43 protein-coding genes (2 of these 43 only partly in view) are annotated in these 57,671 nt (G+C 66.5%); 24 read left to right on the top strand and 19 right to left on the bottom strand.

The genetic code is table 11. From position 1 onward, the window contains the following. Nucleotides 1-589, top strand: the 3' portion of a protein-coding gene (locus tag MRBLST15_RS11565; protein WP_312705190.1) for a BCCT family transporter. It extends 989 nt beyond the left edge of the window; 589 of the gene's 1,578 nt are visible here — the last part of the coding sequence; the start codon falls outside the window, past its left edge; its stop codon occupies nucleotides 587-589. A gap of 563 nt (nucleotides 590-1,152) precedes the next feature. Here the strand turns inward: MRBLST15_RS11565 and ggt are convergent. Beyond that, a complete protein-coding gene (gene ggt, locus MRBLST15_RS11560; protein WP_367785963.1) occupies nucleotides 1,153-2,871 on the bottom strand; it encodes a gamma-glutamyltransferase in 1,719 nt (572 codons plus the stop codon). A 688-nt stretch (nucleotides 2,872-3,559) separates the two neighbouring features. Between ggt and ilvC the strand changes: the two genes are divergently transcribed. The 9 genes from ilvC (at nucleotide 3,560) to leuB (ending at nucleotide 13,211) form a co-directional block, all read left to right on the top strand. Continuing rightward, complete coding sequence (gene ilvC / locus MRBLST15_RS11555; protein WP_265954382.1) at nucleotides 3,560-4,534, top strand: ketol-acid reductoisomerase; 975 nt, start codon at nucleotides 3,560-3,562, stop codon at nucleotides 4,532-4,534. A 37-nt stretch (nucleotides 4,535-4,571) separates the two neighbouring features. Further along, on the top strand, nucleotides 4,572-6,308 hold the full coding sequence (gene ilvG, locus MRBLST15_RS11550) for an acetolactate synthase 2 catalytic subunit (RefSeq protein WP_230113253.1): 1,737 nt from the start codon (nucleotides 4,572-4,574) through the stop codon (nucleotides 6,306-6,308). Then, nucleotides 6,292-6,543: an ACT domain-containing protein gene (locus MRBLST15_RS11545; RefSeq protein ID WP_089236730.1), complete on the top strand. Its 252-nt coding sequence runs from the start codon at nucleotides 6,292-6,294 to the stop codon at nucleotides 6,541-6,543. Before ilvG ends, MRBLST15_RS11545 begins: the two co-directional genes overlap by 17 nt. 96 nt (nucleotides 6,544-6,639) lie before the next feature. Next, a complete protein-coding gene (locus MRBLST15_RS11540; RefSeq protein ID WP_312705370.1) occupies nucleotides 6,640-7,731 on the top strand; it encodes a threonine dehydratase in 1,092 nt (363 codons plus the stop codon). Further along, the gene (locus tag MRBLST15_RS11535; RefSeq protein ID WP_367785962.1) at nucleotides 7,728-9,314 is read left to right on the top strand and encodes a 2-isopropylmalate synthase; all 1,587 of its coding nucleotides are present in this window, start codon (nucleotides 7,728-7,730) and stop codon (nucleotides 9,312-9,314) included. Before MRBLST15_RS11540 ends, MRBLST15_RS11535 begins: the two co-directional genes overlap by 4 nt. A gap of 10 nt (nucleotides 9,315-9,324) precedes the next feature. Further along, nucleotides 9,325-10,104 carry a class I SAM-dependent methyltransferase gene (locus MRBLST15_RS11530; RefSeq protein ID WP_367785961.1) on the top strand — a complete coding sequence of 260 codons (780 nt, stop codon included), beginning with the start codon at nucleotides 9,325-9,327 and terminating at the stop codon, nucleotides 10,102-10,104. A gap of 59 nt (nucleotides 10,105-10,163) precedes the next feature. Further along, complete coding sequence (leuC, locus tag MRBLST15_RS11525) at nucleotides 10,164-11,582, top strand: 3-isopropylmalate dehydratase large subunit (protein ID WP_312705367.1); 1,419 nt, start codon at nucleotides 10,164-10,166, stop codon at nucleotides 11,580-11,582. Beyond that, nucleotides 11,582-12,160 (top strand): 3-isopropylmalate dehydratase small subunit, encoded by a 579-nt coding sequence (gene leuD, locus MRBLST15_RS11520; protein ID WP_265954393.1) that lies wholly within the window; start codon nucleotides 11,582-11,584, stop codon nucleotides 12,158-12,160. The genes leuC and leuD overlap by 1 nt, the downstream gene beginning before the upstream one ends. Then, the gene (gene leuB / locus MRBLST15_RS11515) at nucleotides 12,150-13,211 is read left to right on the top strand and encodes a 3-isopropylmalate dehydrogenase (RefSeq protein WP_265954395.1); all 1,062 of its coding nucleotides are present in this window, start codon (nucleotides 12,150-12,152) and stop codon (nucleotides 13,209-13,211) included. Before leuD ends, leuB begins: the two co-directional genes overlap by 11 nt. A gap of 99 nt (nucleotides 13,212-13,310) precedes the next feature. Here leuB and MRBLST15_RS11510 read toward each other — a convergent pair whose 3' ends face one another. Both MRBLST15_RS11510 and MRBLST15_RS11505 read right to left on the bottom strand, forming a co-directional pair. After that, the gene (locus tag MRBLST15_RS11510) at nucleotides 13,311-14,324 is read right to left on the bottom strand and encodes a hypothetical protein (protein ID WP_367785960.1); all 1,014 of its coding nucleotides are present in this window, start codon (nucleotides 14,322-14,324) and stop codon (nucleotides 13,311-13,313) included. 160 nt (nucleotides 14,325-14,484) lie between these two features. After that, nucleotides 14,485-15,258 (bottom strand): SDR family oxidoreductase, encoded by a 774-nt coding sequence (locus tag MRBLST15_RS11505; RefSeq protein ID WP_367785959.1) that lies wholly within the window; start codon nucleotides 15,256-15,258, stop codon nucleotides 14,485-14,487. 116 nt (nucleotides 15,259-15,374) lie between these two features. Between MRBLST15_RS11505 and MRBLST15_RS11500 the strand changes: the two genes are divergently transcribed. Then, nucleotides 15,375-16,283 (top strand): LysR family transcriptional regulator, encoded by a 909-nt coding sequence (locus MRBLST15_RS11500; RefSeq protein WP_312705365.1) that lies wholly within the window; start codon nucleotides 15,375-15,377, stop codon nucleotides 16,281-16,283. 563 nt (nucleotides 16,284-16,846) lie between these two features. Here the strand turns inward: MRBLST15_RS11500 and MRBLST15_RS11495 are convergent. Together MRBLST15_RS11495 and MRBLST15_RS11490 are read right to left on the bottom strand one after the other, a co-directional pair. Next, entirely contained in the window at nucleotides 16,847-20,008 is a 3,162-nt protein-coding gene (locus MRBLST15_RS11495) for an efflux RND transporter permease subunit (RefSeq protein WP_367785958.1), read from the bottom strand. A 3-nt stretch (nucleotides 20,009-20,011) separates the two neighbouring features. Further along, a complete protein-coding gene (locus MRBLST15_RS11490; protein WP_367785957.1) occupies nucleotides 20,012-21,148 on the bottom strand; it encodes an efflux RND transporter periplasmic adaptor subunit in 1,137 nt (378 codons plus the stop codon). A 122-nt stretch (nucleotides 21,149-21,270) separates the two neighbouring features. Here MRBLST15_RS11490 and MRBLST15_RS11485 point away from each other — a divergent pair, with 122 nt between their 5' ends. From MRBLST15_RS11485 to MRBLST15_RS11475, 3 genes are all read left to right on the top strand, one after another. Next, nucleotides 21,271-21,951, top strand: a complete 681-nt coding sequence (locus MRBLST15_RS11485; protein ID WP_265954467.1) for a TetR/AcrR family transcriptional regulator — start codon at nucleotides 21,271-21,273, stop codon at nucleotides 21,949-21,951. A 136-nt stretch (nucleotides 21,952-22,087) separates the two neighbouring features. Further along, nucleotides 22,088-22,735: a protein-L-isoaspartate O-methyltransferase family protein gene (locus MRBLST15_RS11480; RefSeq protein ID WP_100553501.1), complete on the top strand. Its 648-nt coding sequence runs from the start codon at nucleotides 22,088-22,090 to the stop codon at nucleotides 22,733-22,735. A gap of 16 nt (nucleotides 22,736-22,751) precedes the next feature. Further along, entirely contained in the window at nucleotides 22,752-24,110 is a 1,359-nt protein-coding gene (locus tag MRBLST15_RS11475) for a TolC family outer membrane protein (RefSeq protein ID WP_367785956.1), read from the top strand. A 72-nt stretch (nucleotides 24,111-24,182) separates the two neighbouring features. On the opposite strand, the gene MRBLST15_RS11470 is transcribed toward MRBLST15_RS11475, so the two are convergent. Further along, nucleotides 24,183-25,505, bottom strand: coding sequence for an amino acid transporter (locus MRBLST15_RS11470; RefSeq protein WP_312705362.1), 1,323 nt, complete (start codon nucleotides 25,503-25,505; stop codon nucleotides 24,183-24,185). A 201-nt stretch (nucleotides 25,506-25,706) separates the two neighbouring features. Then, a complete protein-coding gene (gene waaA, locus MRBLST15_RS11465; protein ID WP_367785955.1) occupies nucleotides 25,707-27,005 on the bottom strand; it encodes a lipid IV(A) 3-deoxy-D-manno-octulosonic acid transferase in 1,299 nt (432 codons plus the stop codon). Nucleotides 27,006-27,065: 60 nt separating this feature from the next. Between waaA and MRBLST15_RS11460 the strand changes: the two genes are divergently transcribed. Then, a complete protein-coding gene (locus MRBLST15_RS11460; RefSeq protein WP_367785954.1) occupies nucleotides 27,066-27,983 on the top strand; it encodes an LpxL/LpxP family Kdo(2)-lipid IV(A) lauroyl/palmitoleoyl acyltransferase in 918 nt (305 codons plus the stop codon). Between the two features lie 109 nt (nucleotides 27,984-28,092). Here MRBLST15_RS11460 and MRBLST15_RS11455 read toward each other — a convergent pair whose 3' ends face one another. The 4 genes from MRBLST15_RS11455 to MRBLST15_RS11440 all read right to left on the bottom strand — a co-directional run bounded on the left by MRBLST15_RS11455 (nucleotide 28,093) and on the right by MRBLST15_RS11440 (nucleotide 31,352). Then, entirely contained in the window at nucleotides 28,093-28,542 is a 450-nt protein-coding gene (locus tag MRBLST15_RS11455) for an REP-associated tyrosine transposase (protein ID WP_265954473.1), read from the bottom strand. A 169-nt stretch (nucleotides 28,543-28,711) separates the two neighbouring features. Next, entirely contained in the window at nucleotides 28,712-30,043 is a 1,332-nt protein-coding gene (locus MRBLST15_RS11450; protein ID WP_312705361.1) for an O-antigen ligase family protein, read from the bottom strand. Further along, entirely contained in the window at nucleotides 30,024-31,139 is a 1,116-nt protein-coding gene (locus MRBLST15_RS11445; protein ID WP_312705360.1) for a glycosyltransferase, read from the bottom strand. Before MRBLST15_RS11445 ends, MRBLST15_RS11450 begins: the two co-directional genes overlap by 20 nt. A gap of 15 nt (nucleotides 31,140-31,154) precedes the next feature. Beyond that, nucleotides 31,155-31,352, bottom strand: a complete 198-nt coding sequence (locus MRBLST15_RS11440) for a zinc-finger domain-containing protein (protein WP_025874129.1) — start codon at nucleotides 31,350-31,352, stop codon at nucleotides 31,155-31,157. Nucleotides 31,353-31,790: 438 nt separating this feature from the next. Here MRBLST15_RS11440 and MRBLST15_RS11435 point away from each other — a divergent pair, with 438 nt between their 5' ends. Both MRBLST15_RS11435 and MRBLST15_RS11430 read left to right on the top strand, forming a co-directional pair. Next, a complete protein-coding gene (locus MRBLST15_RS11435) occupies nucleotides 31,791-35,135 on the top strand; it encodes a GH92 family glycosyl hydrolase (protein ID WP_367785953.1) in 3,345 nt (1,114 codons plus the stop codon). Then, nucleotides 35,132-35,887 (top strand): basic secretory protein-like protein, encoded by a 756-nt coding sequence (locus MRBLST15_RS11430; protein WP_367785952.1) that lies wholly within the window; start codon nucleotides 35,132-35,134, stop codon nucleotides 35,885-35,887. Before MRBLST15_RS11435 ends, MRBLST15_RS11430 begins: the two co-directional genes overlap by 4 nt. A 399-nt stretch (nucleotides 35,888-36,286) precedes the next feature. Here the strand turns inward: MRBLST15_RS11430 and MRBLST15_RS11425 are convergent, their stop codons facing one another. Both MRBLST15_RS11425 and MRBLST15_RS11420 read right to left on the bottom strand, forming a co-directional pair. Then, nucleotides 36,287-38,578 (bottom strand): NADP-dependent malic enzyme, encoded by a 2,292-nt coding sequence (locus MRBLST15_RS11425; RefSeq protein ID WP_025874126.1) that lies wholly within the window; start codon nucleotides 38,576-38,578, stop codon nucleotides 36,287-36,289. Nucleotides 38,579-38,807: 229 nt separating this feature from the next. Beyond that, the gene (locus MRBLST15_RS11420; RefSeq protein WP_099820994.1) at nucleotides 38,808-40,163 is read right to left on the bottom strand and encodes a dicarboxylate/amino acid:cation symporter; all 1,356 of its coding nucleotides are present in this window, start codon (nucleotides 40,161-40,163) and stop codon (nucleotides 38,808-38,810) included. Nucleotides 40,164-40,494: 331 nt separating this feature from the next. On the opposite strand from MRBLST15_RS11420, the gene MRBLST15_RS11415 reads away from it, so the two are divergent. The 3 genes from MRBLST15_RS11415 to MRBLST15_RS11405 all read left to right on the top strand — a co-directional run bounded on the left by MRBLST15_RS11415 (nucleotide 40,495) and on the right by MRBLST15_RS11405 (nucleotide 45,239). After that, a complete protein-coding gene (locus tag MRBLST15_RS11415) occupies nucleotides 40,495-41,664 on the top strand; it encodes an OprO/OprP family phosphate-selective porin (RefSeq protein WP_033831977.1) in 1,170 nt (389 codons plus the stop codon). Between the two features lie 68 nt (nucleotides 41,665-41,732). Next, a complete protein-coding gene (locus MRBLST15_RS11410; protein WP_367785951.1) occupies nucleotides 41,733-44,384 on the top strand; it encodes a hybrid sensor histidine kinase/response regulator in 2,652 nt (883 codons plus the stop codon). Between the two features lie 549 nt (nucleotides 44,385-44,933). Beyond that, on the top strand, nucleotides 44,934-45,239 hold the full coding sequence (locus MRBLST15_RS11405; RefSeq protein WP_265952717.1) for a hypothetical protein: 306 nt from the start codon (nucleotides 44,934-44,936) through the stop codon (nucleotides 45,237-45,239). 64 nt (nucleotides 45,240-45,303) lie between these two features. Here MRBLST15_RS11405 and MRBLST15_RS11400 read toward each other — a convergent pair whose 3' ends face one another. The 4 genes from MRBLST15_RS11400 to MRBLST15_RS11385 are packed head-to-tail and all read right to left on the bottom strand — an operon-like array spanning nucleotide 45,304 to nucleotide 49,146. Beyond that, nucleotides 45,304-45,960 carry a response regulator gene (locus tag MRBLST15_RS11400; protein ID WP_099820992.1) on the bottom strand — a complete coding sequence of 219 codons (657 nt, stop codon included), beginning with the start codon at nucleotides 45,958-45,960 and terminating at the stop codon, nucleotides 45,304-45,306. Between the two features lie 60 nt (nucleotides 45,961-46,020). Next, entirely contained in the window at nucleotides 46,021-47,076 is a 1,056-nt protein-coding gene (locus MRBLST15_RS11395; RefSeq protein WP_367785950.1) for an ABC transporter substrate-binding protein, read from the bottom strand. Further along, nucleotides 47,073-48,464: a sensor histidine kinase gene (locus MRBLST15_RS11390; protein ID WP_312705353.1), complete on the bottom strand. Its 1,392-nt coding sequence runs from the start codon at nucleotides 48,462-48,464 to the stop codon at nucleotides 47,073-47,075. Before MRBLST15_RS11390 ends, MRBLST15_RS11395 begins: the two co-directional genes overlap by 4 nt. Then, nucleotides 48,457-49,146 carry a response regulator transcription factor gene (locus tag MRBLST15_RS11385; RefSeq protein ID WP_251477017.1) on the bottom strand — a complete coding sequence of 230 codons (690 nt, stop codon included), beginning with the start codon at nucleotides 49,144-49,146 and terminating at the stop codon, nucleotides 48,457-48,459. The genes MRBLST15_RS11390 and MRBLST15_RS11385 overlap by 8 nt, the downstream gene beginning before the upstream one ends. A 326-nt stretch (nucleotides 49,147-49,472) precedes the next feature. On the opposite strand from MRBLST15_RS11385, the gene MRBLST15_RS11380 reads away from it, so the two are divergent. The 4 genes from MRBLST15_RS11380 (at nucleotide 49,473) to MRBLST15_RS11365 (ending at nucleotide 55,223) form a co-directional block, all read left to right on the top strand. Further along, entirely contained in the window at nucleotides 49,473-50,609 is a 1,137-nt protein-coding gene (locus MRBLST15_RS11380; protein WP_367786039.1) for an OprO/OprP family phosphate-selective porin, read from the top strand. Nucleotides 50,610-50,663: 54 nt separating this feature from the next. Next, the gene (locus MRBLST15_RS11375) at nucleotides 50,664-51,992 is read left to right on the top strand and encodes a CitMHS family transporter (protein ID WP_251477180.1); all 1,329 of its coding nucleotides are present in this window, start codon (nucleotides 50,664-50,666) and stop codon (nucleotides 51,990-51,992) included. Between the two features lie 25 nt (nucleotides 51,993-52,017). Then, nucleotides 52,018-52,758: an acetoacetyl-CoA reductase gene (gene phbB, locus MRBLST15_RS11370; RefSeq protein ID WP_025874115.1), complete on the top strand. Its 741-nt coding sequence runs from the start codon at nucleotides 52,018-52,020 to the stop codon at nucleotides 52,756-52,758. A 176-nt stretch (nucleotides 52,759-52,934) separates the two neighbouring features. Beyond that, nucleotides 52,935-55,223, top strand: coding sequence for a TonB-dependent receptor (locus tag MRBLST15_RS11365; RefSeq protein ID WP_367785949.1), 2,289 nt, complete (start codon nucleotides 52,935-52,937; stop codon nucleotides 55,221-55,223). Nucleotides 55,224-55,742: 519 nt separating this feature from the next. Here the strand turns inward: MRBLST15_RS11365 and MRBLST15_RS11360 are convergent. Next, nucleotides 55,743-56,996 (bottom strand): flavohemoglobin expression-modulating QEGLA motif protein, encoded by a 1,254-nt coding sequence (locus MRBLST15_RS11360; protein ID WP_265952713.1) that lies wholly within the window; start codon nucleotides 56,994-56,996, stop codon nucleotides 55,743-55,745. 185 nt (nucleotides 56,997-57,181) lie between these two features. Then, nucleotides 57,182-57,671 carry the final stretch of a ribosome small subunit-dependent GTPase A gene (gene rsgA, locus MRBLST15_RS11355; protein WP_414716129.1) on the bottom strand. 620 nt of this gene lie beyond the right edge of the window, so the window shows 490 of its 1,110 coding nt (coding positions 621-1,110); its start codon lies off the right edge, out of view — the gene reads right to left on this strand; it ends in the stop codon at nucleotides 57,182-57,184.

Raw genomic sequence — 57,671 nt, 5'->3', positions numbered from 1 at the left:
CAGCGTGCGCGAGTTCGTGATCGGCGTGGTGCTGGCACCGACGCTGCTGGGCTTCTTCTGGTTCGCCGTTTTCGGCGGAACGGCCTTGTGGGCGCAGATATTCGGCCATGCCGACCTGGTGCAGGCACTTGGCAATGGCTATGAGACGGTGCTTTTCACCCTGTTCGACAGCCTGCCGGCGTCGCTGATGCTGTCGGCGGTGGCGTTGGTGCTGCTGATGATTTTCTTCGTGACCTCGGCCGATTCGGCGGTACTGGTGTTGGCCAGCATGTCCACCGACGAAGCCGGCGATCCGCCGCTGAAGCGCAAACTGGCGTGGGGCATCGCGGTCGCGTTGATCGCGGCGGCATTGCTGCTGGCCGGTGGCCTGGATGCACTGCAGGGCATGATCACGATCGCAGCGTTGCCATTCGCACTGCTGATGGTGCTGGTGATGGTGTCGCTGTATCGGGTGCTTGACCAGGAGTACACGCGCGAGCGCCGGCAGACGCAGCGCCAGCGACGCATGATCGATGCGTGGATCGCGCGGGAGATGGCGGCGCAGGAAGAGACCCAGGCGGAGGCGGCGCGCGCGCAGGATCAGGATTGAAGGTGTTTTGCAGCCTGCGGCTGCACCGCTTTTCTCAAGCAACGGCAAGTGCAACTTCAAAAGCCAAAGCGGCTCTGGGTTACTGCTGGCTGGGCGAGGCGGTGTGGGTGGGCAGGACACGCCGTAAACCCATCCCTGGGGGCTCGATGGCGCCATCCATGGCGCCAACGGTCCTGCCCACCCACACCGCCCCACCCCCGACAGATTTCCGGTGACGGTTGGTTCTCCACGCCATGCGTGGATGAGGTGTATCGGAAAACAAGAAGGGGTCGGATCCGTTTTCCTGCGGAAAACGGATCCGACCCCAACCATCAGCACGCGGCTGTTGCTGTTGCTGTTGCTTTTGATCTTCTTTTTTTTTCCTGCGGTGGCGGCCGCAGAAAACTGTCAGAGGCCGGGTGGGTGGGCTGGGCGGGGGTGTCAGCCGCATGGATGCGGCTGCCAAGCCTCCAAGGACGGATTCACGGCGTCCCCCGACCAGCCCACCCGTCCGGCCCAATTACATGATCCCGCATCTACGAACCCCCACCGCAGAGGGGGCTGAGCCCGGTGGCCGGAAAACCTCAATACCCCGCCGCCTGCCCATCCTTGCGACTCTCCGACGCGCCGTAATACACGCCCGTGTCCGGATCACGCAGGATCGCCTGGTAGCCGCCGTACGGACCATCGGCAAACACCACGCGGTGCCCCTTGCGCATCAGCGCACGCACCGTCTCGTACGGGAATCCGGTTTCCAGATTCACCTCACCGCCATCGGTCATCGCCGTCGCCTGCCCGGTCGGTTCGGTCGAGCCCTCGTGCTGGATGCGCGGCGCATCACCGGCTTCCTGCAGGTTCATGCCGAAGTCCACCAGGTTCATCACGATCTGCGCGTGCCCCTGTGGCTGCATCGCGCCGCCCATCACGCCGAAGCTTGCATATGGCTTGCCGCCCTTGGTGATGAAGGCCGGAATGATGGTCTGGAAAGGACGCTTGCCCGGTGCGTAGCCATTGGGATGATTCTTCTGCAGCACGAACATCTCGCCGCGATCCTGCAGGATGAAGCCCAGCCCCGGCGGTGCCATGCCGCTGCCCATGCCGCGGTAGTTGGACTGGATCAGCGACACCATCATGCCGTCGGCGTCGGCCACGGTCATGTAGATCGTGTCGCCCTCTTCCAGCTGCTTCGGTGTACCCGGCTGCACTTCCTTCAGCGCCTTGTCCATCGAGATCAGCGCGCGGCGCTGCGCGGCGTAGTCCTTGGAAATCAGCTTCTGTACCGGTGCCGGCTGGAACGCCATGTCGGCGTAGAAGCGCGCGCGGTCGGCGAACGCCAGCTTCTTCGCTTCCACGAACAGGTGCACGTGTTCGGGCGAGCCGAACGGAATCTTCGAGAAGTCGTAGCCTTCCAGCACGTTGAGGATCTGCAGCGCGGCGATGCCCTGGCTGTTCGGCGGCAGTTCCCACACGTCATAGCCGCGGTAGTTGCTGCTGACCGGTTCAACCCACTCACCGTGGTGGTCGGCCATGTCCTGGTAGCTCAGGTAGCCGCCATTCTTCTTGAAGTAATCGCCGATGGTGTGGGCAATGTCGCCCTTGTAGAAGGCATCACGCCCGCCGTCGGCAATCTTCTGCAGGGTGTCGGCCAGGTTCGGGTTCTTCCACATCTCGCCCTTGCGCGGAGCGTGGCCGTCGACGGTGAACTGCTCCCTGAAACCCGGATACTGCGACAGCTTCGGCACCGAGCGATCCCAGTAATAGGCGATCGCTTCGGCAACAGGATGACCCTCGCGCGCATAGCGGATGGTCGGCGCCAGGTTGTCGGCCATCGGCTTGCGGCCGAACCGGTCGTGCAACGCGAACCAGCCATCCACTGCGCCCGGCACCGATACCGGCAACGGGCCGGTGGCCGGAATCTCCTTCAGACCACGGCGCTGGAACTCGGCCAGGGTGAGCGACTTCGGCGAGCGGCCGGAGCCGTTGTAGCCGTAAAGCTTCTGCGTCTTCGGGTCCCACACGATGGCGAACAGGTCGCCGCCGACGCCATTGCCGGTGGGTTCCATCAGGCCCAGCGCTGCGTTGGCCGCAATGGCGGCATCGACCGCCGAGCCACCGCCCTTCATCACGTCCAGCGCGATCTGGGTCGCCAGCGGCTGCGAGGTGGCGGCCATCGCATGCGGGGCGATCACCTCCGAACGGGTGGCGAAGGTGTGGCCGGTGATGCGGTCGGCAGCCTGGGACAGCACGGGCACGGCAGCCAGCACGGCAGCCACCAGCAGGGAACGGGCAAGGCGTCGGGACACGGTCGGGTTCCGAATGGAAGGGTGGTAACCGATCTTCGCTGCTACGGCGATCAGGGGCCATCGGGCATAGGTCATGGACGGCCGCCCTTCGGTGGCTGCGGATCTTGGTCCGCAGCCAGCAAGACAGAATCACCCCGAATCCGCGCAAAAAACCCGTTGAAAAGAGTGAATTCGGGTTCACCGAAACACTTTCAGCGGCAACCATCCTTGTGCCACAAGCGATTGCACTGCATGCAGCGGAAACTGACGGGAATATCGCTGCGAGGGTTGACAGCGCGGAAACGGCTGTGGTTTTCTCGATCACATGTTGCATCACAACACGCCACCGCGAACCCACATCGAAGCCGCCGATACCGGCGCCGCCTCGCTGCGTTCGATTCTTGTGCTCGTACTTATTACCCAACCAACAGGTGCGGGACGAGCCAGCGTGTAAGCAGCAAATACACCGGAACTCTTCAAAACCCGCACCCGCCCAGGTGCGGGTTTTTTCATTTCAGGACCTGGTTTCAGACGCAACCACCATGACCAACGCCCATTGCACAACCCAGACCCGCTGCACCACGAATCCTCGTGGTGGCAGTACCTGTGCGACGCGCGGCGCTGCCCTCCCCGCTTTTCCCTGACCGGCCGGTACGTCGATTCGACTGCCGGCCGTCTTTTTTCTTCCCACCCGCAAGGAACCTCCCCCATGAGCACCAACGATCTGCCCCAGACCAAGATCGCCGTCATCGGCTACGGCAGCCAGGGCCGCGCGCACGCGCTGAACCTGCGTGAATCCGGCTTCGATGTGGTGGTAGGCCTGCGTCCGGGCGGCCCCACCGAGGTCAAGGCGCAGGCCGATGGCTTCACCGTGAAGGCACCGGCCGAGGCGGTGAAGGATGCCGATCTGGTCGCGGTGCTGACCCCGGACATGGTGCAGAAGAAGCTGTACGAGGACGTGCTGGCGCCGAACATGAAGCAGGGCGCGGTGCTGTTGTTCGCGCATGGCTTGAACGTGCACTTCGACATGATCAAGCCGCGCGATGACCTGGACGTTGTTCTGGTCGCACCGAAGGGCCCGGGTGCGCTGGTCCGTCGCGAATATGAAATCGGCCGCGGCGTGCCGTGCATCTGGGCGGTCTACCAGGACAAGAGCGGCAAGGCCGCCGAGTACGCACTCGCCTATGCAGGCGGACTGGGCGGCGCGAGGGCCAACCTGATCCAGACCACCTTCAAGGAAGAAACCGAAACCGATCTGTTCGGTGAGCAGGCGGTGCTGTGCGGCGGCGCTTCGGCGCTGGTGCAGGCGGGCTTCGAGACGCTGGTGGAAGCCGGCTACCAGCCGGAAATCGCCTATTACGAAGTGCTGCACGAACTGAAGCTGATCGTCGACCTGTTCTACGAAGGTGGTATCTCGCGCATGTTGGAATTCATCTCCGAAACGGCGCAGTACGGCGATTACGTCAGCGGCCCGCGCGTCATCGACGCCGGCACCAAGGAGCGCATGAAGGAAGTGCTGAAGGACATCCAGGACGGCACCTTCACCAAGAACTGGGTGGCCGAGTACGAAGCGGGCCTGCCGAACTACAACAAGTTCAAGCAGGCCGACCTGGAGCATCCGATCGAGAAGGTAGGCAAGGAACTGCGCGCCAAGATGGTCTGGTTGCAAGGTCAAGCCGCGTAACAACGCGGCACCCCCACCCGCTCTGCAAGGTTCCCCCATGAACTCTCCCACACACCGCAGCGCGCCGCCCAACGGCGCGCGCTGGCTGACCCAGGCGCTGGAGGCCGAGGGTGTCCGTACGCTGTTCGGCTACCCGGGCGGCACCATCATGCCGTTCTACGACGCGCTGGTGGATTCGTCGCTGAAGCACATCCTGGTGCGCCATGAGCAGGGCGCGGCGCTGGCCGCCAACGGCTTTGCACGCGCCAGTGGCCAGGTTGGCGTCTGCGTAGCGACCTCCGGGCCGGGCGCGTCGAACCTGGTCACCGGCATCGCCGATGCGATGCTCGATTCGGTGCCGATGGTCTGCATCACCGGCCAGGTCGCCACGCCGCTGCTGGGCACTGATGCGTTCCAGGAACTGGATGTGTTCGGCCTGACGATGCCGATCGTCAAGCACAGCTGGCTGGTGCGCAGCGTGGATGATCTGCCGCGCGTGGTGGCCGATGCCTTCCGCATCGCCCGCGAGGGCCGTCCCGGCCCGGTGCTGATCGACCTGCCCAAGGATGTGCAGCTGGCCGATGCCAGCCACCTGCCGGCGCATGTGCCGGCCAGCGTGGAACCGCCGCCGGCCGCCGCCGACGCCGCCATCGCCGAGGCCATCGCCGCATTGGCTGCGGCCGAGAAGCCGGTGGTCTATGCCGGTGGTGGCATTGCCCTGGGCGATGCCGTGCAGGACCTGCGCGCGTTCGTCGAAGCCAGCGCCATCCCGACCGTGATGACCCTGCGCGGGCTGGGCGCGCTGCCTCCCCAGCACCCGCAGTCGCTGGGCATGCTGGGCATGCATGGCACCCGTGCGGCAAACATGGCCGTGCAGGAGAGCGATCTGCTGCTGGTGCTGGGTGCGCGTTTCGATGATCGGGCGACCGGCAAGCTGGCCGAGTTTGCGCCGTTCGCCCGCGTGGTGCACATCGACGCCGATGCGTACGAAATTTCCAAGCTGCGCAGCGCTGATGTCGCCGTGCCCGGCAACGTCGGCCATGCCATCCGCGCCCTGCGTGCGGCCTTCCCCTCCCCCAAGGCCCACCAGGACGCATGGCGCAAACGCTGCGCACAGCATCGCGATCGCTTTGCCGCGCGCTACGACGCACCGGGCCAGCACATCTACGCCCCGGCGCTGCTGAAGCGCCTGAGCGAGCTGGCACCGGCCGATACGGTGATCGCCTGCGACGTCGGCCAGCACCAGATGTGGGTCGCGCAGCACTGCCGCTTCAATCATCCGCGCAATCACCTGACCAGCGGTGCGCTGGGCACGATGGGCTTCGGCCTGCCGGCGGCGATGGGCGCGCAGTTCGCCTGCCCTGAGCGCACGGTGGTGCTGGTGTCCGGCGATGGCAGCTTCATGATGAACGTGCAGGAGCTGGCGACCATCGCCCGCTGCCGCCTGCCGGTGAAGATCATCCTGTTGGACAACAGTTCGCTGGGCATGGTGCGGCAGTGGCAGGAGCTGTTCTTCGCCGAGCGTTACAGCGAGATCGATCTGTCCGACAACCCGGACTTCGTCGCCTTGGCCAAGGTATTCGGCATCGCGGCCACGCGCATCGATGCACGTGATGACGTTGAAGGCGGCCTGGCCGCACTGCTGGCCGAGCCCGGCCCGGCACTGCTGCACGTGGCCATCGATGCGCGCGCGAACGTGTGGCCGCTGGTGCCACCCAATACCGCCAACAGCACCATGCTGGAAAGCAACCCTGCACATGCACGCCAGGAGATCCCCAATGCAATACCGGCTTGACCTGGTGCTGCAACCGGCCGAAGGCGCGCTGCTGCGCGTGATCGGCATGGCCGAACGCCGCGGCTTCGCACCGCGCGCGATCACCGGTGCGCCGGTGGCCGCCGATGATGGCCGTTGGCACCTGCAGCTGGTGGTGGACAGCCAGCGCCCGCCGGAAACACTGTGCCGGCAGATGGAAAAGATCTACGACTGCGTTTCGGTGCAGATGACCGCACTGGAAGGAGTATCCGCATGAACGCCCGTACCGTATGCAACACGGTGCCGGTACGGAGGCGTCTTCTTCGCCGCCCGTGCCCGCAGGCGCTGGTCAGCAACACCCTGCTGGTGGCCCATGCCGGCCGCTGATGCCAGCACGGAAAGCGATGTCGGCGACGTAACCGTTGCCGACGTACTGGCTGCGCAGGCCCGCCTGCGCCGCTTTCTGCCGCCCACTCCGCTGCATCATGCCGAGCGCTTTGGCACCTGGCTGAAGCTGGAGAACCTGCAGCGCACCGGTTCGTACAAGGTGCGCGGCGCGTTGAATGCCCTGCTCGCCGCCCGCGAACGTGGCGATACCCGGCCGGTGATCTGCGCCTCGGCCGGCAATCACGCGCAGGGCGTGGCCTGGGCCGCCTATCGCCTGGATGTGCCGGCCATTGCCGTGATGCCGCATGGCGCACCGGCCACCAAGATCGCTGGCGTCGCCCATTGGGGCGCGACGGTGCGCCAGCATGGCAACAGTTATGACGAGGCCTACGCGTTCGCCGTCGAGCTGGCGCAGCGCCACGGCTACCGCTTCCTGTCCGCGTTCGACGATGCCGATGTCATCGCCGGCCAGGGCACCGTCGGCATCGAGCTGGCCGCGCATGCGCCGGACGTGGTGATCGTACCGATCGGCGGTGGCGGCCTGGCCTCCGGCGTCGCTCTGGCACTGAAGTCGCAGGGCGTGCGCATCGTCGGTGCGCAGGTCGAAGGTGTCGATTCGATGGCACGTGCAATCCGCGGCGATGTGCGCGAGATCAATCCTGTGCCGTCGCTGGCCGATGGCGTGCGGGTGAAGATCCCCGGTTTCCTGACCCGCCGCCTGTGCACCTCGCTGCTGGACGATGTGGTGATCGTGCGCGAAGCCGAACTGCGCGAAACGCTGGTGCGGCTGGCGCTGGAAGAACACATCATCGCCGAGGGCGCCGGTGCGCTGGCGCTGGCCGCCGGGCGTCGCGTCGCCGGCCGCCGCAAGTGCGCGGTCGTCTCCGGCGGCAACATCGATGCCGGCGTGCTCGCCGGCCTGCTCACCGACATCCGTCCGCGTCCGCCACGCAAACCGCGCCGACGCCGGGCAGAAACTCCGCGTTCGCCCAGCAAGGCGACCGCCACCGCGTTTCCAATGCCTTCCCCTTCCCCCCTGCAAGCCGTCGCACCCGCTGTCGAGGAGATTTCCCTGTGACCACCATCGAACGAATTACCACCCCGCGCATCCGCATCTTCGACACCACCCTGCGTGACGGCGAGCAGTCCCCTGGCTGCAGCATGAGCCCGCCGCAGAAACTGGTGATGGCGCGTGCGCTGGACGAACTGGGCGTGGACATCATCGAGACCGGCTTCCCGGCCAGCTCGCAGTCCGACCGCGAAGCGATGGCCCTGATCGGCCGCGAACTGCGCCGCCCGAGCCTGAGCCTGGCGGTGCTGTCGCGCTGCCTGCAGGCGGACATCGAGACCTCGGCGCGCGCACTGGAAGCGGCGGCCAACCCGCGCCTGCATGTGTTCCTGTCGACCAGCCCGCTGCACCGTGAGCACAAGTTGCGGATGACGCGTGAGCAGGTACTGGAATCGGTACGCAAGCACGTAGCGCTGGCCCGCTCCTACATCGATGACGTGGAGTTCTCGGCCGAGGACGCCACCCGCACCGAACTGGATTACCTGATCGAGGTCTCGCGCGTGGCGATCGCTGCCGGCGCCACCACCATCAATCTGCCCGACACCGTCGGCTTCACCACGCCGGAAGAAATCCGCACGATGTTCCAGCAGGTCATCGCGGGCGTCGCCGATGTGCCGAACGCGGGCAACGTGATCTTCAGCGCGCACTGCCACAACGACCTGGGCCTGGCCGTGGCCAACTCACTGGCCGCCATCGAAGGCGGCGCGCGCCAGGTCGAATGCACCGTCAACGGCATCGGTGAACGCGCCGGCAACTGTTCGCTGGAAGAGATCGCGATGGTGCTGAAGGTGCGCCAGGCCTTCTACGAGCAGGACACCGCCATCGATACCCCGCGCATCGTCGGTACCTCGCAGCTGCTGCAGCGCCTGGTCGGCATGCCGGTACAGCGCAACAAGGCCATCGTCGGCGCCAATGCCTTTGCCCATGAATCGGGTATCCACCAGCACGGCATGCTGCGCCATCGCGGCACCTACGAAATCATGCGTCCGGAAGACGTGGGCTGGGAAGACTCGCAGATGGTGCTGGGCCGCCACAGTGGCCGTGCTGCCGTCGAAGCGCGCCTGCGCGCTCTGGGCTTCTGGCTGGAAGAAGACGAGCTGAAGCTGGTGTTCGAGCAGTTCAAGGGACTGTGTGAGCAGCAGCGCGTGGTCACCGACGCCGACCTGCAGACGCTGATGCAAGGTGGTTCCAACGCACAGGGCTACCGCCTCGCCTCGATGACCATCAGCGATGTCGGCAGCCGCGCCAATGCGCTGGTCGAACTGTCCGACCCGGACGGCAACCGCGTAGCCGAGACCGCGCAGGGTGATGGTCCGGTCGATGCCCTGTTCGGCGCCCTGTCGGCCGCCACCGGCGTGCAGCTGATGCTGGACAGCTACCACGTGCACAGCGTCGGCATCGGTGCCGATGCACGTGGTGAAGCCAACCTGAGCGTGCGTCACGAGGGCGTCGAGTACGACGGCACCGGCACCAGCAAGGACATCATCGAAGCCTCCGCGCTGGCCTGGCTGGACGTAGCCAACCGCCTGCTGCGCCAGCGCCAGGCCAACGCCGGCGTCAGCACTGAAGCACCTGCCACCGCCACCGCCTGAGGAATGTGAGATGAGCGCCTTCGACACCGCAACCGCCACCGGCAGCGCTGGCCAGCAGTGGAATGCCCAGGACTATGCGATCGACGCCGGCTTCGTGCCGACCCTCGGTGGCGCCGTAGCGCGTCTGCTCGACGCGCGTGCCGGCGAGCGCATCCTCGACCTGGGCTGTGGCGATGGCGTACTCACCACCGAACTGGCCCTCAGCGGCGCACACATGCACGGCGTCGATGCTTCACCGGAAATGGTGATCGCCGCCCGTGCACGGGGTGTCGATGCGCAGGTGATGGACGGCCACGCCCTGACCTTCGACGGCGCGTTCGATGCGGTGTTCAGCAACGCGGCGCTGCATTGGATGCCCAACCCGGACCGCGTGCTTGAAGGCGTGCGCCGCGCCCTGCGCCCGGGTGGCCGCTTCGTCGCCGAGTTCGGTGGCCATGGCAACGTGGCCACGATCGTTGCCGCCGTGCAGGCCGCGCGCGTGGCCCATGGTCATGGCGCCAGCACATTCCAGTGGTACTTCCCCACCGCCGATGGCTACGCCGAACGCCTGCGCCAGCATGGCTTCCAGGTGCAGCTGACCGAATGCCTGCCGCGCCCGACCGCGCTGCCGACCGGCATTGCCGGCTGGCTGCGGGTATTCGCCGCACCGCTGTTGGACGACCTGCCGGCCGAGGCGCGCGCCACGGTACGCGATGCCGCCACCGCCCTGCTGGCCGACCTGCCGCGCAACGCCACCGGACAGCCGCTGGCCGACTACGTGCGTCTGCGCGTGCTCGCGCGGCGCCGCTGACCTGACCCTGTTACTTTCTCTTCGATGTCCGCTACTTCGTACTCCTGCCAGGCAAACGCATGACTTCCGCACCCCGCACCCTGTACGACAAACTGTGGGACGCCCACGTGGTCGTTCCAGAAACCGACAGCGCGCCCGCCGTGCTGTATATCGACCTGCACCTGATCCATGAGGTGACCTCGCCGCAGGCCTTCACCGAACTGCGCGAGCGCGGCCTGAAGCCGCGCCGTCCGGACCGGACCAAGGCGACGATGGACCATTCCACGCCGACCCTGCCGGCCGCCGCCGATGGCACCCTGCCCTACGCCAGCGCTGCCTCAGAAGCGCAGGTCGCCATGCTGGCGCGCAACTGCGCCGAGCACGGCATCGAGCTGTTCGACATGGCCTCGGACAATCGCGGCATCGTCCACGTGATCGCCCCGGAACAGGGCTTCACCCAGCCCGGCATGACCATCGTCTGCGGCGACAGCCACACCTCCACCCACGGCGCGTTCGGGTCGCTGGCCTTCGGCATCGGCACCAGCGAAGTCGGCCATGTGCTGGCCACGCAGTGCCTGCTGCAGCGCAAGGCGAAGACCTTCGCGATCACCGTCGATGGCCCTCTGGCACCCGGCGTCGGCGCCAAGGACGTGGTGCTGCACATCATCGGCGTGATCGGCGTCAATGGCGGCACCGGTCACGTGATCGAGTTCCGCGGCAGCACCATCGAAGCGATGGACATGGAACAGCGCATGACCCTGTGCAACATGTCGATCGAAGCCGGTGCACGCGCCGGCATGGTCGCTCCCGACCAGGTGACGTTCGACTTCGTTGCCAATACCCCACGTGGCCCCAAAGGCGCCGACTTCGACGCCGCCGTGGCCCGCTGGACGCAGCTGCGCAGCGATGAAGGCGCGCGCTTCGACAGCGAGGTGCGCATCGATGCTGCCGACATCCGCCCGACCCTGACCTGGGGCACCCACCCCGGCACCGCCATCGCGGTGGACGCGCCGATCCCGGCGGCCAACGATGCCGCCGCGCAGAAGGGCCTGGATTACATGCACTTCCAGGCGGGGCAGACGCTGGCCGGTACGCCGGTGGACGTGGTCTTCGTCGGCTCCTGCACCAACGGCCGCCTGAGCGACATGCGCGAAGTGGCGCAGGTGCTGCGCGGTCGTCGCGTCGCCGAGCGCGTGCGCATGCTGGTAGTCCCCGGCTCTGAAATCGTCAAGCGCCAAGCCGAGGCCGAGGGCATCCACGAGATCGTGCGCGCGGCCGGTGCCGAGTGGCGCGAGCCGGGGTGTTCCATGTGCATCGCCATGAATGGCGATCTGGTCGCCCCCGGCCAACTGGCGGTCAGCACCAGCAACCGCAATTTCGAAGGCCGCCAGGGCCCGGGCTCGCGCACCCTGCTGGCCTCGCCGATGAGTGCCGCCTGGGCCGCCGTGCAGGGCCACGTGGCCGATGCCCGTGAACTGTTCGCACAGGAGGTGGCCTGATGAGCGGCTTCCGCACCCTGCGTTCGGCCAGCGTGGTGCTGCGCCAGACCAATATCGATACCGACCAGATCATTCCGGCGCGGTTCCTGTCCACCACCGAGCGCGCCGGCCTGGGTCGCAATGCGTTCAACGACTGGCGATGGCAGGCCGATGGCTCCCCGGTGGCCGACTTCGCCTTCAACCAGCCGCACAACGCCGGCCGCAGCATCCTGCTGGCCGGGCGCAACTTCGGCTGCGGCTCATCGCGCGAGCATGCACCCTGGGCGCTGACCGACCTCGGCCTGCGCGCCATCGTCAGCAGCGAGATCGCCGACATCTTCCGTGGCAACTCGCTGAAGAACGGCCTGTTGCCGATCGTGCTGGACGAAGCCGACGTGCAGGTGCTGATGCAGCGCCCGGACGACGAGCTGACCATCGACGTGGCCGCGCGCGAGCTGCGCACACCCGATGGCCGCGTCTACTTCTTCCCGTTGGACGGCTTCTCGCAGACCTGTCTGCTGGAAGGTGTGGATCAATTGGGTTATCTGTTGGGCCGTGTCCCTGAAATCGAACGTTACGAGAGTGAGCATGCACGCTGAAATTGTTGTCCTGCCCGGTGATGGCATCGGCCCGGAAGTGGCCGCCGCTGCGGTCGCCGTCCTGAACGCCGTCGCCGAACGCTTCAACCACACCTTCACCTTCAGCGAGCACGACATCGGTGGCATCGCCATCGACCGTCACGGCGAGCCGTTGCCAGCCTCGACCCTGGCCGCCTGTCAGGCTGCCAACGCGGTGCTGCTGGGCGCGGTGGGCGGCCCGAAGTGGTCCGACCCGAACGCCAAGGTACGGCCGGAACAGGGCCTGCTGGCAATCCGCAAGGCGCTGGGCCTGTATGCCAACCTGCGTCCGGTGCGCACCCACGAAGCCGCACTGCACGCCTCGCCGATCAAGGCCGAGCTGCTGCAGGGCGTGGACTTCGTGGTGGTGCGCGAACTGACCGGTGGCATCTACTTCGGCGAAAAGACCCGCGATGCCGACAGCGCCAGCGACCTGTGCCGCTACACCGTGGCCGAGATCGAGCGCGTGCTGCGCAGTGCGTTCCGGCTGGCCCAGCAGCGTCGCGGCAAGGTCACCTCGGTGGACAAGGCCAACGTGCTGGAAACCTCACGCCTGTGGCGTGACGTGGCCGCGCGCATCGGCCGCGAGGAGTTCCCGGACGTCGCGCTGGAACACCAGCTGGTCGATTCGATGGCCATGCACCTGCTGGCCAAGCCGCGCGAGTACGACGTGATCGTGACCGAGAACATGTTCGGCGACATCCTCACCGATGAAGCCTCGATGCTGGCCGGTTCGCTGGGCCTGCTGCCGTCGGCCTCGCTGGGCGAGCCGGGAGCGGTCGGCATCTACGAACCGATCCACGGTTCGGCACCGGACATCGCCGGCAAGGGCATCGCCAACCCGTACGCGACGATCTTCAGTGCGGCGATGCTGCTGCGCCATTCGCTGGGGCTGGACGCCGAAGCTGCAGCGGTGGAAGCGGCGGTGCACGCAGTGCTGGACGATGGCGTGTTCACCGCGGATCTGGCCGCCAAGGGGCACGCAGTGAGCACGGCGACGGCCACCGACGCGGTGCTGGCCAAGCTGGGATGAAGCACGCGGGTGCCGGGACATGCCCGGCACCCTTTGCATGTCCATCGGTAGCGGCGAGCCCTGCCCGGCCTGCTGTTGTTTGCCCGGCATGAGATCCGCTCAGCGCGACGTGCTGCGCGCGTAGTCGCTGGCGCAACCGGCAACAACGCGACCCTCGTCGGTGCGCATCACGATGTGCTGCGGGATCCAACTGCCACCACTGAAAGCAACCGGCGGCAACGGGCGCTGCCACGCATCCTTGCCGACCGTATGCGAGGTTTCCATGCCCGCCTGGGCAAGCACTGGCGCAACCGCAACACCACCCAGATCCGCGCCGAAGAATCCACCGAACGCCAGCGCAATCGTGTGCGTGGAAACGCCGTACGCCTGGATAGGCACCTGCAACCCGATCAGCAGCAGGTGCAGATCATCATCACCAACGGTGTAGTTCACCTCGTTGACCGAACGGACATCCTGCGGCCATTCGAACTGCGGCTGTTCGGAAAGCCGCTGCCAGAACGCCTGCAGCCGGCGCATGCCGCCTTCATCGGCGCGGCAGTGAACGGCATCCTGCAGGTCCTGGACTTTAACAGCCGGCAGCTGACGCACCGCTGCCCTGTTACCGTTCGTGGAAGGAGCACAGCCCAGTCGATAGCCGTCGCCCGCACTGCGTACGATGATCGGTGTGGTGGGCGTCGACCATAGCTCGAACGGCTCATGCAGCGTGCTCGACTGCAGCCGCAAGCCGTGCGCAGCGACGATACGATCTCGATGTGCGGGGTCCAGCGCAACCGAGAACCCGAACGCATCAGCGAACAGCCGCGGCACTTCGACACCGTGAACGGTGATCGACTGTGGTGGAGTGATGACGGTCACCCGGTGATCGTCATCCTCACCTTCCTGCTCGAATCGCCAGTCGCGCAGGTACGGCAGTCGTTCGGCAGCGTCGGCGTAGCGTGCCGCGCGCAGGCGGCTGACGACGGCCTGCTGGACGTCCGCGCTCGCGCCGCACTCAAGCACGTCCCGCAGGTCATGCTGGAACAGCAGAGCATCGGCGTCTGCCGACTGCGCAATGGCAGAGCCGCTGCAGGCGACCAGCAGCAGCGCCGAGGCGCAGGTCGTACGGAAGAACATGGCAGGCGCTCCGGCCCTGGAACTGGCCGCTATTGTGCCCGTGAACGCCCTGAAGCTGTCCACTTGGGGACCAACAGTAGATCCACGCCATGCGTGGATGAAGCCAAGAGCATCCACGCATGGCGTGGATCTACTGCACGAACTCAAGCCTCGCGTGTCTCTACTTTGTGGTGTAACCACCATTGACCAGGATGGTCTGCCCGGTCATCCACCAGCCGTCAGTCACCAGGAAGCGGATCCACGGCACGATGTCGGCGATGTCGGTCAGGCCGGTGCGGGTGAACGCCGACAGCGCCGCGGCGGTCTTGTGATACGCCTGCGCATCGGCACTCTCGGCCGGATAGAAGAACGGCGTATCCATCGGCCCGGGACCGATCGCGGTCACCGAAATCCCACGCTCGCCAAACTCCTTCGATGCTGCGCGGGTGAAGTGTTCCACCGGCGCCTTGGTGCCGGCGTAGCTGGAATAGAACGGCGTGAACGCACCGAGCAGCGAAGTGACCAGCGTGCAGATGCGGCCGCCGTCGTTGACGTGGCGCCCGGCTTCCTTGAGGAAGAAGAACGCCGTCTTCGCGTTGACCGCGCTCATCTGGTCGTACTCCGCTTCGCTGATCTCCAGCATCGGTTTCTTCAGCACTTTGCCGACGGTGTTGATGGCGATGTCAGGGCGACCGACGGCGGCAACCGCGTCGGCGAACAGGCGCTCCATTGCCGCGGCCGAGGTCAGATCGGCCTGCAACGCCACGGCCTTTGCGCCTGCGGCCTGCAAGGCTGCAACGGTCGCCTCGGCATCGGCTTGAGTAGCGGCGCTGTTGTAGTGGATGACGATGGCCTTGGCGCCCTGCTCGGCGAAGTCGCGGGCGATCAGCCCGCCGAGGTTCTTGGCGCCGCCGGCGATCAGCACGGTCTTGCCCTGGATACGGTGGTCGGTCATGGCGTCGGTCTCGGTAAGGGGCTGCCGGGCTGGCAACCCTGTGCAGACGACGATATCGTGCAGAAATTGCGGATAAAGCCCGCAACATTGACTTAACTTTCCAGAGTGGGCGAACAATGGACCGGATCGAGCGTTTCCGCATCTTTGCCCGGGTGGTGGAGTGCACCAGCTTCACCCGCGCCGCCGACCAGCTCGGCCTGCCCCGCTCCACCGTCTCGGCGGCCGTGGCGGAACTGGAGCAGCGTCTGGGCACACGCCTGCTGCAGCGCTCCACCCGCAGGGTTTCCACCACCCACGATGGCGACACCTTCTACGTGCGCTGCCTGCGCCTGATCGCCGAAATGGAAGATGCCGAGTCGCTGTTCCGCCAGGACGACGCACAGCCGAAGGGCCTGTTGAAGATCGATGTGCCCAGCCGGATCGGTCGCCGCATCATCGCCCCGGCCCTGCCCGACTTCTTCGCACGGCATCCGCAGGTCGAGCTGGACCTGGGCATGACCGACCGCGCGGTAAACCTGATCGAGGACGGCTGCGATGCGGTGCTGAGGGTGGGCCAGCTAGGTGACTCCAGCCTGGTGGCCCGCACGCTGGGCCAGCTGGACTTCGTCAACGTTGCCGCGCCTGCGTACCTGCACGAGCACGGCGTACCGCAGCATCCTGCCGACCTGCAGCAGCACCGCGCGGTGAACTACGCATCGCCGACCACGGCGCGGGTGGAGCCGTGGGAATGGCAGGAAGGCGCGCAGCTGCGCACGCTGCCGATGACCGGCTGGGTGCGGGTGAACAGCGCCGAGGCATCGATTGCCTGCTGCGTCGCGGGGCTGGGACTGCTGCAGATTCCGCGCTACGACGTGCAGGCCGAACTGCACTCCGGTGCACTGGTGGAAGTGATGCCGCAGCACGTCGCGCAGCCGTTGCCGGTGACCCTGTTGCTGCCGCATCGGCAGCATCGTGCGCAACGTGTGCAGGTGTTTCTGGATTGGCTGGAGCCGCTGCTGCGTGAGCGACTGCAGTTGCAGGGGTGATCGGCCGGGCGGCTGCCCGGCGCCCGCAGAGGCGACTGCAACTGCAACAGCCAGAGCGGCTCTGGGTTGTTGCTTGGTTGGCGGGGAGGAGGCAGATGGCGGGACACGCCGCAAGTACGTCCCTGTAGGCTCGGCCACGGCATCCATGCCGTGGACGGTCCCGCCATCTGCCCCCTCCCCGCCTCCGATCATTTCCCGGTGACGGCCGGTGGATCCACACCATGCGTGGATGAGGTGTATCGGAAAACACGAAGGGGTCGGATCCGTTTTCCAATGGAAAACGGACCCGACCCCAACCATCAGCACGCGGCTGTTGCTGTTGCTGTTGCTGTTGCTTTTCGCTCTTCTTCCTTCTCTTCCTGCGGTGCAGGCCGCCGGAAAATGTCAGGGGCCGGGTGGGTGGGCTGGGCGGGGGTGTCAGCCGCATGGATGCGGCTGCCAAGCCTACAAGGACGTACTTGCGGCGTCCGCCGAACAGCCCACCCACCCGGCCCAGACTAGCGATCCCGCTTCTGAACCCACCGCAGAGGGGGCTCAGCCCGTTGGCCGGGAAACCCGGGGCATTACGCCCCGGATTCGTCCGGCTTGACCCGGAACCACGCCGCATACAGCGCCGGCAGGAACACCAGCGTCAGCACCGTGCCCACGATCAACCCACCCATGATCGAAATCGCCATCGAGCCGTAGAACGCGCTGCGCGACAGCGGAATCATCGCCAGCACGGCCGCAAGCGCGGTCAGCACGATCGGGCGGAAACGCCGCACCGTCGCATCGATGATCGAATGCCAGCGGTCATGCCCGGCATCGATGTCCTGCTGGATCTGGTCGATCAGGATCACCGAGTTGCGCATGATCATGCCCGCCAGCGCGATGGTGCCCAGCAGTGCCACGAAGCCGAACGGCGCGCGGAACAGCAGCAGGAACAACGTCGCACCGATGATGCCCAGCGGCGCGGTCACCAGCACCATCGCCGCACGCGAGAAGCTGCGCAGCTGCAGCATCAGCAACGTGGCCACCACGATCAGGAACAGCGGCATGCCGGCCTTGATCGAGTTCTGGCCGCGAGCCGAATCCTCCACCGAGCCGCCGGTTTCCAGCAGGTAGCCGCTGGGCAGCTCGGCACGGATGCCATCCAGCGTCGGCACGATCTGCTGCACCACATCCAGCGGCTGCATGCCATCGCTGATGTCGGCACGCACGGTCACCGTCGGCAGGCGGTTGCGGTGCCAGATGATGCCGTCCTCGAACGCGTATTCCAGCCGCGCGACCTGCGACAGCGTCACCGCAGTGCCACTGCTGGTCGGAATCGCCAGGCTGCCGAGCAGGTCCAGCTGCGCGCGCTCGTTGTCCGGGCCACGCAGCAGCATCTCGATCTGGCGATTGCCTTCGCGATAGGTGCTCACGCTCATGCCCGACAACGAGCTGCTGAGGAACTGGCTGACCTGGGCACTGCTGACACCCAGCGCGCGTGCGCGGTCCTGGTCGATCACCAGCCGCACCACCTTGCTCGGCTCGCTCCAGTCCAGGTTCACGTTCATCACGTGCGGGTTCTCGCGCACCTTGGCCTCGACCTTGCGCGCAATCGCCTGCACCTGTGCGATGTGCTCGCCGGACACGCGCATCTGCACCGGATAGCCGACCGGCGGCCCATTCTCCAGGCGCGTCACGCGCATCTGCACATCGGGGAACTGCTTTATCACTTCCTTCAGCATCCAGTCGCGGGTCGATTCGCGGGCCTTGGCATCTTCGGTGAGCACCACGAACTGGGCGAAGTTGGTGGCCGGCAGCTGCTGGTCCAGCGGCAGGTAGAAGCGCGGCGAACCGGTGCCGACATAGGCCACGTAGTTGCTGATGCCTTCGCGGCCCTTCAACAGCTTCTCCAGCTTGTCGGCCTGTGCCTGGGTCGCGGCCAGCGACGCACCTTCAGCCAGCTCGATGTCCACCATCAGTTCTGGGCGGGTCGAATCGGGGAAGAACTGCTGCGGCACGAAACGGAACAGCATCAGCGAGCCGATGAACAGTGCGATGGTCGCACCGATCACCCACCAGCGATGGCGCAGGCAGGTATCCAGGAAGGCACGGAAGCGGGTGTAGAACGGCCGTTGGTACGGATCATGATCGTGTGCATGCACCTTCGGCGCGATCCAGCGCGCGAGCGACGGATGCCGGTCGGCCCACTGCAGGCGCTTGGCACGCCAGCGACCGGCCAGGCTGTCCGGCTTGGGCAGCTGCGGATTGAACAGGTCCGGCAGCATCTTGTCACCCAGATACGGAATGAACAGCACTGCAGCAATCCACGACACCACCAGCGCGATGGTCACCACCTGGAACAGCGAGCGGGTGTATTCACCGGTGCTCGATGCGGCAGTGGCGATGGGCAGGAAGCCGGCAGCAGTGATCAGGGTGCCGGTCAACATCGGGAAGGCGGTGGATTCCCAGGCGAAACTGGCCGCGCGCAGGCGGTCGTAGCCCTGCTCCATCTTGGTGGCCATCATCTCCACCGCGATGATCGCATCGTCCACCAGCAGGCCCAGTGCCAGCACCAGCGCACCCAGCGAAATCTTGTGCAGGCCGATGTCGAAGTAGTGCATGACGAAGAAGGTCATCGCCAGCACCAGCGGGATGGTCACGCCCACCACCAGGCCGGTGCGCAGGCCCAGCGAGAAGAAGCTGACCAGCAGCACGATCACCACCGCTTCGGTGAGCACCTGCACGAACTCGCCCACCGACTCTTCCACCGCATGTGGCTGGTCGGACACCTTGCGCAGCTGCATGCCGGCCGGCAGGGTCTTCTGCAGGCGTTCGAACTCGGCATCCAGGGTGGCACCGAGCTTGAGGATGTCACCGCCGTCCTTCATCGCCACCGCCAGGCCGATCGCATCCTGGCCCATGAAGCGCATCTTCGGCGACGCGGGATCGGCGAAGCCACGCTTGACCTCGGCGATGTCGCCCAGGTGCAGCGTGCGCTCACCGGCCTGGATGGGGAATCTGCGGATATCCTCGATCGAATCGAACTGACCCGTCACGCGCAGCTGCACGCGGTCGGTCGGGGTTTCGAAGAAGCTGGTGGCGCTGACCGCATTCTGGTCGGCCAACGCCTGCTGCACCTGCTGCAGCGATACGCCCAGCGTGGCCAGCTTGGTGTTGGACAGCTCGATCCATACCTTCTCGTCCTGCAGGCCGACCAAGTCGATCTTGCCGACGTCGGGCACACGCTGCAGCTCCAGCTGGATGCGGTCGGCATAGTCGCGCATCACCGCGTAGTCGAAGCCTTCGCCGGTCAACGCATAGATGTTGCCGAACGTGTCGCCGAACTCATCGTTGTAGAAGGGCCCGACGATTTCCCTCGGCAGCGTCGCGCGGATATCGCCCACGCGCTTGCGCACCTGGTACCACAGGTCCGGGATCTGCTTGGAGCGCAGGCTGTCGCGCGCCATGAAGATCACCTGTGATTCGCCCGGCCGCGAGTACGAGCGGATGAATTCGTACTCGCCGGTGTTCATCAGTGCTTTTTCGATCGGCTCGGTCACCTGCCGCGAGACCTGCTCGGCGGTGGCGCCCGGCCACATCGTGCGTACAACCATGGCCTTGAAGGTGAACGGCGGATCTTCGGACTGGCCCAGGTGCTTGTACGACCAGGCACCGATGACGGCGAACGCCAGCATCGCGAACAACACCAGCGCACGGTTGCCCAGCGCCCATTCGGAGAGATTGAAGCGGCGCACGGGTCAGTGCCCCTTGCCTGCAGCCGGCGCCGGCGTGGCGGCCGACGCTGCCAGCACCGGGCGGTTCTGGCGATCGACCGGCGTCACCACCTGGCCTTCGCGCAGCAGATGGCCGCCGGCAGCGACCACCCAGTCCGCCGCGCCCACACCGGACACGACCGGCACGGCCTGCGCGCCATAGGCACCGACCTGCACGGGAGTTGCCTTCAACGCACCATTGGACGGATTGACCACCCACACGCTGGCCTTGCCGTCACTGCCACGCAGCACGGCCGCCAGCGGCAGCTGCAACGCGCCGCTGCGCCCGGCGGTGGCGAACACCCGCGCACTCTGGCCCAGTTCCACTTCGCTCAGTGCTTCCGGCGCCAGGCTGACCCGCGTGGCATAGGTACGGGCCTGCGCATCGGCGGCCGGCGCGATCTCACGCAGGGTGCCCGGCAGCAGCTGGCCCGGGCGGTTCCACAGTTCCACCTGCACCGACTGGCCGACCTTGTAGTCGCGGATGTTGCTTTCCGGCAGCGCGATCAGCACCTCACGGCCACCGTCGGCGGCCAGGGTGAACACCGTCTGCCCTGCGCTCACGACCTGCCCGGCTTCGGCCTGGCGGCTGGCGATCACGCCATCGGCCGGCGCGCGCAGCTGCGCGTACTCGGCCTGGTTGCGGGCCACGGCGAGGTTGGCCCGGGCAGCATTGGCCTGGCCCTGCGCGGCCTTGAACGCCGCCGTCTGCTGGTCCAGTGCCGAGCGGCTCACCAGCTGGTCTTCGGCCAGCTTGGCATAGCGCTTCTGGTCATCACGGGCACGCACCAGATCCGCTTCCGCCGCGGCCAGCTGCGCCTGCGATGCCGCCGCCTGCGAGGCGTAGTCGGCCGCATCCAGTTCGCCCAGCAGCTGTCCCTTTTTCACCCGGTCGCCGGCGTCGACGTGACGCTTGACCAGATTGCCGCCAACCCGGAACGACAGTGGACTTTCCTGGCGGGCACGCACCTCGCCCGGGTAGGCGGCAGCGGCCTGCCCATCCTGCGTGGTGGGATGCACCACCAGCACCGGAATGGCCGCCACCGGCTCGGCGGCCTGCTTGCCGCACGCTGCCAACACCACGACCAGCACGCCTACGCCCAACCAACGCATGTTTTTCATGAGGTACAGGACCTGAAAAGAAATCCGGGGGAACGCGCCGGCAACATACTGTTGCAACGCGGACATTAGTGAACCAGCCGGTATAGTATAAATATCGAACCGCTTGGTCTAGTATTAGCGGAATGAGTTCTTCCACTTCTCGACCGCCGTCGGCCAAGCCCGCTGCCAAGGCCGCCGGCCCCGGGCGCCCCAAGGATCTGGGCAAGCGCGCGGCGATACTCGAGGCAGCCAAGACACTGTTCATCGAACAGGGCTACAGCGGCGTGAGCATGGACAGCATTGCTGCCCAGGCCGGTGTCTCGAAGCTGACCGTCTACAGCCATTTCGGCGACAAAGAGACCCTGTTCTCCGAAGCTGTGCAGTCCAAGTGCATCGAGATGCTGCCCGACGCGCTGTTCGTGGCTGACGTGGAAGGCCCCCTGCGCGACCAGTTGCTGGGCATCGGTATGGCGTTCTTCGAGATGATCACCTCCGACGCGGCCCTGTCGATCCAGCGGGTGATGATGGCCCCGGAGACCGACGAGCGCCTGCGCGAACTGTTCTGGCAGGCCGGCCCCCAGCGCACCTGCGAGGCACTGGCCGACTTCATGCGCTTGCGTGCCGAGCGCGGCGAACTGGACATTCCCGACTGCTACATCGCCGGCCAGCAGTTCCTGACCCTGGTGAAGGGCGAAGTGCACATGCATATGATGTGCGGCATGCCACTGTCACCCGTCGAGACCGATGCTGCGATCCACGTGGCCGCCAGTGTGGATTTCTTCCTGCGCGCCTACGCGCCGCGGGAGGCGGGAACCACTGGATAACCAAAACTGAACGAACCGGAGGTCGCGATGACTTCCGGCACTGCGACCCCGGCCACCCCGCAGCTGATGCTCTGGGCGCGCCGCCGGCCTCCGGCACCGGTAAAATGGCCGGCCCACTGCGCTGGATTTGAACCTCATGACGATTGATTACGCCCACGCCCGCGAACTGATGGTGGAACAGCAGATCCGTCCCTGGGACGTGCTGGACATCAAGGTGCTCGACGTCCTGGCCCGCCTGCCGCGCGAGGCCTTCGTCGCCGACGCGCACCGGGCGCTGGCCTATGCCGATGTCGAACTGCCGATCGGCAACGGCCAGAAGATGATGAAGCCGGTCATCGAGGGCCGTACCCTGCAGGCACTGGATCTGCAGCCGGGTGACGAAGTGCTGGAAATCGGCACCGGCAGCGGCTTCCTGTCGGCCTGCATCGGCGCGCTGGCGCGCGACGTGTTGAGCCTGGAAATCGATCCGGAGCTGGCCGCTGCTGCACGCGCCCGCCTGGATGCCACCGGCCTGGGCACCAACGTGCGCGTGGAAGTGGCCGATGGCCTGGTTTGGCAGACCGAACGCCGCTTCGACGTGATCTGTGTCACTGGTGCGGTTGACGTGGTGCCGTCACAGTTCGCTTCGTGGTTGCGTCCGGGTGGTCGTCTGTATGTCATCCAGGGCCGTTCGCCGGCGATGGAAGCGCTGCTGGTGAAGGCCGATGGCAGCACCGAATCGCTGTTCGAGACCGATATCGATTACCTGCGTGGTGCCGCCCCGGCCCCCCAGTTCCACCTCTGAGTCCAAGGAAGCCGCAATGATCCGCCGATCCCTCGCTGTTGCGCTGGCCACTGCTTTGCTGCCGTTGTCCGCCCATGCTGCCGACCTGCTGCAGGTCTATGAAATGGCGCGCAATGGCGACCCGCAGCTGTCCGCCGCCGAATCCACCCGGCTGTACGACAAGGAAGGCGCCGTGCAGGCGCGTGCTGCCCTGCTGCCGCAGATCAATGGTCAGGCCCAGCTGAGCCGCACCCGTACCGAAGCCAATGCCGATGCCAACTCCGGTTCGGTCACCAGCAAGCGCCGCAACTACACGATCGACGGCTCGCAGACGCTGTTCAACTGGACGCAGATCAACAACCTGCGTTCGCAGCGCGAGCTGAGCAAGGCGGCGGACTTCACCCTCGACTCGGCCAACGACAATCTGATCGTTCGCACCTCGGCGGCTTACTTCAACGTGCTGGTGGCGATCGAATCGCTGAACGCCGCGCAGACCAACGAAGCGGCCGCGAAGAAGCAGTTCGACTTCGCCGACAAGCGCCTGGAAGTGGGCCTGGCGCCGATCACCGACGTGCACGAAGCACGCGCCCAGTACGACCAGGCGCGCGCCAACACGATCGTTGCGCAGAACACCCTGGCCGACAACTACCAGGCCCTGACCGAACTGACCGGCCAGCCGGTGATGAACCTGAAGGGCCTGCCGGCCGATTTCCGTCCGGAAGTGCCGGCCAACCGCGGCAACCTGGACCAGCTGGTGCAGCAGGCGACCACGCAGAACCCGGCGCTGAAGGCGCAGGAGCTGAAGGTCGGTGCCGCCGAAGCCGGCGTGCAGGCAGCCCGTGGTGGCCACTATCCGACCCTGTCGCTGGGCGGCAGCTGGGGCAAGAGCGCAACCTGGGGCGACAGCGTCGGCGCCGGTTCGCTCTCCCCCGATGCACGCACCAACAGCATCGGCCTGACCCTCAGCGTGCCGATCTTCTCTGGCGGCGCCACCCAGTCCGGCGTGCGCCAGGCCCTGGCCCAGCGTGATATCGCCCAGGATGGTTTCGAGCAGCAGAAGCGCGCACTGGACCGCAACACCCGCAATGCCTACCAGACCCTGGTGCAGGGCATCAGCGAAGTGGAAGCCCGCCGTTTGGCCGTGGTTTCCGCACAGAGCGCCTACGATGCCTCGCAGGTTGGCCTGGAAGTGGGTACCCGCACGGTGCTGGACGTGATCCAGAACCAGCGCATCCTGTTCTCCGCACAGCTGGATTACGCGCAGGCCCGCTACAACTTCCTGCAGAACCGCCTGCTGCTGAGCCAGGCCGTGGGTGGTCTGGATGTCGCCGAACTGCAGGACATCAACCGTCTGCTGACCCAGGACGCGGGCAACCCGTCCACGACGACGAACTGAGTCGGCGGCACCGGTCTGATCGAAAAGCCACCCGCGAGGGTGGCTTTTTTTTGGCTCGCCACGTCGGCAGGTCTACCTGGAACACCAGATATATCGGTGGACGAGCCTGCCGCCCAGCAACACAAGCAGGACCACCAGCACCGGTACGAACGTGCGGGCCATGACGGCCGGCAACAGGCACAGCGCGGTCGCCACAGGTGCGAGCACCATCGGGAGGAGCCTGCGGTCGTCGGTCGCCGCCCTTGCATGGCATTGGCTGCGGGCAACGCCGGCGCACATGGCGGCCAGTACCAACAGGCCTGCAGGCCCCGGCAGCTGTGGAAGCCAGCCCTCCGGCAGCAACAACGCCACTACCGCGCCCAGCACGGTCAGTGCAAGCGTCAGCAGCAAGCGCGCGTTGGCGCCCGCATTGCCGCACGCCGGCGGGCAGGCCTCCAACCCCAGCCGCGCGGCCAACAGCATCAGCACCAACTGCAGGGCCGCCAGCCCCGCGCCTCCCGCCAACGGCAACAGGGGCAGCAACCACTGCAGTTGCGGCACACCCTGCAATGCCACCGACAGCGGCCGGGTGCTGGCCAACGCTGCAAATTCGACCAGACCCGACTGCAGCGCAGCCAATACCATCAGCCACAACATCGCCATCAGCAGCGCTGCGCCGGCGGCTCTGGAAATCTGCGAGCGAGGGCGCGGTACCGTGCCGCAGAATCCCGCCAGCAGGCCTGCACCGAGCAGCACACCGAGCAATGTCACGCCAGCTGCAAGCACCCCGCCCAACCCGAAGCGATAGGGCGCGATGGCCGACGGCAGCCACGGAATCCAATGCGCGTAGTGCACATGGCGAGCCGCCAGCAACAACAGCAGCAAGCCAACGCCCAGCTTCACCGTCAGCAGTGCACAGGCCAGCAGCAGCGCGCGCGGGGTCCGCAGCAAAGCGGTGGCGCCCCCCAACAGCAACAGCATGATCGACGCCGCCATCGGCAACGGCATCCACTGTGCGGGAGCGGCCTCGATGACCTCAGCGGCTGCGTAGAGATGACGTGCCATCGATTGCGCCAGACCTGCGGTGGTCGCCGTCAGTTCCAGCAGCAGGGCAATCACCAGTACATCCGCAAACAGCTTGCCCCAGGCGGCACGCAGCAGACCATGCAGGCCGGAAGGACTCGGCGCGCGCCGCATCGCCATGCGCAGGCAGTACAGCATCGGCACCGCGCCCAGCGCCGCCAGCAACAGGCTGAGGACAATGGCTGGCCCCGCCTGCGCCGCCGTGTGCTGGCCGACCAGGGCAACAACGCTGCCACCCATCAGCAGGGTCAGCGCCACCACCAGCAGATGGTCGGTGCCCAGTCCTCCGGGCTTCGCACTGGCCTGCAGCGCGTTTCCGTTGTCGCCGATCATTCAAAGCTCCCTTGATGTCGCCCAAGCGTGGTCGACAACAGGCTGGCAGCCAGATGCGGCAGGCGGAATCGAAATCTGCGCCATACGAACAATGATGTGACAGCTTGCACGCCGTGGACGGCGGGAGCGGTCCGGCTACGACACATTCAACGCCATCAAGCAGGCTTGATGCAGGCGATCACGACAGAGCCGGGCCGGGTCTCAGGCCAGCGGCGGCGGCAGGTGCGGAGCCACCAGCTGCAGGGTCCGCTGCAGCGCGCCACGGCCATTGCTGACCAGCGTGCAACCGGCGCGCGCCATGTCTTCGCGCGCCTGCACATCGTCGAGCAGGTGCAGCAGCAGATCGCCCACCGCCTGCACGTCCTCGCCGATCAGCAATGCGCCGGCCTCTCGCATGCGCCGCGATATCTCGGCGAAGTTGTGCAGGTGCGGGCCGGTCACCGCCGCAGTGCCCATTGCTGCCGGTTCCAGCAGGTTGTGGCCGCCGATGGCCTGCAGGCTGCCGCCGACGAAGGCGACCTGCGCACATCCATAGAACGGCATCAGTTCGCCCAGCGTGTCGATGACGAAGACATCGCTGCCCGCATCCGGCCACTGCTGCGCGCGCCGCGTCGCCACGTTCCAGCCCTGCTCGCGGGCCAGCGCTTCCACCTTGGGGAAGCGCTCCGGATGCCGCGGCGCCCACAGCAACAGCAGGTCCGGATGCTGCTGGCGCAGGCGGCGGTGCAGGTCGACCACCGCCTGTTCTTCGCCATCATGCGTGCTGGCCGCGATCCACACCGGGCGCGAGGCAGGTACATGGGCATGGAACTGTTCGATGAAGGGCTGCACGTCCGGCGTGGCGATGTCGAACTTCAGGTTGCCCAGCGCCTGCACCTGTTCCGGCGCCGCGCCCAGCTGCACGAAGCGTGCGGCGTCATCCTGCGACTGTGCGGCCACGCAGGTGACCGTGCGCAGCGCACGCCGGATCAACGCCGCCAGCACACGGTAGCCACGCAGCGATCGGGCCGACAGGCGCGCATTGAGGATGTAGACCGGAATGCGGCGATCGCGGCAGCCGAACAGCATGTTCGGCCACAACTCGGTTTCCAGGATCAGCGCCAGGCTGGGCTGGAAGTGGCCGAGGAAGCGGTTGACGCTGCCCGGCACGTCGTAGGGCAGGTACACATGGTCCAGCGCATCGCCCCACAGCGCGCGCACCCGTTCCGAGCCGGTCGGGGTGATGGTGGTGATGACCCAGCGGATGTCCGGCCGCTGCTGGCGCAGCGCATTGACCAGCGGCGCAGCGGCGTTGACCTCGCCCACCGAGACCGCATGCAGCCAGACCCGTGGCTGGCCGCTCGGCTGCGGATAGGACGCATAGCGTTCATCCCAGCGCCGGAAGTATTCACGGACCCGGAAGCCTCGCCAGACCAGGTGGTACACGGTGATCGGCAGCAGCAGGTACAGCACGGCCGAGTACAGGCCACGCAGGATCCATTCGACAGGGTCTTTACGCATGCGGCAAGGATACGGGAGCCCCCCGGGAAAGACACGCGGCCGGGTTGGTAGAATGGGGGCATGTCCGATGCCACCACCGCCGTCCGTCCGTCGCTGCGTGATCCACGCAACTGGCCGATGTTTGCCGTCATGTTCACTGCCTTCGGGATCGCCCGGCTGCCGTGGACGCTGCAGCGCGTACTCGGCCGCGGCGTCGGCTCGATCGCCTGGCGCCTGGCCGGCAGCCGCCGCCATGCCGCCGAGGTCAATCTCAGGCTGTGCTTCCCCGAGAAGGACGAGGCCTGGCGCAAGCGCCTGGTGCGCGACAGCTTCGACGCACTGGGCGTGGGCATCTTCGAATGCGCGCGCTCCTGGTGGGGCAGCATCGACAGCATCCGCCCTCAGGTGCACATCGAAGGGCTGGAACACCTCAAGCAGATGCAGGCCGAGGGCCGCGGCGTGCTGCTGGTCTCGGGCCACTTCATGACCCTGGAGATGTGCGGCCGCCTGCTGTGCGACCACGTCGACCTGTCCGGCATGTACCGCAAGCACAAGAACCCGGTGTACGAGTGGGCGGTGAAGTTCGGCCGCCTGCGCTACGCCAAGGCGATGTACGCCAACGAGGACATCCGCGCGACGGTGCGCCACCTGAAGAAGGGCGGCTTCCTCTGGTACGCGCCCGACCAGGACATGCGCGGCAAGGACACCGTGTTCGTGCCGTTCTTCGGCCACACTGCATCCACCATCACCGCGACCCACCAGCTGGCGCGGATGACCGGGTGTGCGGTCATCCCCTACTTCCATCGCCGCGAAGGCGGAAAGTACTTCCTGAAGATCGGCGCGCCGCTGGAGAACTTCCCCAGCGAAGACGTCGAGGCTGATACCGCGCGGGTCAACCAGGCCATCGAGCAGATGGTGCGCGAGGCGCCGGACCAGTACCTGTGGATCCACCGCCGCTTCAAGCGCCAGCCCGGTGGGCGGAGCGATTTCTACAAGTGATTTGACGGACGGGCGGGAATGTCCCATCCACGCATGGCGTGGATCTACGGATCGGCATTCCCAGTAGATCCACGCCATGCGTGGATGCTCTCCCTTCCGTTGCCCGAATCTACAACGGCCAACGACACCAGGCGTGGGGGTATTCCCCCAACTCGCCAGCCAGTCCTGCCCGCACCGGATTGGCCAGGAGGTACATCGCCTTTTCATGAAGGGATTCATCGGTAAGCACCGCATGGTCGTGGTAGCCGTGCTGCCAGAGCGGCCCGTTCCGTCCCAATTGCCGGTTCAGCAGCCGACTGCTGCGCGATTTGAGCAGTGCCATGCACTCGGCCAGCGTTCCCCTCTGCAGCTCCATCAGCCAGTGCAGGTGGTCGGGCATTACCACCCAGGCGAGACTGTCGCTGAAGCCATTGCGTTCGATGAAACGCAGGGTATCGACCAGGACCGCCACGTTGGCGGCATCGGCGAAAAAGGGCGCACGGCCATGGGTCGCCGTGGTCAGGGAATAGATGTCGCCTGTGCGGGAGGAGCGACCGTAACGGAGTCTTGGGCTGGCCATGTGACCAGACTGCGGGTTGCGGGGCTCTTCGTGCATTGGCGGACCACCTCGCGGCAGGTCGGGAAAAGCCGCGACGACCGCCAATGTTCATGGGAAAGCCCATCCACGCATGGCGTGGATCTACTGATCGGCATCCCCGGCAGCTCTACGCCATGCGTGGATGCGGAAACTACGCGGCGCCCGGCAGATCGTCCGGTTCGCGCGCCAGCAGCGTGCCGACGAACAGCGCGGCGAGCAGCACGGTCAGGCCGCCCCAGAACGCGGAATAAAACGCCAGGTGGGTATTGAGCGGGAACACGGTAACCGCCAGTGCCAGCATTGCCGGCCGTGCTCGCTCGCGCGCCGCTGCCGGGGCGAATCGCCATGCACGCCATGCCTGCGCTACCGCTGCCAGCCACAGCAACAGACCCAGCACACCGGTCTCGGCAAGAATCTCCAGCACGATCTGATGGGCGTGCAGCGCCGGCATCGCACCCCACACCGCCGGCCCTTGGTCAGCGGCGCAATGCGGATAGGCATCGCGGAAACCACGCGCGCCAACACCATTGATCGGATGCGCCTGGATCATGCAGGCCGCCGCGCTCCAGATGCGGGTACGACCGGACAGTGCCTGTTCGACCCCGTCCTCGCCACCTTCCCAGGCCATTGCCGTGCGCGCTACACGCTCCCGCAACTGCGGAACGCTGGCCGACAGTACACCCGCCGAAAGAGCAGCTACCAGCGTGAGCAGGCCCAGCCGCTTCCACCCCAGCTGGCGCACGCCACTGTAGACAACCACCAGCCCGAAGGTGATCCATGAGGCACGCGAGCCGGCCAGCAGCAGCACCACACCCACCGCAGCAGCGGCCAGCAACCAGCCCGCATTGCCGAAACGGCGCGCCACCGGCAACAACAGGAACGGCGAAAGACTGGCCAGCACCTGGCCGAACTTCAGGTTGCACGGCCCAAGCGCCCCGCTGAGGCGATCAGCCAGCGCGGCTTCTTCAGCCGGGCACAACGCGTGGCCGCTGATGGCCAACTTGAGCTGCTGCAGCGACCAGAACCACGGGCTGGTGCCTGCCAGTGCCTGCACCAGCGCATCGAGCGTCCACAGTCCGGTGATCACCGCCAACCCACCCAGGGTCAAGCGCCGCCGCTGCGGGGTGGCCACGGCGATCGCCACCAGCCACATGAAGGGCAGATAGCGCAGCCCGGCCGCCGCCTTGGTCCACGACGCCGACGGGTCCACGGCATCGAAGGCCGAGAACGCCTGCGGCAACCAGTAGCCGAGGAAAAGAATCGATGTCAGCGCCCACGCGGCCGGGCTCAGCAGATGCGGTCGATGCTGCACCCGGCGGATGACCATGCGTGCAGCGGCGTACACCGCTCCCAGGCCCAGCACCGTTTCGGCGATGCCTGGCAGCGGCCACAACGCGACGTAGGCCAGCACCCACCATGGTGCCCAGCGGCCGGCGCGCTCGTCGCGCAGGGGCGGCGTGGCGTCAGCCAGCGAGGTCGGCATAGAGGCGGAGGGTATCGCGCTGCATGGCCTGCAGGGTAAACGGGATACGACCCGGCAGTGATGGCGGCTGTGCCAGCAGGGCCAGCGCACGTTCACCCAGCAGTTGCGCATTGCCCAGCGGCACGGCGCCACTGGGCTGCAGCTGCTGCAGCAGTTCGCCGACGCCGCCGTGGTCCCAACCCAACACCGGCCTGCCGACCGACAACGCTTCGACCACGGTGCGACCAAAGGCTTCCGGTTTGTCCGACAGCTGCAGCACCAGATCGCTGGCGGCGTACGCCTGGGCGATGCGCGCAGTCGGCGTGCTGATGTGCACCGCCCCGGTCACCCCGAGTGCGGCCGCCTGCCTGCGCAGCTCTGCCACGTAGGCTTCCCGGCCAGGCTCGTCCGTGCCCAGCATCCACAACTGTGCCGGCACGCCCGCTGCACGGACATCGGCAAGCAACTGCAACGCGTGGGCGTGGCCCTTCAGACGCGTGCCGCGACCGGGCAGCAGCAACAGCGGCCCGTCGACCTGGGCCAGCCACGGGTAGTCGGCCGCCAGCGCCAGCCGGGGCCGCCGATCGGCGCGCGCCACACGTGGGAACTGGCTGACATCCACCCCGCGCGGGATCACATGCAGCCTGTCATGCGGCACCGTCGGGTAATGCGTCTGTACGTAGTCGCGCACGCTGTTGGACACACAGATCACGCGTTCGCCGCTGGTCATCACCGCGCTGTAGCGGCTGGGCGAATTCAGCCCATGCACGGTAGTGACCCAATGCGGGCGCTGCGCCGGCTGCATCGCACGGATCGCGTACAGCCCCAGCCACGCCGGCAGGCGCGAACGGGCATGGACGATGTCGGCGCCCACGTCGGTGAACAGACGACGCAGCGTGGGTAGATGGCGCAGCGTCAGCAGCGACTTGCGGCCGATATCCAGGGTCAGGTGCTCGGCACCGCTGTCGAGCAGCGGCTGCACCAGGCGCCCCCCGGCCGATACCACCAGCGCGCGATGGCCGGCAGCGACCAGGGCTGCGGAGATTTCAAGGGTCGAGCGCTCGACACCGCCGGAGTGCAGCGCCGGCAGCAACTGCACCACGGTCAATCGGCGCATCGAGGGGGCGGCCGCTTAGTCGGCCAGCACGAACACGGCGCCGCAGTAAGCACACTGCGCTTGCCCGTTGGGTTCGTCTTCGATCGGCAGGTACACCCGCGGATGCGAGTTCCACAGCGCCATTTCCGGGGTCGGGCAGCTCAGCGGCAGATCGCTGCGGTGCACGGTGTAGCGCTTTTCGGCGTTGGCGGGCGCGGTGGCGGTATGGCTCATGGCGGATGTCGATGAACGGATTGCGAGGCCTGCGATTCTAGCATCTGGGCCCGGCAAACACCGTGCGCTGCGTGGCCGCTGCGCACGGCGCCCTGCTTCAGGCCAACGCCGCGGCCTGCCCATGCAACCCGCCTGCGGGTTCTCCGGCAGCGTCGCCGAGCCCGGTCCGCAGGAAATTCCCTAAGCCCGACAGACAGTTCCGTGCAGAACCGGCCTTCTCTCGAATTTCCCGCATTTGGATCGAACTAAATGGCACTTGTCAGGGCGCTGCCAGCTGTTGCAGCATCGGGTCCGATCCATTCCTGACCCGATCGCATGGCCCGCCCCCCACCGGACCGGCATCGCCTCCCGACTGCCCCGTGGCGGGCGGGGCGATGCCGTCCGTGGTGTTCGCCGATGCGGGTTCTGCCTGCCGCCTGCCCTACCGGGAGACCCTGCATGACCCTGTCCGATCCACGCCGCGCCCTGCTTCCGCTCGCCCTGGCCCTGGCCTGTGCGACCACTGCGACGCCGGTGCTGGCGCAAGGGCTGCAGACCTCCTTCGAGCCAGGCGAGCCGGCACCGGCCAGATCGGCTGGCGCGCTGTCCGTTGACGTCGGCCGTGGCCCTGGGGCGCCGTACGCGGCCAAGCGCAACGTCGGCTACAGCGGCCTGCATGCGTTGCACTACAGCGCGAATGGCGGCCAGGCGCGCCGCGAACTGTTCAAGACCGATCTACCCATCGACGCCGACACCACGCTGTCCTGGCTGGTACTGCCGGAGATCGTCGGCAAGGACACCGTGTCCTCCACCTATGTCTCGCTGGACCTGCTGCTGGACGATGGCAGCCGCGTATCCGCCAGCGGCGCGCGCGACCAGCACGGCGTGGCGCTGGGCGCACAGGCGCAGGGCGATTCGAAGACGCTGTATCCGCAGCAGTGGGCGCGCAAGGCGGTGCGCCTGGGCGATGTGCCCGCGCTGAAGGGACGCCGCGTGATCGCCATCGAGCTCGAGGTGGCCAGCGCCGATGGCGCCCCCGTATCGGGCTGGATCGACGACGTGCGACTGGACGTGCAGTCGCGGCAGGCACCGCAGCGTGTCTCCGACTGGGTGCTGACCACCCGCGGCACCCAGGCCAACGGCACCTTCTCGCGCGGCAACAACTTCCCGGCCACCGCTGTACCGCATGGCTTCAACTTCTGGACGCCGGTGACCGATGCCGGCGCACTGAACTGGCTGTACCGCTGGAACGAGCAGAACGATGCGAAGAACCGGCCGCAGCTGCAGGCGCTTGCCCTGAGCCACCAGCCCAGCCCGTGGATGGGCGACCGCCAGACCTTCCAGATAATGCCCTCTGCCACGCGCGGTGTGCCTGAAGCGGACCGCAGCAAGCGGGCGTTGTCCTTCGACCGCGCACAGGAAAGCGCGCGCCCGTATCGCTACGACGTGCGTTTCGACAACGGCATCGCCGCATCCATCGCCCCCACGGACCATGCCGCGCTGTTCCGCTTCGATTTCCCCGCAGGCGGCGACGCCAACCTGCTGTTCGACAACGTCGATGCGCGTGGTGGGCTGACCCTCGATGCCGCCACGCAGACGTTGTCCGGCTACACCGATACCCGCAGCGGCCTGTCCAACGGCGCCACCCGCATGTATGTGGTGGCCAGCTTCGACAAGCCGTGGCGCAGCAGCGGCCAGATCGGTACCGGCCGCCCCACCGGCTACATCAAGTTCGACGCGGGCAACGAGCGCCGGGTGACGATGCGCATCGCCACGTCGTTGATCTCCCTCGAGCAGGCGCGCCACAACCTGGCGCTGGAAATCGCCGCCGCCGATACGCTGGAAAGCGTGGCAGGGCGTGCCCAGGATGCGTGGGATGCGCGCCTGGCCCGCTTCGACATCGGCAACGCCAGCGACGACCAGAAGACCACGCTGTACTCCAGCCTGTACCGGCTGTACCTGTATCCCAATTCCGGCCACGAGAATGCGGGCACTGCCGCCGCTCCCGATTGGCGCTATGCCAGCCAGGCCAGCGCCGCCGACGACAACACCGATGGCAGCGCGACGCGCAGCTTCGCACCGGTGCGCGACGGCAAGGTGTTCGTCAACAACGGCTTCTGGGACACGTTCCGCACTACCTGGCCGGCGTACGCGTTGTTCACCCCGGATGATGCCGGGCAGCTGGTGCAGGGCTTCATCGAGCAGTACCGCGCCGGTGGCTGGATCGCACGCTGGTCTTCGCCCGGCTACGCGGACCTGATGGTCGGCACCAGCTCGGACGTGGCCTTCGCCGATGCGTGGCTGAAGGGTATCGGCGGCTTCGATCCCGAAGAGGCCTATGCCGCAGCGCTGAAGAACGCCACCGTGGTGCCGCCGGACCGCCACGTCGGCCGCAAGGGCATGGAGCGCTCGACGTTCCGCGGCTATGCCAGCGCCGACGTGCATGAAGGCATGTCATGGACGATGGAAGGGGCGCTCAATGATTTCGGCATCGCCAACATGGCCGAAGCGCTGGCCAAGCGTGCAGGCACGGCCGCCGCGCGCGAACGCTACACCACCGAAGCCGACTACTTCCGCTACCGCGCCGCCAGCTACGCGACGATGTTCGATCCGGCCGCCGGCTTCTTCCAGGGCCGCAAGGCCGATGGCAGCTGGCGCCTGGATGCCAAGGATTACGACCCGCGCGTGTGGGGCCACGACTACACCGAATCCAATGGCTGGACGTTCGCCTTCACCGCCGCGCACGATGGCGAAGGCCTGGCCGCGCTGTACGGTGGCCGCGACAAGCTGGCCGCCAAGCTCGACACCTTCTTCGCCACGCCGGAAACCGCCGACGCCGCGTTCGCCGGCTCCTACGGCGGCACCATCCACGAGATGACCGAAGCGCGCGATGTGCGCATGGGCATGTACGCGCACAGCAACCAGCCGGCACACCACATCCCGTGGATGTACCTGTATGCCGGGCAGCCGTGGAAGACCCAGCAGCATGTGCGCGAGATCCTGTCGCGGCTGTATGTCGGCAGCGAGATCGGCCAGGGTTATCCGGGCGACGAGGACAACGGCGAGACCTCGGCGTGGTACGTGCTGGCCTCGCTGGGGCTGTATCCGCTGCGCATGGGCGCGCCGGAATACGCGATTGGTTCGCCGGCGTTCCAGCATGCGCGCGTGGAGCTGCAGGGCGGTGCGGTATTGACCGTCAATGCGCCGCAGAATTCGCGTGAGAACGTGTACGTGCAGTCGCTGAAGATCAACGGCAAGCCGTGGACGAAGACCTGGGTGCCGCACGAAGTGATCGCCAAGGGTGCGACCCTGGACTTCGTGATGGGCCCGCAGCCGTCGCGCTGGGGCAGCGGCGTGGATGATGTACCGCGCTCGCTGACCGCGCGTGGCCAGCGGCCGCAACTGCTGCACGACCTTCTGGGCAGCGGCGCGCAGGCAACGCTGGCCGACGGTCGCGCCCTGCCTGCGCTGGTGGACGACGATGCCACGACGGCGGTGCCGCTGGGCGGTGGCGCAACCATCGCGCTGAGCCACGTGGGCGATGGCGTACCGACGATGTACACGCTGACCAGCGGTGACGGCGCTATCCGCGGCGGCGAATGGACACTGGAAGCACGTACCGGCAACGGGCACTGGGTAACGCTGGACCAGCGCCGCGGCGAAGAGTTCACCTCGGCCCGGCAGACCCGCCCGTTCCGTATCGCTTCGCCCTCACGCTACGCCGAGTACCGTCTGCGCCTGGCTGCGCCGGGGCGCCTGCAGCTGGCCGAGATCGAACTGTTGGCGCCCTCCCCCCTACAATGACGTCCATGCGCCTACGTTTCCTCCCCCTCGCTCTTGCCGCCCTTGCATTTCCAAGCCTCAGCCAGGCACAGCCGCAGACCCAGGCCTTCGATGGCCAGGTCAGCCGTGAAGGGGTGACCCTGTATTACCAGGATGCTGCCGGTGCGCTGGCCGCACCGGTGCGCAAGCGCATCATCGATACGTTCTACTTCGCCTATCTCCGCGAGCGTGCGGACTTCCGCCCGGCCGCGCCGAACGAAGTGCGCATCGTGATCGATCCGGCGTACAACGGCGTCGCCTTCGTCGGCGACAAGGACAAGGCCAGCACCATCACCATCAATCCGGGCTGGCTGGCCCAGCACCCGGACGACATCGATCTGGTGACCCACGAAGCGATGCACATCGTGCAGGGATACCCCAGCTACGGCGACAAGCGCGTGCCGGGCTGGCTGGTGGAGGGCATCGCCGACTACGCCCGCGATCGCTACGGCATGAACAACGCCGTTGCCGGCTGGGCGTTGCCGGACAAGCTGAGCCAAGGGCAGACGGTGGAAAGTGGCTATCGGGTAACCGGTGCTTTCCTGAAGTGGGCCGAAGCGGCGCACCCGGGACTGGTGCTGGCACTGGACAAGGATCTGCGCGACGGGCGCTATGCGCCGGCGCTGTGGCAGAAGCACACCGGCAAGACCCTGCCGGCGCTGTGGGCAGAGTACGCCAAGCCGCGCTCCCCCACCCCTGCGCCGCCGCCTGCGCGACGCGCGAAGCGGCGCTGAGTTCGACGCTGCCGGGCGGATGCCCCGGCGGCCTTCAACGCGATTGCACGAAGCCGGCGTACAGCGCGAACAACTGCTGGAAATACCGCTTGCTCACTCGACTGCGCATGACACTGCTCCGCCCATGGAAAGTTGGTCGGGCCCAGGGTGGGAAGGCCGGTCCGGTCCCTTCCCACGGCCAGGCCGCGTGGGCGTATTGGGCCGCAATGAGGTTGCAGGGCGATTACCGGGCGGCTGCAGTTTTCCGGTAGTGCCGGGCCACGCCCGGCGGAATGCGAGAAGCGCCGCGCTGCGCGCTCTCCGGGTATGGCCCGGCGCTACCCGATCCGGTTTCCGCGGGGCGGAAACAGAAACGCGCCCCGAAGGGCGCGTTTCTGCAGATCGCAGCGGAACGAAGACTTATGCCTTCTTTTCCGCTTCGATCTGCTTGCGGATCTGCGCATCGACCGCGGCAATCGCGGTCATGTTCAGGATACGGCGCGAGGTCGCGCTGGTGGTCAGGATGTGCACCGGCTTGTTGACGCCCATCAGGATCGGGCCGATCGCCACGCCATCGGTGAACACGCGCACCAGGTTGTAGGCGATGTTGGCCGCTTCCAGGTTCGGCAGCACGAACAGGTTGGCACGGCCCTGCAGGGTCGAGCCCGGCAGCAGCTTCTGGCGCAGGGCTTCATCCCATGCGGTGTCGCCCTGCATTTCGCCGTCCACGTTCAGACGCGGGTTGCGCTTGAGCAGCAGCTCACGCACCTGGCGCATCTTCAGCGCATCCTTCGAATCGTGGCTGCCGAAGTTGGAGTGCGACAGCAGGGCCACCTTCGGTTCGACGCCGAACAGCTTCATGCGGTACGCCGCCTGCAGGGTCGCTTCGCACAGCTGCTCTGCGGTCGGGTCTTCCTGCACGTGGGTGTCGACGAAGAAGAACACGCCCTGCTGGTTGATCACGCCGGTCATCGCCGAAGTCGAGGTGACCTTCGATTCCAGCGGCAGCACGCTGCGCACGTAACCCAGCTTCTTGTGGAAGCGGCCGACGATGCCGGTCAGCATCGCATCGGCTTCGCCACGGGCGACCATCACCGCGGCGATCAGGGTCGGCCGCGAACGCATCAGGTTCTTGGCGGCGGCCACGGTGACGCCACGACGGCCGGTCAGGCCGTGGTAGTACTGCCAGTATTCGTTGAAGCGCGGGTCGTCATTGATGTTGGTGACTTCAATGTTCTCGCCGATCTTCAGGCGCAGGCCGAGGCGTTCGATGCGCGATTCGATCACTTCCGGGCGACCGATCAGGATCGGGTGTGCCAAGCCGTCGTCGACCACGTTCTGCACCGCCTGCAGCACCACTTCCTCTTCGCCTTCGGCATACACCACGCGCTGCTTGTCGCTGCGCGCGCGGTCGTAGACCGGCTTCATCATCAGGCTGGTGCGGTAGACGAACTGCGACAGCTTCTGCCGGTAGGCTTCCATGTCGGCGATCGGACGTGCGGCCACGCCCGAATCCATGGCGGCCTGGGCCACGGCAGCCGACAGCTCCACCAGCAGGCGACGGTCGAACGGACGCGGAATCAGGTACTCGCGGCCGAAGCTCGGGGTCTCACCGCCATAGGCCGAGCCCATGTCGGTGGCGGCGCGACGGGCCAGCGCGGCGATCGCGCGCACGCAGGCGATCTTCATTTCCTCGTTGATCGCGGTCGCGCCGACGTCCAGCGCACCGCGGAACAGGTACGGGAAGCACAGCACGTTGTTGACCTGGTTCGGGTAGTCCGACCGGCCGGTACCGATGATCGCGTCCGGACGCGCAGCGCGCACCAGTTCCGGCATGATTTCCGGGGTCGGGTTGGCCAGCGCGAAGATCACCGGGTCCGGCGCCATCGTCTTGACCATCTCGGCGGTCAGGATGCCCGGTGCCGACAGGCCCAGGAAGATGTCCGCGCCGTCGACGATCTCGGCCAGGGTGCGCTTGTCGGTGTCGCGCGCATAGCGCAGCTTTTCCGGGTCCAGGTCGGTACGGCCGGTGTGGATCACGCCCTCGCGGTCGAAGGCCAGGATGTTCTCCGGCTTCAGGCCCAGCTGCACCAGCATGTTCACGCAGGAAATGCCGGCCGCGCCCATGCCCGTGGTCGCCAGCTTCACTTCTTCGATCTTCTTGCCGGTGATCGCCATGGCGTTCAGCACCGCGGCACCGACGATGATCGCCGTGCCGTGCTGGTCGTCATGGAACACCGGGATCTTCATGCGCTCGCGCAGCTTGCGCTCGACGATGAAGCACTCCGGTGCCTTGATGTCTTCCAGGTTGATACCGCCGAAGGTCGGCTCCAGCGAGGCGATGATGTCGACCAGCTTGTCCGGGTCGTTCTCGTCCACTTCGATGTCGAACACATCGATGCCGGCGAACTTCTGGAACAGCACGCCCTTGCCTTCCATCACCGGCTTGCCGGCCAGTGCGCCGATGTTGCCCAGGCCCAGCACCGCGGTGCCATTGGAGATCACCGCCACCAGGTTGCCGCGGGCAGTCAGCTCGCTGGCCTGCTGCGGATCGGCCTTGATCGCTTCACAGGCGTACGCCACGCCCGGCGAATACGCCAGCGACAGGTCGCGCTGGGTCAGCATGGGCTTGGTAGCGGAAACCTTGATCTTGCCGGGCGGAGACATCCGGTGGTAATCGAGGGCGGCCTGTTTGAAATCTTCGTTGGACATCGATGTGGGTTACATGAATGGGCAGAAGGGACAGGGGATCATACCCCCGTTGGAGCGGTCGGACCTGTCGCTATGCTGTCGCAGTGATGCTGCGACCGCACAATTCCATGGCGTATGCGACGTTACCAGAGCACAGCTTCGGCGCTGGCGATGACAGCCGTGGGACGCCTTGAAACGCTGCGGGGCCGTGCCACTGTCGTGACCGGCCCCGCAGTACCACACACCCGGATCAGCCCTTGGCGGGCAGCGCCTCGGTCATTGCCAGCGGCACGGCATCGACCGGCGGCGGCAGTTCGCTTTCCCGACCATCCAGCGCCAGCTTCAGGCGGTCGCGGTCCAGCGCACCTTCCCAGCGCGAGACCACCACCGTGGCCACCGCGTTGCCGATGAAGTTGGTCAGCGAACGGCATTCGCTCATGAAGCGGTCCACGCCCAGGATCAGCGCCATGCCGGCCACCGGCACTTCCGGTACCACCGCCAGGGTGGCGGCCAGGGTGATGAAGCCGGCACCGGTGACGCCAGCCGCGCCCTTGGAACTGAGCATGGCGACCAGCAGCAGGGCGATCTGGTGGCCCAGGGTCAATTCGGTATTGGTGGCCTGGGCGATGAACAGTGCGGCCAGGGTCATGTAGATGTTGGTGCCGTCCAGGTTGAACGAGTAGCCGGTGGGGACCACCAGGCCGACCACCGACTTGCTGCAGCCGGCACGCTCCATCTTCTCCATCAGCGACGGCAGCGCCGACTCCGACGACGAGGTGCCCAGCACCAGCAGCAGCTCAGCCTTCAGGTAACGGGCCAGCTTGAACACCGAGAAGCCACACAGGCGGCAGACCACACCCAGGATCACCGCAACGAACAGGAACGCGGTGAGGTAGAACGAGCCGACCAGCCAGGCCAGGTTGACCAGCGAGCCGACGCCGTACTTGCCGATGGTGAAGGCGATGGCGCCGAAGGCACCGATCGGCGCGGCCTTCATCAGGATGTGCACCAGCTTGAACACCGGCGCGACCAGCGCTTCCAGGAAGTTCTGGATCGGCTTGCCCTTCTCGCCCACCGAGGCCAGCGCGATGCCGAACAGCACCGCCACGAACAGCACCTGCAGGATGTTGCCGTCAACGAAGGCACTGAGCAGCGTCTTCGGGATGATGTCCATCAGGAAGCCGACCAGGGTCAGGTCGTGCGACTTCTCGACGTAGCTGTGTACCGCGGTCTGGTCCAGCTCGGCCGGGTTGATGTTCATGCCGGCGCCGGGCTGCACGACGTGCGCCACGATCATGCCGACGATCAGCGCCAGCGTGGAGAAGAACAGGAAATACGCCATCGCCTTGGCGAACACGCGGCCCACCGTGCGCAGATGGGTCATGCCGGCGATGCCGGTGACGATGGTCAGGAAGATCACCGGGGCGATGATCATCTTCACCAGGTTGATGAAGGCATCGCCGAGCGGCTTCATCTTCTCGCCGATCAGCGGCTCGTAGTGGCCGAGGACAGCGCCCAGGACGATCGCCACGATCACCTGGAAATACAGCTGGCGGTAGAGCGGCAACGGCTTGCTGGGCACCGGTGCAGCGGTCGGGATGTGCATGGCGGACTCCGGAAGGGGCGTTTTCAGGCACGTACGGCCCCGGAAGTGCACGGGAACCGTTACCGTGGAAACTGATCGCATGCCCCTCGATTGCAGGCACAGGGGTGCGACCAATGGACGCCTTTGTACGCGCCACGCACCGCCGCGCAGATAACCTATTGGTACTAGCCCCCCGGTTCAGGTGGCTGCGCTGCCTACACTGGCGCCGCACCGCTGATCGCGGGGATGCCGGTGGCCCGACCTGAACGGCCGGGCGCGTCATTGCGAAAGTTCCGGCCATTGCGGCCGTTGTTGTCCTGTCCACACGCATTCTGAGAGAGCCGCACCACCCATGCGCCCGATTCCCACCTTGCTGGCCCTTTCCCTGGCCGCCCTCCCCGCCTTCGCATCCGCTGCGGATTTCGACAACTGGCCGACCAAGTACGCCTTTGGCGACGGCACCGAACTGGCCGCTACCGCCAACATCGCCTACGACTACAACGACTTCTCGTCCGCCAGCGGCATCGAGGATGACGACGCGGTGCGCCGCAAGGAATTCGGCGCGACCCTGAAAAAGAAGGGCGTGTACGACGCGATGGTCTACTACGACTTCCAGGCCGACACCTGGCTGGACGTGTTCGTGCGCTTCGAGAGCAAGGCGTTCTTCGGCCGCGATGTCGGCCGCTTCCGCTTCGGCTACATGAAGACCCCGGTCGGCCTGGATGCGAATACCTCCTCGCGCGCCGGCAGCTTCCTTGAGACCGCGCTGCCCGTGCAGGCGTTCTACGCAGGCCGCCGTACCGGCGTGGAATGGGTGCTGGAGCGTCCGCAGTACCTGCTGCAGGCCGGCGCCTATGGCGGCAAGGACCTGCAGGGCGACAACCCCGGCACCACCCAGGCGGTGCGTGCGGTGTGGACGCCGGTGAAGGCACCGGGTGACGTGATCCACCTGGGCCTGGCCTATTCGCAGGAAAACCCGCGCGGTTACCACGATGGCCGCGACGTGCATCATGAAGCCAGCGCGCGCCTGCGCGCCCGTCCGGAAGCCGGCCTGACCGACATCCGCCTGGTCGATTCCGGGGCCCTGGTCACCGCCGACCAGATCCGCCGCACCGGCCTGGAAGGTATCTGGATCCGCGGCCCGTTCTCGCTGCAGGCCGAAGCGCTGCAGGCCACCGTCACCCGCAATGACGGCAAGCCCGATTACACCGGCCACGGCCAGTACGCGATGGCCAGCTGGGTGCTGACCGGCGAATCGCGCCCGTACAACGCCGGCGCCGTTGCCAACATCAAGCCGGCGCACGACTACGGTGCGGTGGAACTGGTGGCCCGCTACAGCCGCCTGGACCTGGACGACGGCAGCATCCTCGGCGGCCGCCAGCACGACCTGACCCTGGGCGCGAACTGGTACCTGACCAGCCACTTCAAGTTCCAGGCCAACTACGTGAAGGTCGACGCCAGCCGTCGCGGTGTGCACAGCACCCCGGAGATCTTCGAACTTCGCGCGCAGATGCACTTCTGATCCCTTCCACGTGTCAGATCCCGGCGGGCGTGTACACCGCGCCCGCCGGCCCTGCGTAGACTGCCGCCATGTATTGGCTCAGCCGCCACCGCCTGCAGTTGCTGACCATTCTGGTGATGGTGGCCGGCACCGTGCTGTGCGCGGTCGCCGCAGGCCACTACGCCTGGCGTCGCGCCCTCGGCACGGAAAGCGCACAGGTGCAGCGCCAGCTGCAGCTGTATGGCCAGGGGCTGCAACAGCGCATCGACCGGTTCGGCACCCTGCCACAGGTGATGGCGCTGGACCCGGACCTGCTGCATGCATTGCAGGTGCCGCCCTCGCCCGCCGAGCGGCAACGCCTGAACCTCAAACTGCAGCGCGCCAACCAGGTCACCCGCACCTCGACGCTGACGCTGGTCGGCCGCGATGGCGTGGCCGTGGCCGCCAGCAACTGGGACCAGCCGACCAGCAACGTCGGCGAGGATTACAGCTACCGCCCCTACTACCAGCAAGCACTGGCCCATGGCCGTGGCCGTTTCTACGGCATCGGCATGACCACCGGCGTGCCCGGTTATTTCATGTCCGAGGCCATCCTGGACGCCGACAGCCAGCGCATCGGCGTGATCGTGATCAAGATCGAGCTGTCCGCGCTGGAACAGGAGTGGTTGAACAGCCCGGACGTGGTGCTGACCAGCGACAACCACGAGGTGGTGTTCCTGGCCAACCGCGATGCATGGCGTTACCGCCTGCTGCGCCCGCTCGGCGCGGAGGAACGCAACGAGATGCGTGCGGCGCGGCAGTATGCCGATCGCTCGCTGCAACCGCTGCGCGTGCGCACCGAAGATGTGCTGGCCGATGGCGGCCGCATGGTCCGCCTGCTCGACCCGGCACTGCCGCAGGCAATGCTGTGGCAGACCCTGGCGCTGCCCGACGAAGACTGGAGCCTGCATCTGCTGCACGACGCCAGCGCGGCCACCAGCGCGGGCCGAGGCGCGGCCGTGGCCGGCGCCGCCGCATGGCTGGCACTGGGTTTCCTGGTGTTGTTCGTGCAGCAACGGCGTCGCTTGTCCAAGCATCGCCAGCGCAGCCGGCGCGAGCTGGAAACCCTGCTCAAGCAGCACGCGCAGGAGCTGCGCACCGCCCAGGACGGCCTGCTGGAAGCGGCCACCGATGCCGACGTTGGCTTGAGCCGCAGCCTCGAGCATCTGCCGCAGGGCGTGGTGGTGATCGACAAGGAACAGCGTCTGGTGGCATGGAATTCACGCTATCTGGAACTGTTCCGCTTCCCGGCCGGGCTGGTGCGGGTGGGCCGCCCGATCGAGGAACTGTTCCGCTTCAACGCACGTCGCGGTCTGTTGGGCCCCGGCCCGATCGACGAGGCCATCGAACGCCGCCTGACCCACCTGCGCAGCGGCCGCCCGCACATGCGCGAGAGCGAGAAGGACGACGGCACGGTGCTGGAGATCCGCGGCAACCCGTTGCCCGATGGTGGCTTCGTCACCAGCTATGCCGACATCACCAGCTACAAGAACGCCGCGCGCGAACTGCGCTCGCTGGCCGATGCGCTGGAACACCGCGTGGCCGAGCGCACGCAGGATCTGGACGAAGCCCGCCGCGAAGCCGAACAGGCCAACCGTTACAAGACCCGCTTCGTCGCCTCGGCGGTGCACGACCTGCTGCAGCCGCTGAATGCCGCGCGCATGTTCGTGTCGGTGCTGCGCGGGAAGCTCAGTGACCCCGCACAGCAACAGACCAGCGACCATATCGACGCCGCGCTGGCGGCGCAGGATGCGATCCTCAACAGCCTGCTGGATATCTCGCGGCTGGAATCGGGATCGTTGCAGGTCCGCGTGCGCGCTTTTGCACTTTCGCCGTTACTGGAAACCCTGGCTCGCGAGTTCGGCATCGCCGCACAGAGCCGTGGCCTGCAGCTTGACTGGGTGGACACCCGCGCGGTGGTCATCAGTGACGAAGCGCTGCTGCGGCGCATCCTGCAGAATTTCCTGTCCAATGCGCTGCGCTACACGCCACGTGGGCGCGTGTTGATCGGCTGTCGGCGCACCGGCGACCAGCTGCGCATCGAGGTGCATGACCAGGGGCCGGGCATTCCGGAAAGCCTGCAGGGCGAAATTTTCGAAGAATTCCGCCGCTTGAATGACGGCGTGGAGCAGGAACGTGGCGCCGGCCTGGGCCTGGCCATCGTCGAGCGCATCGGCCGCCTGCTCGGCCACCGCATCGGCCTGCGTTCCACGCTGGGCAAGGGCAGCGTATTCGCCGTCAGCGTGGCACTCGGGCGTGCCGACCAGGTGATTGCACCGCCGGCGGCGCCGGTCATCGCGACCGAACCGTCCGATGACAGCCCGCTGCGGCAATGCCGGGTATGGAGCATCGATGATGACCCGCATGTCTGCGCGGCGACCCGTGCCCTGCTGGAACGCTGGGGCTGCCATGTGGAACTTGCCGACGGACCGCAGGGCGCGCTGGAAATCGCCAGCGCGTTGAACGTGCCGCAGCTGTTGCTGCTGGACGTGCGCATGGGGCAGTGGCACGGACCGGACCTGTATGAAGCGCTGTGCACGCTATGGCAGGCGCGGCCGCCGGTGATCCTGGTAACCGCCGAGCGCGATGATGCGCTGAAGGCGCATGCTGCCGAGAACGGTTGGGGCTTCCTTCTCAAGCCGGTGCGGCCACCGGCGCTGCGTGCATTGATGACGCAGTTGCTGTTGCGGCATCGCGGGTAAAGGTGCTGCACCCCGCGAGGACCATCGGCCGCTCTTTGAGGGGAGGCTGAAAAGCGATCCCCCCATGAATAGAGGATGGGCATAGTCTGAACTACAGACGAGTAATTGCCCTACTTACCACCGTTGCTGAAGATCAGAAGATTACATGACCGGGCCAATCGGCCAGCCAGACCATAGGCACTGATCGTGCCCGTTTCTCCCGCATCTCCCGCAATTACAAGATACTTCCGCCCGATCGTGGCGGCGCTTCTCGGCCTTTGCTGCAGCGGATGCAGCGATGGAAAATCACCGGCAGCAGACGGGAATCAACAGAGAACTACAGAAGAGAGCAGCACCAGCCAGCGTCATCCATACATATCCGAGTCAGCCAATCCGCGTGGCCGCACATCTTCGAACCAGAGCGCATCGGCATTGGTCATGAATCGTATGGAACGCACATCCGAGCACCTCCAGGCCGAATCTGGATTCATGGCAAATGGAGGCATCTCAAGCCAGACTGCTGAAGACCTTCTGCGGTCCAGCCGTAGTACCTCTGAAGCAATCGAACGCATGACCATCGACGCAGCATCCAGCCCGGATGCGCAGGACCTGACCAGGCACTATCGATCGTCTCTCATGCGCGCAATGGATCAGAACGCCGTTCTTGAGCGCCTCGCGTGCGGCCTGAGCTTATGCGTTGGCATCGCTCGAGCCAGAAGCAATGCCGATCACCAGGCATGGGGCCAGAGGTTGGCGTCAGACCGATCGTCTCCCACATACGGCTACGTCGAAACATCCGAGAGTCTGGGCGCGGAATACGAGAACAGATTCATGTTCTCTACCGATCCGGAACTGAATTCGATCAGCGGAAACTGATCGAGGAAGCGGAACAGAATCAACAACGACCTGGTACACGAGTCAATTCAATGCCTTGCCGCGATCAGCCATCCATCCCAGCGCGCGCATCACCTTCTGGCTCCAGCGCCTTCACCAACACTGCCGCTTGCGTGCGGCTGTGGCATTCGAGCTTCTTCAGGATCGCGGTGACATGCACCTTCACCGTGTTCTCGGCCAACCCCAGCTCATAGGCAATCTGCTTGTTGAGCAGTCCATCGGCCAGGCACAGCAGCACGCGGAACTGCTGCGGCGTCAGCTGCGCCAGGCGGCTGGCCAGCAGCGCATCGGCCTCGGAACGCTCGGCGGCCATCGCCGGGAACCACAGGCCACCATCGAGTACCGCCTGCACCGCCTCGCCGATGGTTTCGGCCGGGGCCGACTTCGGGATGAAACCGGCGGCGCCGAACTGCTGGGCACGACGGATCACCCGCGGATGATCGTTGGACGACAGGATCACCACCGGGATGTCCGGGTGCGAACCGCGCACGTGCAGCAGCGCTGAGAAACCGTGTGCGCCGGGCATGGTCAGGTCGAGCAGCACCAGATCCACATCGGGCTGTGCGTCCAGCGCCGCAGCCAGTGCTTCGGCGCTGGCGACCTCGCGCACCTGCGCCAGCGGCAGGCTCTGCCGCAATGACTGCACCACCGCCGAACGCAGCAGCGGGTGGTCGTCAGCGATCAGGATGGTGTATTCGCTCATGCGGCCATTGTACGGGCAGCAAACGGCCTACGCTGGGCATTGGCCGGCGCTGCCAGGGCATCAGCGCCCTGCCGGCTCCACGCTGCTGCGCCAGGCATCGAGGAACTGGCGGCGCTTGAGCGCATCCAGGTAGACCAGCAGGCCGGGGCCGAGCTGGATCGGGCGGCGGCTGCGGCCGGGCGCATCGTCGCCGCCTGCATCGCCGCGCACGATCGGCATCAGCCGCGCCTCGCGCGCGAGCACCTGCTGGCCGCGTGGTGACAGCAGATAGTCGAGGAAGCGTCGCGCTTCCTGCGGGTGCGCTCCGGTGCGCGGAATCACCGCGGTACGCAGCACCACCAGCGTGTAGTCCTCCGGCTCGACGATGGCCAGCGGTGCGCCCGCGTCGATACGCGCCTGCGCATACGAGCCCAGCACGTTGTAGACCAGCGACAACTGCCCGCTGGCCACCTGGTCCAGCAGCACGCCGGTGCGTTCCTCGCGCACCACCGCGTTGTCCCCCAGCGCGCCGAGCAGGGCGCCGGCGATGCTGCCGCGCTGGGCATCCTGGGTCGCCAGCAGGTAACCCACGCTGCTGCGTTCGATATCGTAGGTGCCGACCTTGCCGCGCAACGGCGCGCCTTCCGCGCGCAGCAGGTCCAGCAGTTGTCGACGCGTGTGCGGCGCCTTCGCGGCCGGCAGCCTGCGGGTGTTGTAGACCATCACCACCGGTTCGTAGCTGATGCCGAACGCCTCGCCACGCCACTGCGCCCACGCCGGCAGCGCCTGGGTCTGCACCGAACGGTGTGGCAGCGCGTGGCCGTCGTTGACCAGCTTGGTCTGCAGGTCCATGCCGCTGGAGATCAGCAGATCCGGCGACGCAGGTCCGGCGCGGTCATGCAGGTAACGCGCGTACAGGTCCTGGGTGATGATGTCTTCGTATACCACCTCGCTGCCCGGATGCAGCCGCTGGTAGTCGGCGATGACTTCGGCGAAGACCTCGATATCGGTGGTGCCGTGGATGCGCAGTTGCGCAGTGGCGGTGCCCTGTGCGGGGAAGCGGCGTACATCGCCCGGTGCAGCGAGGGCCGGCACGGCCAGCAGCAGGACAACAATGGCGGCGAACAGGCGGATCATGTGCTGCTCCGGGGCAGGCGGATGGTGGCGACCAGGCCGCCCTGCGGTCGATTGCTGAGATCGATCTGGCCACCATGGCTGTCGACAACCCGCTTGACGATGGCCAGGCCGAGGCCGGCACCGCCGGAAGGCGCGCCCTCGCCCCGTGCGAAACGCTCGAACACGCGTTCGGCATCCACCGCGGCGATGCCCGTACCGTGGTCGGCGATGGTCAGCACGGCCTGTTCGCCCTCGGCGGTCAGCGCGATCTGCAAGGGACCGTCGCCGCCGTACTTCAGCGCGTTGTCGACCAGGTTCTTGATCGCCTCGCGCAGCAGTAGTGCGTCACCGTGCACCTGCACCGGCTCGGCCGTCATCGCCAGCTGCACGCGCGGGGTGGGGCCTGCCTGCGGCAGCGCTTCGTGCAGCGCCTGGTGCACGGTCTCGGCCAGGTCCACGGTGGCGAAGCGCTGCAGATGTGATCGATGGATCACGCTGGCGTCGCTCAGCAGCTGGTTGAGCAGGCGGCTCATGTGGGTCGCGTTGCGCTCGATCGCCAGCAGGCTGCGCCGCATGTCCTGTGGATCGTCGTCGTCCAGCGCCAGCTGTGCCTGCGCGCGCAGCGCGGCCAGCGGCGTGCGCATCTGGTGCGCGGCCTCGGCCATGAACGCGCGCAGGGTTTCATTGCTGCTGGACAGACGTTCCATGAAGCGGTTCAGCGCTGCCACCATCTGGTCCATCTCGCGTGGCACGCGCGCATCCAGCGGTTTCAGGTCGGACGGCTCGCGGCGGGACAGTTCGCGCTCGACCCGCACCAGCGGCCGGAACGCGCGGTGCACGCCGAAGGCCACCAGTGCCAGCAGCAACCCCGACAGCACGCCGATGGCCAGCAACGCGCGGGTGACCAGTTCCTGCGCCACCGCTTCGCGCGCACGCCGGGTCTGCCCCACCTGCACCTGCACCTCGCCCTGCGCGGAGGCAGCGGCGAAGCTGCGGCCGACCACGACGAAACGCACGGTCTCGCCGCTGTAGGGCGCATCGAACAACTGCGGTTGCGTGCCCGGCCGACGCGGAGACGCGGGGAGGTCGCCGTAGCCGGTGATCAGGGTGCCGCGGCTGTCGGCAACCCGGTAGAACACGCGGTCCTCCGGCGCCATCGCCAGCAGGTCCAGCGCAGCATAGGGAAGATCCACCTGCCACTGGCCGTCCACCAAGGCCACCGAATCGGCGATGGACAGGGCCGAGGACACCAGCAGATGGTCGTAGGAACGGTTGGCCGCACGTTGGCCGTAGTCGCGTGCAGCAAACAACAACGCCACCGCGAATACCGCCAGCAACGCGCCGAGGTACAGCAGCAGCGTGCGCCGCAACGAGCCCGGTGCGGCGTTCGCAGCGCGCGCATCAGCCATCGGTGTCGCTGCTGCCATCGCTGGCTTCAAGCAGATAGCCGACGCCACGCACGGTGGTGATGCGCAGCGGCGCGCCTGCCAGCTTCCTGCGCAGGCGACCGATATACAGCTCGATGGCGTTCGGCCCTGCTTCGTCATCAAAGCCGAACAGGCCATTGCCGATCTCGTCCTTGCCCACCACCTGGCCGAGGCGCCCGACCAGGATTTCCAACAGGCGGTATTCGCGGTTGGGCAGTTCGATCGGCTCGCCATCGAGGCTGACACGGTGCGCGGCATTATCGAACTGGAAGCCGCCGATCTGCACCACTTCGCTGGCCTGTCCTCGCGCACGCCGCAGCAGTACGCGGCAGCGTGCCTCGAACTCGCGGAAATCGAACGGCTTGCCCAGGTAGTCGTCGGCGCCCACATCCAGCGCCTGCACACGGTCTTCGATGCCATCGCGCGCGGTCAGCATCAGCACCGGGGTGCTGTCGCCGCGCTCGCGCATGCCGGCCAGCACGCGCAGGCCATCGAGCTTGGGCAGGCCGATGTCCAGCACCACCAGGTCGAAACTCTGGTAGCGCAGCACGCTGGCGGCGGCCAGGCCGTCGGCCTGCCAGTCCACGGCATGCCCGCTGCGACGCATGCGTCGGATGATCGCATCGGCCAGGTCCGGGTTGTCTTCGACCAGCAGCAGGCGCATGGGCGGGGGCGTGAGGAGGGAAACGAATGCTACCGCATGGCGCCGCTGCGCTCGCCGGGCATGGCCCGGCGCTACCGATGCTGACCTGTTCCGCCAGGCGTGGCTCGGCGCCACCGGGTGCAACCTCGCGGGGTAGCGCCGGGCCATGCCCGGCGAGCGCAGCGGCGTCTTTTACGCTGCACCGCACAAACCGCTGACAGGACGATGACAGCTTGCGCGACACAGACTGCGGCCGCGCACCGTCCGGTGCCCACGATTGCCGCGCGCCTGGCGTGCACCTGGGAGGGTTTGTGGAATTGAGCATTGCCTGGCGGCGTCCTGCCGCCATGATGGCCCTGGCTGCGCTGGCCGCGCCGGCCTTCGCAGAAGACGAGCGTCCGGTGACCGCCACGGTCGGTGGCCGCCTGCACCTGGACTTCGCCACGTTCGACAACGACGACCGGGGTACGCCGAACAAGGACGACACCGAGATCCGCCGCGCTTGGGTTGACGTTTCCGGCAAGTTCTTCGTGGTCGACTACAAGCTGGAAGCCGACTTCTCCGGCGACCGCGTCGAGGCCAAAGACGTCTACCTGAGCCGCAGCTTCGGCGATGCCGGCCGGCTCACCGTGGGTCAGTTCAAGCAGTACTTCTCGCTGGATGACCGCACCGGCTCCAACTACGGCAGCTTCCTGGAGCGCGGCAACGCCGGCACCACGCTGGCACCGCTGTACCGTCTGGGCGCCTCCTGGCAGGCCAATCCGGGCGATTTCACCTGGGCGGCCAGCGTGTACAGCCTGGAGAGCATCGATGCCTGGCAGGTAAAGGGCCGCGCCGCCGGTGGTCGTGTCACCTGGGCACCGGCCCCCAGCGATGGCGACGTGCTGCATCTCGGTCTGTCACTGGCCCGCGAGGCCTATGACAATCCCGGCACCAACGGCGTGCCTGGCCTGCGTATCCGCCCGCGCCCGGCCGGCCACCTGTCCGACGAGAGCCGCCTGACCCTGGTCGATTTCTCTTCCGGTCGCGATACCGACGTCAACAAGTGGTCGCTGGAATATGCGCAGGTGCGTGGTCCGCTGTCTTGGCAGGGCGAGTTCAGCGGCGCCACCTTCGATGATGGTGCCCAGCGCGGTGATGTGATGGCCGCCTACGGCATGCTCAGCTGGTTCGTCACCGGTGAGAGCCGCGCCTACGACCGCAAGACCGGCCGCTTCGCGCGGGTCAAGAACATCCGTCACAAGGCTGGTGCCTTCGAAGTGGCCCTGCGCTACGACCAGATGTGGGGTGCACAACACCTGGATGGCCAACCCGACCTGCGCCGCGGCAGCACCGAGGGCTGGACGCTGGGCGGCAACTGGTACCTGCGCGACAACCTGCGCTTCATGCTCAACGTGATCGAAAGCCGCAACCGCGATCGCCTGGCCGGCACCACGGTGGATCGCACGCGCGCGGTCACCGGGCGCCTGCAGTTCGACTTCTAAACGTCAGCCCCTTCCACTTCCCCACATCCTGATTCTTCAAGGAGTCCGCAGATGATGCTGAGCATCCTCGGCTTTGGCATGGTCATTACGTTCATGTACTTGATCATGAGCAAACGACTGTCGCCACTCGTTGCCCTGATCACCATTCCCATCATCTTCGCCCTGATCGGTGGCTTCGCTGCCGGCATCGATGAAATGATGCTGGAAGGCATCAAGAAAATCGCGCCGACCGGCGTGATGCTGATGTTCGCCATCCTCTACTTCGGCGTGATGATCGATGCGGGCCTGTTCGATCCGTTGGTGCGGATCATCCTGCGCTTCGTCAAGGGCGACCCGATGAAGATCGTGTTCGGCACCGCCGTGCTGGCGATGCTGATCTCGCTCGATGGCGATGGTTCGACCACCTACATGATCACCGTCTCGGCGATGCTGCCGCTGTACCAGCGGCTGGGCATGAACGCGCTGAACATGACCTGCGTGACCATCCTCGCCGGCGGTGTGATGAACCTGACGCCTTGGGGCGGCCCGACCGCGCGTGCGGCCACCGCACTGCACGTGGACCCGGCCGATGTGTTCGTGCCGCTGATTCCGTCGATGGTGATCGCCTGCGCTGGCGTGCTGCTGCTGGCCTGGTACCTGGGCCTGAAGGAGCGCCGTCGCCTTGGCGTGGTGACCCTGCCCAAGGGCGGCAGCTGGATGGACAACAGCGTGTCCGACGACAACAACGCGCTGCCGTCGGTGGAAGACGCCGAAGACACCAAGCGCCCCAGGCTGCTGTGGGTCAACCTCGCACTGACCGTGGCGCTGATGAGCGCCCTCATCATCGGTGTGCTGCCGATGCCGGTGCTGTTCATGATCGGCTTCGCCATCGCGCTGGTGATCAACTACCCGAACCTGGCCGAGCAGCGCCGCCGCGTGGTCAGCCATGCCGGCAGCGTGCTGTCGGTGGTGGCGCTGATCTTCGCCGCGGGCATCTTCACCGGCATCCTCAACAACACCGGCATGGTCGAGGCGATGTCGCACAGCTTCCTGGCGATCATCCCCGACAGCTGGGGCCCCTACCTGGCGGTGATCACCGCTGTAGCGTCGATGCCGTTCACCTTCTTCATGTCCAACGACGCGTTCTACTTCGGCGTGCTGCCGATCCTCTCCGAGGCGGCCGGCAACTACGGCATCACACCGGTGGAAATGGCCCGCGCCTCGCTGGCCGGGCAGCCGGTGCACCTGCTCAGCCCGCTGGTGCCCTCCACCTATCTGCTGGTGGGGCTGGCCAAGGTCGAATTCGCCGACCACCAGAAATTCACCCTGAAGTGGGCGATCGCCATTTCGTTGTTGCTGATGATCGGCGGCCTGTTGTTCGGGCTCTATCCCTTCACGACCTGATTCCCTTACCAAGGAGCGTTCTGCAATGACTCTTCGCATCGCCTACGTCACCAGCGGGATGGGCAGTGTCGGCACTGCCATCTGCCAGAGCCTGGCCCGTTCCGGCCATACCGTGGTCGCCGGCTGCGCGCCCAACTCGCCGCGCAAGGCCAACTGGCTGCGTGAGCAGCGCGAGCAGGGTTTTGATTTCATCGCCTCCGAAGGCAACGCGACCGATTGGGCGTCGACCACGGCGGCCTTCGCCAAGGTGCGTGCCGAAGTCGGCGAGGTGGACGTGCTGGTCAACAACTCCGGCGGCAGCCGCGACCTGCTGTTCCGGCAGATGACGGTGGAGGACTGGAATGCGGTGATCGCCTCCAACCTCAATTCCCTGTTCAACCTGACCAAGCAGGTGGTCGATGGCATGGCCACGCGTGGCTGGGGCCGCATCATCAACATCGGTTCGGTCAGCGCCCACAAGGGCCAGATCGGCCAGGTGAACTACGCCACGGCAAAAGCCGCGATGCACGGTTTCAGCCGGGCGCTGGCCGCTGAAGTCGCCTCGCGCGGGGTCACCGTCAACACACTGTCGCCGGGCTACATCGCCAGCCAGGCGATCAGCAGCTTCCCGCCGGACGTGCTGGACCGGCTGGCCGCGTCGGTGCCGGTACGACGCCTGGGTCGCCCGGAAGAAGTGGCCGGCCTGTGTGCCTGGCTGGCTTCGGATGAAGCCTCCTACGTGACCGGCGCCGACTATCCGGTCAACGGTGGCCTGTACATGGGCTAGCGCTTTCCCACGCAGGGCGTGGATCTACGTCCCTCCCCGGTAGATTCACGCCCTGCGCGGCTTCTCCCCGCGACGCCGTTCGTTGGTTTTTCGTAAACAAGGTTTCATGTTCCGTTCGCATAGTGGCCACGCACCGCGCCCCTGGCCGGTGACCACCCCCCATGCAATGGACCATCATGCAGACCCGATACCTGACGATCGCCGTGGCGATCGCGCTTTCCGCCGCCAGCGCCCACGCCGCTGAAGCCACCGACGCCACAGCCGATACCGCGCTGAGCGCGCAGACGCTGGATACCGTCTCGGTCATCGGCCAGGGCGAGACCCGCCAGGTGCAGCGCATCACCACCGTCGACAAGCAGGTGTTGCCGCCGGGTACCAGTGGCCAGAAGATCCTCGACCGCCTGCCCGGCGTGTCGGTGCAGTCCAACGATGCATTCGGTGCGAATGAAGAATCGCAGACCATCAGCCTGCGCGGGTTCGACAAGAGCCGCCTGGGCTACACGCTGGACGGCATTCCGCTGGGCGACAACAGCTACGGCAACTACAACGGCCTGAGCATCGCCCGTGCATTGATCGCCGAGAACCTGGCCGGCGCCGAACTGTCGCAGGGTATCGGTTCGCTGGGCGTGGCCTCGACCAGCAACCTGGGCGGCACCATCCAGTACTTCTCGATGGATCCGTCCACCGAGTTCGGCGGCCGCGCCAGCATCACCGCGGGTGATGACAACCAGCGCCGCGGCTACCTGCGCGTGGACACCGGCGACATCAACGGCTTCTCGGCCTATGTGTCCGGCGTGCACCAGGACCAGGACATGTGGGCCGCGCCGTATCAGAACCAGACCACCCGCCAGTTCAACGCCAAGGCGGTGTGGAACGTGGGCGACAACCGCTTCGGCGCCTTCGTCGCCACCTCGCGCGCCAGCCAGGCCAACTATGCCTATCTGTCCAAGGACATGCTGGCGCGCGGCCTGGGGTATGACTGGAACATCTATGCACCGGACTGGGATCGCGCCGTTGCGGCTGCGTACTGTGCACCGGGCACCTACAACAAGGCACGCTGTGCATTCAGCGGCGGCGTCAACAGCATCGACGATGCGTACTACCAGAGCCGTGCGCTGCGCGACGACAACCTGTACTCGATCGACGCCGACATCCGCCTGGGTGAGCAGGGCCGCCTGAAGCTGCTGGGCTACCACCACGAGAACCGTGGCCAAGGCCACTGGTGGGCGCCGGGCCAGCCGTCCTACCCGGGGACCGACAAGATGCTGCCGATCTCGATCCGCAGCACCAACTACACCATCAACCGCGACGGCATTACCGCAGCGCTGTCGTGGACGCTGGGCATCCACGAACTGGAAGCTGGCGTGTGGTACGAGCAGAACGACCATAACGTCTCGCGCAACTTCTACTACATCAGCGGCCCGTTCCTGGACGACCTGTACCTGCAGAACCCGGACCGCCGCCTGTTCAACCAGGACTTCGACATCCGTACCCGCCAGTTCTACGTGCAGGACCGGATGCGTTTCCTTGACCAGCGCCTGACCGTGGATGTGGGCATCAAGAGCCCCAACACGCGCATGACCGCCAAGGCCCAGCCGGGCGTGGAAACCAGCATTGCCTCGGGCACGCTGACCGCCAAGGAATCGGTGCTGCCGCAGCTGGGCGTGGGCTTCAAGCTCAACGCCAACAACGAGGTGTTCGCCTCATATGCCGAGAACATCGCTGCCTTCGTCGGCGGGGGCAGCGGTGGCCCGCTGCAGGTGTCGCCGGAATCGTTCGCGGCCAGCGCCGGCCTGGAGCCGGAGAAGTCCAAGAGCCTGGAAGCGGGTTTCCGTACCTTCGGCGAGAAATACCAGGCCTCGATCGCCGCCTACAACGTGAAGTTCGACAACCGCCTGCTGTCGCTGAACCCGTGCTCGAGCATCGAAGTCGGCACGCGTCCGGAGTGCGTGACGCGCTTCATCAACGTCGGTTCGGTGAAGAGCCACGGTGCCGAGCTGACCTTCATCCTCAAGCCGGTTGATGGCCTGCAGTGGTACAACGCGCTGTCCTGGAACAAGACCACCTACGAGGATGACTACACCTCGGGCGGTGCGATCGTGCCGGTGGCCGGCAAGATCACCGTGGATACGCCGCAGCGCATGGCATCCAGCGAAATCAGCTGGAGCCGCGACGGCTTCTTCGCCAGCCTGCGCGCCAAGTACACCGGCAAACGCTACTACACCTACACCAACGACCAGTCGGTGCCGGGCGTGACCACCTTCGATGCGGGCGCCGGCTACGACTTCGGCCCGGGCATGGGCCTGCGCAACGTGCGGGTGTCGTTGAACGCGACCAACCTGACCAACAAGCGCTATGCGGGCCAGCTGAGTTCGTTCGCACCGACCGATCCGAAGGGCACGCGGTATGCGATCCATGCGAGTGCGCCGCGGCAGGTGTTCATGACGGTGGCGGCGGAGTTCTAAATCAAAGGCGGGCGCTGCGGCGCGTTGATTGTTCCTGCATGGCGTGGGTAGGCAGGCCCATGCAGGACACGCCGTAAACCCATCCATGGGGGCTCGATGGCGCCATCCATGGCGCCAACGGTCCTGCATGGGCCTGCCTACCCGCGCTGGACAGTTCCCCGCGCCGGCGCGGAGGCAATGGAAAGCAAGAGCAAAAAGCAAAGAGCCGGGCGTTGCCCGGCTCTTTGCTTTTCAAGCTTTTCAAACGCAATCCCTCTGGTGGGCCTGCTACCGCGCTCGCAAGAAACTGTCTGGAGGAGGCGGGGCACCCTGGCCAGGACCGTTGGCGCCATGGGCCAGTCGCATGCGACTGGCGGGTTGGGCAGGACGCCCAACCCCGGTCTTGCCGTGTGCGCAGGACAGCGCACGCGAGCAAGGCGCCATCGAGCACCATGGAGGGGCTTTTGCGTGTCCTGGCCAGGGTGCCCCGCCTCCTCCCAGCCGATGGCAGGCAGGCGCCGGAGGATCCGCCAACGCATTTCATTCCGGCGCCAGCTGGTCCATCCGGATGCGGTTGGCGAACAGCGAGAACGCCAGCATGCCGGCCAGGCCGTTCGCACGGCTCATCCAGTGCGGCAGCCAACGCGGTGGCTTCAGCACGCCAGATTCGAACAGCGGCGCGAACGCGATCGCATCGGTCAGGCTCATCTTGCCGGCAAACAACCAGCGGCAGACCTGCAGGCGATCCTCGGCCAGCATGTGGCGGAAGAAGGTGTGCACCGACACCAGCCCGCGCAGGTACACCGTGTCCTTGGTGAAGGCCAGGCCACCACTCGGCGGCACACCGCGGAATACCCGCTGCGCCGAGGCGAAGCTCTCTTCCGGGTTCTGCCCGGCATCGCAGAAGTAGCGGAACACCTCGATGAAATCCGCACCCTCGCGCGCCATCGCAATTGCCTCGGTACGCAGGCTGATGCGCTTCAGCCGCTCGATGTCGATGCTGCCGGTGATCTGTTCGGCGAATGTCGCCAACCCTTCCTGTGTGGCCGTCACCCGTGGCGAGGACAGCGCCAGGCTCGGCAGCACCGGCTGCGCGCGACCGTTCAACGCCGTCAGCGAATGCACCAGCGCTTCGTGGTGGAACAGCTGCGCACGGTCGTAGGCGCTGAAACGGGCACTGGTGCGCAGGCGGATGCGGGTCGGTCCAGCCGCCGCCTTGGAGACCAGCTCCGGATCCAGCTGTACCTGGATGATGCGTGATTCAAAGAACGCATCGAGGTCATTCTGCAGCTGCAGCTGCAACGCGATCGCCGAAACCGGCACCTGTTCTTCCGGTGCCAGCAGTTCGTGATCCAGTTCGGCAGCAATCTGGATGAAGTGGCGCGCTGCATCGCGCGTGCTCGGTCCGTTGCCGGGTAACGGTTGCTCGGGTGACCCGAACAACTGCACCGAACAGGCATCCACGGCCGCGGTACCGAGGCCTTCCAGCAGCTGTGCAGCCAGATCCCAGCTCTGCGCAGACTGCCGCACGTAATGGCCCAGCGGATGGCTTTCATCACACTCGGCCGCAAGCGCCGCCAGCGCGCGACGCTCGTCGCTGAAATCGAGCTTCGGGTAGTCGACCACCGGCAGCGTCGGCTGGCCGCGGGCCACGCTGTCCAGGAAGGGGGCCTGCAGGGTTGCCGGCCAGCTGGTCAGGCCCAGCAGGCGGATGCCTCCTACGGCCTCGACCAGGCGCGCGTCGAGCGCTGCATGGTAGGCCACGTCACGGTCCAGCGTCGCGGTCGGTTCCATGGGCGGACTATAGCGCCCTGCCCTTGCTTTGGTAGATGCCAACCTTGGTTGGCATCTGCCGGCGGCGGGCTTCGGATGCGTTCGTGCCAACCAAGGTTGGCACCTACCAGAAGCAGGCAGCAGCGGGATCATTGCCGGGGTCAGAGCCCATTGCGGTGCAATGGGATCCGACCCTGCGACCCGGGTCAGCGCCTACGCGGCTTGCCCGCGGGGCGGAACTGCTGGCCCTTGCCCTTCCTGCCGCCACGCTCCTGCGCGGTCTCGGCCTGGCGCACGGCCAGCTTCGCAGCCGCAGCGGCCACTTCTTCCTTCAACTTGAAGTAGTTCTGCAGCCGGCTCTCTTCAATCTCGCCAGCATCGATCGCCGCACGCACGGCACAGCCGGGTTCCTGCTGGTGCATGCAGTCGCGGAAGCGGCACTGCGCGGCCAGCGCTTCGATGTCGGCAAAGCCGCCTTCGGCCAGCGTTTCTTCGCCGGTGGGCTTCAGTTCGCGCATGCCCGGCGTATCGATCAGGCAGGCACCCATCGGCAGCGGCATCAGCGCGCGGTGGGTGGTGGTGTGGCGGCCGCGCGAATCGTTGGCGCGCACCGTGTTGGTCTTCATCCGCTGCTCGCCCAGCAGCGTGTTGGTCAGCGTCGACTTGCCCGCACCGGAAGAACCCACCAGCACCACC

The organism is Stenotrophomonas sp. LST15-1-1.1, from assembly GCF_040815575.1.
Classification (GTDB): Bacteria; Pseudomonadota; Gammaproteobacteria; order Xanthomonadales; family Xanthomonadaceae; genus Stenotrophomonas; species Stenotrophomonas lactitubi_B.
Note: the sequence above shows the minus strand (reverse complement) of the source record. Positions and strands in the feature narration are given on the sequence as shown.

What these genes read in the sequence shown, in the direction of transcription:
- ilvC (WP_265954382.1), top strand. Translation starts at nt 3,560, where the DNA reads ATGAGCACCAACGATCTGCCCCAGACCAAGATCGCCGTCATCGGCTAC.
- ilvG (WP_230113253.1), top strand. Translation starts at nt 4,572, where the DNA reads ATGAACTCTCCCACACACCGCAGCGCGCCGCCCAACGGCGCGCGCTGG.
- MRBLST15_RS11545 (WP_089236730.1), top strand. Translation starts at nt 6,292, where the DNA reads ATGCAATACCGGCTTGACCTGGTGCTGCAACCGGCCGAAGGCGCGCTG.
- MRBLST15_RS11540 (WP_312705370.1), top strand. Translation starts at nt 6,640, where the DNA reads ATGCCGGCCGCTGATGCCAGCACGGAAAGCGATGTCGGCGACGTAACC.
- MRBLST15_RS11530 (WP_367785961.1), top strand. Translation starts at nt 9,325, where the DNA reads ATGAGCGCCTTCGACACCGCAACCGCCACCGGCAGCGCTGGCCAGCAG.
- leuC (WP_312705367.1), top strand. Translation starts at nt 10,164, where the DNA reads ATGACTTCCGCACCCCGCACCCTGTACGACAAACTGTGGGACGCCCAC.
- leuD (WP_265954393.1), top strand. Translation starts at nt 11,582, where the DNA reads ATGAGCGGCTTCCGCACCCTGCGTTCGGCCAGCGTGGTGCTGCGCCAG.
- leuB (WP_265954395.1), top strand. Translation starts at nt 12,150, where the DNA reads ATGCACGCTGAAATTGTTGTCCTGCCCGGTGATGGCATCGGCCCGGAA.
- MRBLST15_RS11510 (WP_367785960.1), bottom strand. Translation starts at nt 14,324, where the DNA reads ATGTTCTTCCGTACGACCTGCGCCTCGGCGCTGCTGCTGGTCGCCTGC.
- MRBLST15_RS11505 (WP_367785959.1), bottom strand. Translation starts at nt 15,258, where the DNA reads ATGACCGACCACCGTATCCAGGGCAAGACCGTGCTGATCGCCGGCGGC.
- MRBLST15_RS11500 (WP_312705365.1), top strand. Translation starts at nt 15,375, where the DNA reads ATGGACCGGATCGAGCGTTTCCGCATCTTTGCCCGGGTGGTGGAGTGC.
- MRBLST15_RS11490 (WP_367785957.1), bottom strand. Translation starts at nt 21,148, where the DNA reads ATGAAAAACATGCGTTGGTTGGGCGTAGGCGTGCTGGTCGTGGTGTTG.
- MRBLST15_RS11485 (WP_265954467.1), top strand. Translation starts at nt 21,271, where the DNA reads ATGAGTTCTTCCACTTCTCGACCGCCGTCGGCCAAGCCCGCTGCCAAG.
- MRBLST15_RS11480 (WP_100553501.1), top strand. Translation starts at nt 22,088, where the DNA reads ATGACGATTGATTACGCCCACGCCCGCGAACTGATGGTGGAACAGCAG.
- MRBLST15_RS11475 (WP_367785956.1), top strand. Translation starts at nt 22,752, where the DNA reads ATGATCCGCCGATCCCTCGCTGTTGCGCTGGCCACTGCTTTGCTGCCG.
- MRBLST15_RS11470 (WP_312705362.1), bottom strand. Translation starts at nt 25,505, where the DNA reads ATGATCGGCGACAACGGAAACGCGCTGCAGGCCAGTGCGAAGCCCGGA.
- waaA (WP_367785955.1), bottom strand. Translation starts at nt 27,005, where the DNA reads ATGCGTAAAGACCCTGTCGAATGGATCCTGCGTGGCCTGTACTCGGCC.
- MRBLST15_RS11460 (WP_367785954.1), top strand. Translation starts at nt 27,066, where the DNA reads ATGTCCGATGCCACCACCGCCGTCCGTCCGTCGCTGCGTGATCCACGC.
- MRBLST15_RS11455 (WP_265954473.1), bottom strand. Translation starts at nt 28,542, where the DNA reads ATGGCCAGCCCAAGACTCCGTTACGGTCGCTCCTCCCGCACAGGCGAC.
- MRBLST15_RS11450 (WP_312705361.1), bottom strand. Translation starts at nt 30,043, where the DNA reads ATGCCGACCTCGCTGGCTGACGCCACGCCGCCCCTGCGCGACGAGCGC.
- MRBLST15_RS11445 (WP_312705360.1), bottom strand. Translation starts at nt 31,139, where the DNA reads ATGCGCCGATTGACCGTGGTGCAGTTGCTGCCGGCGCTGCACTCCGGC.
- MRBLST15_RS11440 (WP_025874129.1), bottom strand. Translation starts at nt 31,352, where the DNA reads ATGAGCCATACCGCCACCGCGCCCGCCAACGCCGAAAAGCGCTACACC.
- MRBLST15_RS11435 (WP_367785953.1), top strand. Translation starts at nt 31,791, where the DNA reads ATGACCCTGTCCGATCCACGCCGCGCCCTGCTTCCGCTCGCCCTGGCC.
- MRBLST15_RS11430 (WP_367785952.1), top strand. Translation starts at nt 35,132, where the DNA reads ATGACGTCCATGCGCCTACGTTTCCTCCCCCTCGCTCTTGCCGCCCTT.
- MRBLST15_RS11425 (WP_025874126.1), bottom strand. Translation starts at nt 38,578, where the DNA reads ATGTCCAACGAAGATTTCAAACAGGCCGCCCTCGATTACCACCGGATG.
- MRBLST15_RS11420 (WP_099820994.1), bottom strand. Translation starts at nt 40,163, where the DNA reads ATGCACATCCCGACCGCTGCACCGGTGCCCAGCAAGCCGTTGCCGCTC.
- MRBLST15_RS11415 (WP_033831977.1), top strand. Translation starts at nt 40,495, where the DNA reads ATGCGCCCGATTCCCACCTTGCTGGCCCTTTCCCTGGCCGCCCTCCCC.
- MRBLST15_RS11410 (WP_367785951.1), top strand. Translation starts at nt 41,733, where the DNA reads ATGTATTGGCTCAGCCGCCACCGCCTGCAGTTGCTGACCATTCTGGTG.
- MRBLST15_RS11405 (WP_265952717.1), top strand. Translation starts at nt 44,934, where the DNA reads ATGACCATCGACGCAGCATCCAGCCCGGATGCGCAGGACCTGACCAGG.
- MRBLST15_RS11400 (WP_099820992.1), bottom strand. Translation starts at nt 45,960, where the DNA reads ATGAGCGAATACACCATCCTGATCGCTGACGACCACCCGCTGCTGCGT.
- MRBLST15_RS11395 (WP_367785950.1), bottom strand. Translation starts at nt 47,076, where the DNA reads ATGATCCGCCTGTTCGCCGCCATTGTTGTCCTGCTGCTGGCCGTGCCG.
- MRBLST15_RS11390 (WP_312705353.1), bottom strand. Translation starts at nt 48,464, where the DNA reads ATGGCTGATGCGCGCGCTGCGAACGCCGCACCGGGCTCGTTGCGGCGC.
- MRBLST15_RS11385 (WP_251477017.1), bottom strand. Translation starts at nt 49,146, where the DNA reads ATGCGCCTGCTGCTGGTCGAAGACAACCCGGACCTGGCCGATGCGATC.
- MRBLST15_RS11380 (WP_367786039.1), top strand. Translation starts at nt 49,473, where the DNA reads ATGATGGCCCTGGCTGCGCTGGCCGCGCCGGCCTTCGCAGAAGACGAG.
- MRBLST15_RS11375 (WP_251477180.1), top strand. Translation starts at nt 50,664, where the DNA reads ATGCTGAGCATCCTCGGCTTTGGCATGGTCATTACGTTCATGTACTTG.
- phbB (WP_025874115.1), top strand. Translation starts at nt 52,018, where the DNA reads ATGACTCTTCGCATCGCCTACGTCACCAGCGGGATGGGCAGTGTCGGC.
- MRBLST15_RS11365 (WP_367785949.1), top strand. Translation starts at nt 52,935, where the DNA reads ATGCAGACCCGATACCTGACGATCGCCGTGGCGATCGCGCTTTCCGCC.
- MRBLST15_RS11360 (WP_265952713.1), bottom strand. Translation starts at nt 56,996, where the DNA reads ATGGAACCGACCGCGACGCTGGACCGTGACGTGGCCTACCATGCAGCG.